Here is a 54,634-nt window from a genome sequence, read left to right on the forward strand (position 1 = left end):
AGAACTTGTAGCCGCGACGGTATTCGAACTTGTCCACTGCCTTCATCAAGCCGATGTTGCCTTCCTGGATCAGATCGAGGAATTGCAGGCCACGGTTGGTGTACTTCTTGGCGATGGAGATCACCAAACGCAAGTTCGCTTCAACCATCTCTTTCTTCGCGCGACGGGCCTTGGCCTCGCCGATCGACATGCGACGGTTGATGTCCTTGATCTCGGCGATGCTCAGGCCTGTCTCGGCCTCCAGCGCGCTGAGCTTCTGCTGGCAACGAACGATGTCTGGTTGCAGGCGGGCAATGGCTTCGGCGTATTTGCTCTTGCCCTTGGCCAGTGCATCGGTCCAGCTTTCGTCGACTTCGTTGCCAGGGAACTGACGCAGGAAATCGGCACGCGGCATGCGGGCATCACGCACGCAAAGTTGCATGATGGCGCGCTCTTGCTGGCGCAGGCGATCCAGGGCACTGCGTACACGCTCGACCAGGCCTTCGAATTGCTTCGGTACCAGTTTGATCGGCATGAACAGCTCAGCCAGCGCCAACAGCTCGGCAATCGCCTGCTTGTTGTTGCGGCCGTGCTTTTTCAGCGCCTTGCGGGTGATTTCCATCTGGTCGGCCACAGCGCCGAAACGCTGTGCAGCGATGACCGGATCCGGACCGCTTTCGGCTTCTTCTTCGTCGTCGCTGGCTTCGGCGTCGTCGTCATCGGTGTCGTCGTCCGCCTTGGCGGCTTTCGCGTCGATGGGTGGCGGCACTTCGGCGGCAGGCGGCGCAATGCCGTCGTCCGGGTCGATGTAGCCGCTCAGGACGTCCGACAGGCGGCCACCTTCGGTGGTGACGCGGGTGTACTCGGAGAGAATATGGTCAACCGTGCCAGGGAAGTGCGCGATTGCGCCCATCACTTCACGGATGCCTTCTTCAATACGCTTGGCGATTTCGATTTCGCCTTCACGTGTGAGGAGCTCTACCGTACCCATTTCACGCATGTACATGCGCACGGGGTCCGTGGTGCGACCAATGTCGGTCTCGACCGCTGCCAACGCTGCGGCCGCTTCTTCAGCGGCCGCCTCGTCGGTATCGGCGTCGGCCAGCATAAGGGCATCCTTATCTGGAGCAACCTCGAATACGTTGATCCCCATGTCGTTGATCATGCGGATGATGTCTTCCACCTGTTCCGGATCTGAAATATCCTCCGGCAGGTGGTCGTTGACCTCCGCGTAAGTCAGGTAGCCCTGCTCACGACCCAGTAGGATCAACTCTTTGATACGAGACTGCTGTTGCGCTTTTCCGGACATAACACCCTATCCACTGAAGGTCTTGGCGGGCAAAAAACAAGCCGAGGATTATACCTGAGCTGTGACCTCACGCGCCAGTTGAGGTCGGGTTTGATGCGCAAACATTGCGGCTGAGTAAGTCGCGCAATTGGTTTTTCTCTTCGCTGGTCAACTCGCTCTGGCGAGCTTTGCGCAGAAGTTGCTCCAGGTTTCGCTCGCGTTGGCGGGCGGACAAGCTAGTAATGGTGTCGAAAAACTGTTGTTCAAGGTTGTCTCCATCAATCAGCCATTCCTTCTCGGCCAGGGCCTTCAACAAGCGTCCCTGCTCGGTACCGTGCCACCTCGCGATCAACTGGAATGAGTTTAGCTTGGGGTTCTTCTGCACGGCTTCAAGGAGTGCGACCAGCAATTGTGTATTGCTGTGGTCCTCGGCGGCGAAGTGCCCTGCATCCTCAACTTTTCCGGCCAATTGCGGGTGATGCAGCAAAGTGCGCAATGCCGCCAGTGTTGGTGGTTCGACGGCCGCCGGCACGCGCGGGGCACGTGGCTGGTCGCGATCGCCGCGCTTACCGTTCTTGTCCCAGGTTTTCTTGTCCCATTTCTTACCGCCGCTGCCGGGTTTTTTCGGCGTCCATTCTTGCTGGGGCGCGTAATCCTGCTGGGGTTGATGATAGTCGGCGAAGTCCGGCAGCGCGTCGTAGTCGATGCCCGGATCGTAAGCCGGCGGTGCCTCCTGGGGCGCACTGTGGACCAGTTGGTTGACCGCTTCGCTGTTCAGGCCGGTGATCTCGGTCAGGCGCTGGCGCATGAGCGTGCGCAGGTTGGCGCCGGGCACCTTGTCGATCAGCGGCGCTGCCAGGGTGGCCATGTGAGCCTTGCCTTCGAGCGAGCGTGGATCGGCTTCTTCGGTCAGTTGCTGGAAAAAATAATCGGCCAACGGTTGTGCGTGCTGGTTGATCCGCGCACGGAACGCATCGGTACCTTCGGAGCGCACCAGGGTATCCGGGTCTTCGCCTTCGGGCAGGAACAAAAAGCGCGCGCGCCGTCCATCCTGCAGGCAGGGCAGGGTGGCTTCCAGTGCGCGCCAGGCGGCGTTGCGGCCGGCCTGGTCGCCGTCGAAGCAAAACAGCACGTTCGGCACGACGCGAAACAAGCGTTTCATGTGCTCTTCGCTGGTGGCGGTGCCCAGGGTCGCAACGGCGTTGCGCAAGCCCTGCTGGGCGAGGGCGATCACGTCCATATAGCCTTCGACAACGATGATTTCGTCGAGGTTTCGGTTGTTCTTGCGCGCCTCATAAAGACCGTAGAGTTCCTGGCCCTTATGGAATACCGGGGTTTCCGGGGAGTTCAGGTACTTGGGCTTGTCGTCGCCCAGTACTCGGCCGCCAAAGGCAATGATCCGCCCGCGCGTGTCGCGGATCGGGAACATCACCCGGTCGCGGAAGCGGTCGTAGCGCTTGCCTGTTTCGGCGTTTTCAATCAGCAGGCCTGCGTCGATCATGGCGCGTTGCTGCAGGGTGTCGCTGCTTAGGTGCTTGTACAGGTTGTCCCAGCCGGGCGGGGCGAAGCCGAGGCCGAAGTCTCGGGCGATCTCGCCGGTCAGGCCGCGGCCCTTGAGGTAATCCACCGCGGCCTTGCGCGCCGGGTGGCTCTTGAGGGCCTGGCGATAAAAATCCGCTGCCGCCGTCAGCAGCGGATACAGCGGCGAATCGGTCGGTTGGCGCGGCTTGTGCTGGCGACCGCTTTCCTCCCGGGGGATTTCCATGCCGGCGGCCTTGGCCAGTTCTTCGACAGCCTGGGGGAAGTCCAGGTTGTCGTGGTCCATGATGAAGCCGAGGGCGTTGCCGCCGGCGCCGCAGCCGAAGCAATAGTAGAACTGCTTGTCGGGGCTGACGCTGAAGGACGGGGTTTTTTCTTTGTGGAACGGGCAACAGGCCGTGTAGTTCTTGCCCGCTTTCTTCATTTGCAGGCGAGAGCTGACCACGTCGACGATGTCGGTGCGGTTCAGGAGGTCGTCAATAAAGCTCTGGGGAATAAGCCCGGCCATGGCGTTCTCATCGTCACTGCGCGAAATGGGGACCCGCAAATCAGCAAGCGTAACCGGGGCCTGGTTGGAGGCACGGTCAATCGGTGGCTCGACCGGGTCGTCTGCATCATCGCTGTCGGGAAGTGTATCTGCCGATAATCCACTGACGTTAATAACTATCAGTATTCGACTGTTTGAATATGTTGTGCTGAGTCCGGTAACGGCCGGTCAGGCCTCGGATAGCTCATGAAGCGGGCACGCAGGTAGGTGCCTTGGGCTGATCGTCGTTAGAGGAATCAGGGGTGTGCTCGTCAGTAGCCTTGGAAGGCTCGTCAGAAAAGACGTGCACCGCTGGCAAAAGAGCCAGGTCTGACGCGGTGAAGCAGATTGTCTCGGTCGCGTCTGCGGCCTTTGACGGTGAAGCATCAAGCGTTATTCCGCAAATGCCATAAGCCCGGCTTGAGGGCCGGGCTTGGCAGAAGCTTGCTACGGACGTCTGTGTATTAGTACAGACGTACGGCGCGGCGCTGTTCGCGCTGAACTTTCTTGGCGTGACGCTTAACAGCGGCTGCTGCCTTGCGCTTACGCTCAGAAGTCGGCTTCTCGTAGAATTCGCGGCTACGAACTTCAGCCAGAACACCGGCTTTTTCGCAGGAGCGCTTGAAACGACGCAGAGCTACGTCGAAGGGTTCGTTCTCTTTTACTTTGACGGCTGGCATCCAGAGCTACCTTCATTCATTACCGGGGTCAACATCCTCGCGGCAAAAGAGCACTTGAAGACGTCGGTTTTTAAGGGTTGCGGATGTTAACCCCTCAACGCTCGGAATGCAAAGCCTCTGATCGAAAACCGCTGGTCGGGGCACAACGCGACGACTATTATGCGCGCCTTCGAATTCAGCCTCTACAAGGCGCAAACCCATGCTAGTACTGGGATTAGAAACCTCCTGCGACGAAACCGGCGTCGCACTTTACGACAGTGAACGCGGCCTGCTGGCCGACGCGCTGTTCAGCCAGATCGACCTGCACCGCGCTTATGGCGGGGTCGTGCCCGAGCTTGCGTCCCGCGATCACGTCAAGCGCATGCTGCCCTTGATCCGCCAGGTGTTGGCCGAGGCCGATTGCGTGCCGACCGAGATCGACGGCATAGCCTATACGGCCGGTCCGGGCCTGGTGGGCGCGCTGCTGGTGGGCGCTTCCTGTGCCCAGGCGCTGGCCTTTGCCTGGGGCATTCCGGCCTTGGGCGTGCATCACATGGAAGGTCACCTGCTGGCACCGATGCTGGAGTCGCAACCGCCGCAATTCCCGTTCGTCGCTTTGTTGGTTTCCGGCGGTCATACGCAGCTTATTCGCGTCGATGGCATCGGCCAATACGAACTGCTCGGCGAGACCCTCGATGACGCTGCCGGTGAAGCATTCGACAAGACGGCGAAAATGATGGGCCTCAATTATCCCGGTGGGCCGGAAATCTCACGGCTCGCTACCCAAGGGGTCGAAGGACGTTTCGTGTTCCCACGCCCGATGTGCGACCGGCCAGGCCTGGATTTCAGTTTCAGCGGCTTGAAAACCTTCGCCCTGAATACCTGGCAGCAGCGCGTCAGCGCCGGGGACGACAGCGAGCAAGCCCGTTGCGACATCTCGCTGGCGTTCCAGCAGGCCGTGGTGGAGACTTTGACCATCAAGTGCAAGCGCGCCTTGAAACAGGCTGGACTCAAGCGCCTGGTGATTGCCGGCGGTGTGAGTGCGAACAAGGCTTTACGGGTCTCGCTGGAAAAAATGCTTGGCGACATGAAGGGCGACGTTTACTACGCTCGCCCGGAGTTCTGCACAGATAACGGCGCGATGATTGCCTTTGCCGGCTGCCAGCGCTTGCAGGCCGGCCAGCACGAAAGCCTGGCGATCAGCGTGCAGGCGCGCTGGCCGATGGAGCAACTGGCGCCGCTGTGACGCATCATTTAGAAATGCCGTTCGCGCCCGGCGAACAGGTCGCGTAGATTGCCCCGGTGGCGCCAGACGATCAATGCCACCAGTGCGGTCATTGGCAGCAACGCCGCCGGTTCCTGCCAGGCCAGTAGCGGCAGGGTCAGCGGCGTGGCGATCAAGGCGGCCAGGGAGCTGGTGCGGGTCAGGTAGAACGTCAGCAGCCAGGCGCAGACGGCCAGCAAGGCGGCGGGTGGATACAGGCCCAGCAGCATGCCGGCGGCAGTGGCGACACCTTTGCCGCCGCGAAAGCGAAAGTACAACGGGAACAGATGACCGATGACGGCGCAGACGCCGATCCAGGCCTGTTGCTGCAACGAAAGCCCTGCAAGGCTGGTAATCAACACCGGCACCAGGCCTTTGCAGAGGTCGCCAAGCAGGGTCAGGACGGCGAGCTTGCGTCCGGCCAGGCGTAGCATGTTGGTGGCGCCCGCATTGCCTGAGCCACTCATTCGCGGATCCGGACGACCGGTCAGGCGGCTGAGCAAAATGGCGAAGGACAGCGAGCCGAGCAGGTAGGCGAGAATCGCCAGTAACCAAAACATGCTAACTATTCCGGGCGAGGACGCCCTGATTCTAACGGCGCAATGCGCCCTTGTCGTGCTGCGGAGAAAAGTGCTTGGACAGAGTGTTTATCGAGGGCCTGGAAGTCGACACGGTAATCGGTGCCTACGACTGGGAGCGAGGCATACGACAATGTCTTCGACTTGATCTGAGTTTCGCCTGGGATAACCGCCCGGCCGCTGCAGGCGATGACCTGACCTTGGCGCTCGATTACGCCAGCGTATCGGCGCGCATCCAGGCGTTTGCCGCACAGGCGCAGTTCCAATTGGTCGAGACCTTTGCCGAACGGCTGGCCCAGGAGCTCATGGACGAATTCAAGATCACCTGGCTGCGTCTGAAAGTGACCAAGCCAGGCGCCGTACCGGCGGCCAGTGGCGTTGGCGTGGAGATCGAGCGCGGATGTCGCTGACTCAGGTTTACCTCGGGCTCGGCAGCAATATCGAGCGCGAAACCCACTTGTGCGCGGGCCTTGAGGCCTTGGCCGGTTTCCTCGCGGATATACGCTGTTCGGCCGTGTTCGAAAGCCAGCCGGTGGGTATCAAGAGCGGGCCATTCTTCAACTTTGTCGTGTCGGCCTTCACGGACTTGCCGCTGATGGAGCTGGATCGTCGCCTCAAGTTCATCGAGGCGGATAACGGTCGTTATGCACCGGACCGCAGGGGATTGCCGCTGGATATCGACGTCTTGTTGTATGGCGAACAGGTCGGCAACTTCGATGGGCTGATTCTGCCACGTGCCGAAATCCTCAAGAATGCTTTTGTCCTGTGGCCGTTGTCGTTGATCGCACCGGATCGGATTCATCCCGGCGTAGGCAAGAGCTTTGCCACGTTGTGGGAGGAATCACAGATAGACCAGGTGTTGGCGCCGGTGGCATTCGAATGGCGGGGCAAGCAGCTTACGCCATCGAGTCTGCTTTGACCCTTCTGCCGCTATCGCGAGCAAGCTCGCTTCCACAGGAACCGTGTTTCTTCAGTAGGAATGCGGTCCAATGTGGGAGCGAGCTTGCTCGCGATGACGGCTGTACAACCTGCGAAAATGTGAGCTGGGACGACGCTCCAGTCAGTTAGCGGCTGCCTTGTACGCCTTGAGTGCCCTCAGGCGTTCCCGCTTGATCGCCTCTCCCAGCTCCGGCCCCTTGAAGCCTTTCTCCAACAGCGGCTGCACCGCCACCCCGCGAGTCGCCGCCGCTGCGCCCCGCAGGTAGTCAGCCTGTGGATAACTTCGTTCTTCAAGTCCTTTGCGCCCTCGGGCATCCATCTCGCATGCGGCGATGAATTCCTCAAAACGCTGTGGGCGGCGGTAAACGTCAAAACTTTGCAACAGCTCAAGCAAGGTGGATGCTTTCAACTCAAGCGCACGATGGCCATGGGTATGGTATTGGCCAACCAGCAGAGCCAATTCCTGGCAATCACGTGGTGCCTTGAAGCGCTCGTTGACGGCTTTGATCGGTTTCAGCCCCTTGTGTTCATGAGCGATGTGTCGCGGCCATTCGTGCTCGGGCGTCAAGCCTTTCCCCAGGTCATGGAGCAGGCAGGCCCAGCGGACCGTCAGTGGTTGTTTATGCCGCGCTGCCTGCTCCAGCACGCTCAGGGTGTGGGCGCCGGTATCGATTTCCGGATGATGAGCTTCGGGTTGCGGCACTCCAAACAGTGCGTCGACCTCCGGCATCAACATCTTCAGGGCCGTGCAGTCGCGCAACACCTGGATAAACACTTGTGGCTGGTTTTCCATGAGGGCGCGGGAGATTTCTTTCCAACTGCGCTCGGCCGTCAACGCCTCCAGCTCACCGGAATCGCTGAGCTGGCGCATCAGTTCGAGGGTTTCGTCCGCTACCTTGAAACCTAGCGGTGCATAACGCGCGGCAAAGCGGGCAACACGCAGGACTCGTAGCGGATCTTCGGCAAATGCCGGGGATACGTGGCGCAGTACGCGAGCTTCGAGATCACGCTGGCCATGGTACGGATCGGTTAGATTGCCATGCTCATCTTCCGCCATGGCGTTGATCGTCAGGTCCCTGCGGATCAGGTCTTCTTCAAGAGTCACTTCAGGGCTGGCATGGAACACGAAGCCGCCATAACCCCGGCCACTTTTGCGTTCGGTGCGGGCGAGGGCGTATTCCTCACCGGTCTTCGGGTCGAGAAATACTGGAAAATCGGCTCCCACAGGACGAAAACCCTTGGCGAGCATTTCCTCGGCGGTTGCCCCGACGACGACCCGGTCTATGTCAGTGACAGGAATGCCCAGCAAGCGGTCGCGAACGGCGCCGCCAACTTTGTAGATCTGCATAAAAAACCTCCGTTGGTCCGACAGGATAACCTTTGCGTCGAGACCTGCGGAGGCGAAAACGGAATCAGAGATGAATGACGGCCAGGTCTAGACGCCCATAATCGCCTTCGGTTTGTTCGTTTCTCGGGGGCACGTGATGGGTTTTCATCACTTGGTCGCCTTGCAGGGTTTCCAGGTGAATGTCGAAGCCCCAGAGTCGATGCAGGTGCTTGAGCACTTCATCAGTGGAGTCGCCCAGTGGTTTGCGGTTGTGTGCCTGGTGCCGCAGCGTCAGCGAGCGGTCTCCCCGGCGATCGATGCTGTAGATCTGCACATTGGGCTCGCGATTGCCCAGGTTGTACTGTGCAGCCAGGGTTTCGCGGATGATGCGATAACCGCTTTCATCATGGATCGCAGGCACCAGCAGGTCATCTTTCTGATCGTCATCCAAAATGCTGAATAGCTTCAGGTCGCGAATCACCTTGGGCGAGAGGTACTGCAGGATGAAACTCTCATCCTTGAAACTGCTCATGGCGAATTTGATCGAAGACAACCAGTCCGAACCGGCGATCTCGGGAAACCAGCGACGATCCTCTTCGGTAGGGTTCTCGCACATGCGCCGGATATCGCGATACATGGCGAAGCCCAGTGCGTAGGGGTTGATGCCGCTGTAGTACGGGCTGTCGAAGCCAGGTTGGAAGACGACGCTGGTGTGGGACGTCAAGAACTCCATCATGAAGCCGTCCGTGACCAGACCCTCGTCGTACAGGTCGTTCATCAATGTGTAGTGCCAGAACGTGGCCCACCCCTCGTTCATGACCTGCGTCTGGCGCTGTGGATAAAAGTATTGGGCGATCTTGCGCACAATGCGCACGATTTCCCGCTGCCATGGCTCCAGCAGCGGCGCGTGTTTCTCGATGAAATACAGGATGTTTTCCTGCGGCTCGGCAGGAAAGCGAGCGCTGTCCTTCTCGTTGTACTTGTCCGCGCCTTTGGGAATGGTGCGCCATAGATCGTTGATCTGTTTTTGCAGGTGCTCTTCGCGGTCTTTCTGGCGCCGGCGCTCTTCTTCGGCGGAAATCGGATACGGCCGTTTATAGCGGTCAACGCCATAGTTCATCAGGGCGTGGCAGGAGTCCAGCAGGTCTTCCACCGCATCGATGCCGTGGCGCTCCTCGCATTGCATGATGTATTGCTTGGCGAACACCAGGTAATCGATGATCGAGCTGGCATCGGTCCAAGTGCGGAACAGGTAGTTGCCCTTGAAGAAGCTGTTGTGCCCGTAGCAGGCATGGGCCACCACCAGGGCTTGCATGCAGATGGTGTTCTCTTCCATCAGGTAGGCAATGCAGGGGTCGGAGTTGATCACGATTTCATAGGCCAGCCCCATCTGGCCGCGGCTGTAGGATTTCTCGGTGCTGAGGAAATGCTTGCCGTAGGACCAGTGGTGATAGCCCAGTGGCATGCCGACGGACGCGTAGGCATCCATCATTTGCTCGGCGGTGATCACTTCGATCTGGTTCGGATAGGTATCGAGCGCATAACGGTCCGCGATACGGCTGATTTCGCGGTCGTAGGCCTGGATCAGCTCGAACGTCCATTCGGAGCCGGTGGAAATGGGTTGGCGCTTCTGCTCTTTTTTGGCGGTCATGTCACTAACCTGCGCTGGAAGAGTTCACGGAAGACCGGGTAGATATCCCCGGCCGAGACCAGTTGCTGTTGGGCAAATGTGTCGGAAAACGCTTCGGCTATCCGTTCGTATTCGTACCACAAAGCCTGATGTTCTCGTGGAGTGATTTCCACATAGGTGTAGTACTGGACGAACGGCATGATCTGGTTGATCAGAATGTCCCGGCAGATCGGCGAATCATCGTTCCAGTTGTCACCGTCGGAGGCCTGGGCCGCATAGATATTCCATTCATTGGCCGGGTAGCGCTCCGCCATGATCTCCTGCATCAGCTTCAGGGCGCTGGAAACAATCGTGCCGCCGGTTTCCCTGGAATAGAAAAACTCTTCCTCGTCCACTTCTCTGGCGCTGGTGTGGTGGCGGATGAACACTACATCGATCTTGTCGTAGTTCCGCTTCAGGAACAGGTACAGCAGGATGAAGAAGCGCTTGGCGATATCCTTGGTGGCCTGGGTCATGGAGCCGGAGACGTCCATCAGGCAGAACATCACCGCCTTTGAGCTGGGGTTGGGCTGTTTGATCAATAAGTTGTATTTGAGGTCGAACGTATCTAGGAACGGCACTCGGTGGATGCGTGCGCTGAGTTTTTCGATTTCCGCTTCCAGATCCTGTATATCGCCGAAGTTGTCCGGTTCTTCGCGCTTGAGACGGGCCAGTTCTTCCTTGGCTTCGCGCAATTTCGCCCGGCTGCTGCCCGATAGGGCGATACGCCGGGCATGCGCCGAGCGAAGGGTGCGAATGATGTTGATGCGTGACGGATTGCCTTCGTTGCTGATACCGGCGCGCACGGTCTTGAAGGTGTCGGTGCCCGTCAGGTTGCGCTTGACCAGGTTCGGCAGCTCAAGGTCTTCGAACATGAACTCCAGGAATTCCTCCTGGGTGATCTGGAAGACGAACTCATCCATGCCTTCGCCGGAGTTGCCGGCCTTGCCGGGCCCCTTGCCGCCGCCTCCGCCCTGCGGGCGAGGGATGTGCTCGCCGCTGGTGAATTCCTTGTTCCCGGGATGCACCACGGTCTGTTTGCCGCCGCGGCCATGGTGAAGCACCGGCTCGTCGATGTCGCGGCCGGGGATGCTGATCTGCTCGCCGTGCTCCATGTCGGTAATGGAACGGCGACTGACCGCCTCTTCGACGGCCTTCTTGATGTGGTCACGGTAACGCCGCAGGAAACGTTGGCGGTTCACCGTGCTCTTGTTCTTGCCATTAAGGCGTCGGTCGATCACATAACTCATAGGTGGCCCTCCGGGCAGCTTCAAGTTTTGAGCTACAAGCTGCAAGTAGACGCGCTGACCCGGATATCAGGCTTATGCGCTTTTTTACTTGCAGCTTGTAGCTTGTAGCTTGCTACTGCCTCACTGCGATTTCCGGACCCGCAGATACCACTCGGAGAGCAGCCGTACCTGTTTGTCGGTGTAGCCACGTTCGACCATGCGTGTAACGAAGTCGTTGTGTTTTTGCTGGTCCTCCTTGCTGGCCTTGGCGTTGAAGCTGATAACGGGCAGCAGGTCTTCGGTGTTGGAGAACATTTTCTTCTCGATGACCACCCGCAGCTTTTCATAGCTGAGCCACGTTGGGTTCTTGCCGTTGTTGTTGGCCCGGGCGCGCAAGACGAAGTTGACGATTTCGTTGCGGAAATCCTTCGGATTGCTAATACCGGCGGGCTTCTCGATTTTCTCCAGTTCTTCGTTCAGCGCCACGCGGTTGAGGATTTCCCCGGTTTCCGGGTCGCGGTATTCCTGATCCTGAATCCAGAAGTCTGCGTACAGCACGTAGCGGTCGAAGATGTTCTGGCCGTATTCGCTGTAGGACTCCAGGTACGCCGTCTGGATTTCCTTGCCGATGAACTCGATATAGCGCGGCGCCAGGTATTCCTTGAGGAAGCGCAGGTAACGCTCGCGGGTTTCAGCCTGGAATTGCTCCTGCTCGATCTGCTGCTCGAGTACATACAGCAGGTGAACCGGGTTGGCCGCGATCTCGTGGGGGTCGAAGTTGAAGACCTTGGACAGGATCTTGAACGCGAAGCGCGTGGACAGCCCGTTCATCCCTTCGTCGACGCCGGCGTTGTCGCGGTACTCCTGGATCGACTTGGCCTTCGGATCGGTGTCCTTGAGGTTTTCACCGTCGTACACGCGCATCTTCGAATAGATGTTCGAGTTCTCCGGCTCCTTGAGGCGCGACAGCACAGTGAACTGGGCAAGCATCTTCAAGGTGTCCGGGGCGCAATGGGCTTTGGACAGCGAGCTGTTGAACAACAGCTTGTCGTAGATCTTCACTTCATCCGATACGCGCAGGCAGTACGGCACCTTGACGATGTAGATACGGTCGATGAAGGCTTCGTTGTTCTTGTTGTTGCGGAAGGTGTGCCATTCCGACTCGTTGGAGTGGGCCAGCAGGATGCCGGTGAACGGAATCGCCCCCAGGCCCTCGGTACTGTTGTAGTTGCCTTCCTGGGTGGCGGTCAGCAGAGGGTGCAGTACCTTGATCGGCGCCTTGAACATCTCGACGAATTCCATCAGGCCCTGGTTGGCCCGGCACAGCGCACCCGAGTAGCTGTAGGCGTCGGCGTCGTTCTGTGGGAATTCTTCCAGTTTGCGGATATCGACCTTGCCCACCAGTGCCGAGATATCCTGGTTGTTCTCATCGCCCGGTTCGGTCTTGGCCACTGCGATCTGGTTGAGGATCGAGGGGTAGAGCTTGACCACCCGGAACTGACTGATGTCACCGCCGAACTCGGCCAGGCGCTTGGTGGCCCATGGCGACATGATGGTGTTGAGGTAGCGACGCGGGATGCCGAAGTCTTCCTCGAGGATCGCGCCGTCCTCGGTGGCATTGAACAGCCCCAGGGGCGATTCGAACACCGGCGAACCCTTGATGGCATAGAAGGGCACTTTTTCGATCAGTTGCTTGAGTTTCTCGGCCAGGGACGACTTACCGCCCCCCACGGGGCCGAGCAGATAGAGGATTTGTTTCTTTTCCTCCAGGCCTTGGGCGGCATGGCGGAAATAGGACACGATCTGTTCGATGCATTCTTCCATCCCGTGGAAGTCGGCAAAGGCCGGATAGCGGCGGATCACCTTGTTGGAGAAGATCCGCGAGAGCCTCGAATTGGTCGAGGTATCCAGCAGTTCCGGTTCTCCGATTGCCAGCAACAGCCGCTCCGCAGCCGACACATAGGCGCTGCGGTCCTGCTTGCAGAGTTCGAGGTATTCCTGCAGCGAGTATTCCTCCTGCCGCGTGGACTCGAAACGTTGCTGGAAGTGGCTAAAAATACTCATGACGTCACCTCGCTCGATACGTGGAGCCGGTGTCGGATCAATCAGTCGTTGCTGGACAGCCGCTGGGACCCCAGTGGCCGTTTACCCCCCAGAATGCTTCCAAGAATGCAGGCTCCTGAAAGCTGACTCCCGATGACCCGCGCGCCGGTGTACCGGCTCTCCCCTGTTTTGGATGGCCTGAGGCTAAGGATAGTTCGGAATCGGCGAGGTAAAGGATGAATACGTAATTAGTTATGGCTGACCGTTCGTCTGCCATCGCTCAAGCCCACGGTTCACGTGGGCTTGGCACGGCATAAAAATTTATTCCTGCGTGCCTTGGGCGATTTCCGAAGGATAAGTCACGCGCCACAGCTCGAAACCGCCATCCAGGCTGTACACATCGGTGAAACCCTGGCTGACCAGGTAAGCGGCTGCGCTCTGGCTGGAGTTGCCGTGATAGCAGACCACGACAACCGGCGCATCGAGATCGGCGGCACGGATGAAGTCGGCGATGGAGTGGTTATCCAGATGCGTGGAGCCACTGATGTGCAAGGCGGCAAAAGTGGCCGGGTCACGGACATCGACGACGACCGCGCCTTGTTCGCGCAAGGCTTGGGCCTGTTCCGGGGGGATACGTTTGAAGGCTGACATAGGGGACTCCTTATAGCTTGGCTCGGTGCCGGTCAACAGGCGGTACCGGCCGGCATCGATGCAGTGTTCGGGTGAGGGGCCCTGGCGTGGCCCTGTTCGTCGCAATCACAACGCAATTGCTCGCCAGTGTCGATGTTCATCAGCGTCATCGCGCCGCCCCATACGCAGCCGGTATCGAGGGCGTAGACCCCGGGCTCGTCGCATTGGCCTTCCAGGGCCGCCCAGTGACCGAAAATGATCTTCAGGCTGCGGGTCTTGCGCTCCTTGTGCTTGAACCAGGGGGCGTAGCCGGGCGGGGCGGTCTCGATGCCTTCCTTGCCCTTGAGGTCAAGCTTGCCCTCGACGGTGCAGAAGCGCATGCGAGTGAAGTAGTTGGTGATGACCCGAAGCCGGGCGATGCCGGTGAGGTCGTTGTCCCATTTGACCGGTTCGTTACCGTACATGCCATCCAGGTAGGGGGCGAACAGGTTGTCGTCACGCAGCGCCTGCTCGACTTCGCCGGCGCACTTGAGTGCCTTGCGCAGCGACCACTGGGGCGCAATCCCGGCATGGACCAGCGCCAGGTTGCGCTGTTCGTCGTAGTGCATGAGTTTTTGCTGGCGTAGCCACTCCAGCAGTTCGACGCAATCGGGGGCGGCGAATATTTCGCCCAGGGTGTCGGATTTTTTCAGGCGCTCGATGTTCTGCCACGCGGCCAGCAGATGCAGGTCGTGGTTGCCGAGCACGCACACAAGTGACTGGCGGATGCTATAGAGAAAACGCAAAGTCTCAAGTGACTGCGGGCCACGGTTGACCAGGTCTCCCACCAGCCACAGCGTGTCGTTCTGAGGGTCGAAGGCGACCCGTTCCAGCAAGCACTTGAGTGGGTCGAGGCAACCTTGCAGGTCGCCGACCGCATACGTGGCCATTAGTGCAGGGCCCCCGGCACGGCCAGGCGGAAGGGTTTGATGATGGCGTCGAAGCGTTTGCCATCTTCAGCCAGCATCTGGTAAGTGCCCTGCATTGTGCCGACCCGTGTCGTCATCACGGTGCCGCTACTGTAGTTGTGGCTTTTGCCGGCGTCGATGAGGGGTTGCTGGCCGACCACGCCCTCGCCCCGCACTTGCTCGACATGCCCGTCGCCGTCGGTGATGACCCAGTGCCGCGACATCAACCTGGCCGGCAGCGAGCCGTTGTTGCGCACGGTAATGGTGTAGGCGAAGGCGAAACGGTTGAGCTCGGGTTGCGACTGTTCTGCCAAGAAGCGGGTGGTGACGCTGACGTCGACCTGGTAGCGAGGATCGGACATGCAAAAGGGCCTTAAAAGCGAAGCGGGACGCGGGCGTGACTGATGGGATCAGTCTAGGCCAAGTATCGGGTAGTAGACCAGAGCGGCGTCCTGCCCGATAGCGTTCATCACTGTCAGCTGGCGTCCGCGTGCGCAGTGACCTGTTCACTGAGCTTATCGGCCAGGCGCACGAAAGCCGCGAGGTCCAACTGTTCAGGGCGCAGGCTGCCATCGACGCCGGCGGCTTCGATCTCGGCGTTGCTGAGCAAAAGTTTCAAGGTGTTTCGCAGGGTTTTACGGCGCTGGTTGAACGCCTCGCGAACCACCCGTTCGAGCAGGCGATGATCCTTGGCCGGGTGCGGCAGGACCGCATGGGGGACCAGGCGAACGATGGCCGAATCGACTTTGGGCGGCGGGTTGAAGGCGCCGGGGCCGACATTGAACAGGTGTTCGACCCGGCAATGGTACTGGACCATGATCGACAGGCGTCCCCAGTCACCTCCGCCAGGGCCGGCAGCGAGCCGCTCGACGACTTCCTTCTGCAGCATGAAGTGCATGTCACGGATCAGGCCGGCATTGCTCAACAGGTGGAAGATCAGCGGCGTGGAGATGTTATATGGCAGGTTGCCCACGACCCGCAGGCTGTTCGGCGCAGCGTTCAGGCTATTGAAGTCGAACTTCAGCGCATCGCCTTGATGCAGGTTGAAATTGCTCCTTGAGGCGAATTGCTGGTTGAGGATCGGGACTAGGTCCTTGTCCAGTTCCACCACGTCCAGTTGCGCGCCACTGTCGAGCAGGCCTTCGGTCAAGGCGCCCTGGCCCGGGCCGATTTCCAGCAGGCGATCGTCAGGCTTGGCATGGATGGAACGCAGGATGTGATCGATCACGCCCGGGTCATGCAGGAAGTTCTGGCCGAAGCGCTTGCGCGCGCGGTGTTGGTATTGCTCAGTCATAAATGGGTCTCGGCCATCTGGTAGGCGGTTTCCAGCGCGACTTGCAGGCTGCCGGTATCGATCTTGCCGCTGCCGGCCAGGTCCAGGGCAGTACCATGGTCCACGGAGGTGCGGATGATCGGCAGGCCCAGGGTCACATTGACCGCCGCGCCGAAGCCTTTGTACTTCAGTACGGGCAGGCCCTGGTCGTGATACATCGCCAGCACTGCGTCGCAGTGCTCCAGATATTTGGGGGTAAATAGAGTGTCGGCAGGCAGCGGGCCACGCAGGTCCATGCCCTCGCTGCGCAAGCGCTCCAGGGTGGGTTCTATGATGTCGATTTCTTCCCGGCCCAGATGACCGCCTTCACCGGCGTGGGGGTTGAGCCCGCACACGAGGATACGCGGTCGAGCGATGCCGAATTTTTCCTGGAGGTCGGTGTGGAGAATGCGCGTGACACGCTCCAAACGCTCCGGGGTGATGGCATCGGCGATGTCCCGCAAGGGCAGGTGAGTCGTCACCAGCGCCACGCGCAGGCCGCGGGTGGCGAGCATCATTACCACTTGCGCGGTGTGGGTCAGGTCCGCGAGGAATTCGGTGTGCCCGGAGAAGGCAATCCCGGATTCGTTGATCACGCCCTTGTGCACCGGTGCGGTGATCATGCCTGCGAAAGCGCCATCGAGGCAGCCTTGGCCGGCACGGGTCAGGGTCTGAAGGACGAACGCGGCGTTGGCCTTGTCCAAGTGCCCCGTGACAACTGGGGCACCGAGAGGCGTGTCCCAGACATACAGGCTATTGGCGGGTGCCGGGGCATCCGGCCAAGCCTGCGGCGTCACTGGTAGCAGGTCGACGACCAGCCCCAGCTGCGCGGCCCGCTCGATGAGCAGGTCGCGGCTGGTGATGGCAATCAGAGGGTGCGGCTGGGGTTGCGAGGCGAGCAGCAGGCACAGGTCGGGACCGATGCCGGCAGGCTCGCCGGGTGTCAGCGCGAAACGCTTGGGGTTCACTGCGCTGCCTGGTCTGCACCAGGAAGTTTGATTTCAACGTAGGCTTCGTCGCGGATCTGACGCAGCCAGGTTTGCAGCTCTTCGTCATATTTGCGGTTGCGCAACACGGTCATCGCCTGCTGCTCACGGGCCTGGGTGGTGCTGTCAGTGGCGCGGCGGCCAAGGACTTCCAGCACGTGCCAGCCATACGGGCTCTTGAACGGCTTGGACAGCTGGCCTTGAGGCGTTTCAGCCATGACCTGGCGGAACTCGGGCACCAGTGCATTCGGATCCACCCAGTTCAGGTCGCCGCCGTTGAGGGCAGAACCTGGATCTTCCGAGAAATTCTTCGCCAGTTCGGCAAAGTCTTCGCCCGCTTCGATACGGTCGTAGAGTTTCTCCGCCAGACGCTTGGTCTCGGCTTCGCTGCGGATTTCACTTGGCTTGATCAGGATGTGGCGAACATGCACTTCGTCACGTACCTGGGTTGCGCCACCGCGTTTCTCCAGCACCTTGAGGATGATGAAACCGCCGGGTGTACGCGCCGGCTGGGTAATGTCACCTACCGCCATGGCGCTCAGTTCGCGATCGAACGGTGGCGGCAGCTGGGCGGGCTTGCGCCAGCCCATGTCGCCGCCTTCCAGGGCGTTTTCGCTGGCGGAACGGGCGACGGCCAACTGGCCGAAATCCGCGCCTTGCTTGAGTTGTTGGTAGACGTCCATGGCCTGGCGATAAGCGCTCTGAATCGCTTCGGAGTTGGCGCTTTCCGGGGTAGGAATCAGGATGTTTGCCAGATGCAGCTCTTCGGACAGCTGCATCTTGCCCAGGTCTGAAGCGAGGAAGTTCTTCACTTCCTGTTCCGACACCTGGATGCGTTCGGCGACACGGCGCTGGCGCACACGGCTGATGACCATCTCGCGGCGGATCTGATCGCGGGCGTCCTCATAGGAGAGGCCGTCGCGAGCCAGGGCGGCGCGGAATTGGTCGATGCTCATGTTGTTGCGCTGGGCGATGGTGCCAACGGCCTGGTTCAGCTCTTCGTCGGTGATGCGAATGCCGGAGCGTTCGCCGATCTGCAACTGCAGGTTCTCGACGATCAGGCGCTCGAGCACTTGCTGGTCCAGGACGCCCGCAGGAGGCAATCCACCGCCGCGCTTGGCGATGGTTTGCTGAACTTCATGGACACGCTGGTCCAGCTGGCTCTGCATGACCACATCGTTGTCGACGATGGCCACGACCTTGTCGATGGACTGAACTGCGGCGTTGGCCGCAGTCCCCAGGAACAGCGCGCCCAGCATCAGCGGGCGCAGACAATCAGAAAGCTTGGTCTTCACGTTCACGATAACCTTGAATGCCTTTGTCGAGGAAGCTCTCTACCTTGGCGCCGGTGAGGCCGCCGAGTCCCTTCAGAACAATTTGGAGGAAGACGCCATGGTCGCCTTTTTCGTTTTGCGGAGCATCCTGACTGAATTCGTCATAGGAAACCCAGTAACGGTTGATCAGGCGCAGTTTCCAGCAGCAGTTGTCGTATTCGAAACCACCGAAGGCTTCCAGGGTACGGTTGCGGTTGTAGTCATACTGCCAGCGGCTGATGGCGTTCCACTGCGGCACGATCGGCCAGATGACCGAGAAGTCGTGCTGCTTGATCTTGTAGTAGTCCTTCACGTAGCCAGGCTGGCCCGGCGTACCGTAGTCGCCACCGCCCACTTGCCACCGGCCGGTGGTCTGGTCGTAACGGACCAGGTCGTTGCGATAGCGATAACCGGCGTTGATGACCTTGTTCGGGTTGTCTTCTGGCTGATAGTGGAACATCGCACTGCCCGAGCGCGGGCTGTGGCTGTCCGGGTCCCAGTTGTAGTCGGCCGTGGTGCGCCAATCGCGGTTCCAGCGATATTCGTATTCCAGGGCGTAGGGCGAAACGCTTGAATGCGCATCCTCGCGAGTTTTGTAATCGATGCCCGGCAGTTGAACCTCGCGGTCCTTGAAGTAGAAGGCCTGGCCGACGCTGATGCGTTGACGCTCGAAGCCATCGTCCTGGATCCAGCGGTTGGTCACGCCCAGGGACAGCTTGTTCTCATCACCAACACGGTCGGAACCGGAGAAGCGGTTGTCCCGGAACAACGAGGAATAGTTGAAGGTGCTTTCGCTGGTATCGAAGACAGGAATGTCGCTCTGGTCTTTCTCCGGTACGTAGAGGTAGTACAGGCGTGGCTCCAGCGTCTGGCGATAGTTCTTGCCGAACCACTGGGTATTGCGATCGAAGTACAGGCCACTGTCGATGCTGGCGATTGGGACGCCGCGGCTCTGGTTTCTGCTGTAGGTACCGTTCAGGCGGTCGCCTTCTGCGCCTTGGACCGCTATGTCAGCCTTGCCTTGGTTATCCAGGTCGAGGTCATATTGCGTGTATTGGTACTTGAGCGATGGCTTGATGAACCCGTAGCTTGCGTTCATTGGCAGGCTCATGACGGGGGCAAGGTTCATCCGGTCGCCGGTAGCGCGGGCCAGTCCCCGGACGTTAGTGTCAAGAAATGCCTGGGTGGAATCTCCGTCCTCATTCGTGTAGTTGCCGGTTCTCAAATCCCGATCAAACCGCACGAACTCGGTGTTATAAGCAAAATCCAAACCGCCCGGATGTTGCGGCAGCGCACCATTAAAGGTGATCTGCGGCAAGCGATCATAAGGCGTGATGTTTGAAATCGTGGCCATCTGGTAGGCCTGGACGTTCAATCGCGCCACATACGTATCGCCGCGATAGCTGACCGCACCTTGCTGGTTCACGAAGTCCTTGGACTCGACGCCAATCTGGTCGCTCTGCAAATCCTGGAAGTAGTAGGGGTCGCTGATCTTGGTGTAGTCGACTTCCGTCATCACGCGGGAATCCAGACCGCCCTTGTGCTGCCAGTTGTACATGTAGCGGGTCTTGCTGTAATCGGTCTGCTTGCTGCGCTCGTCCTCTTCATCGTTGAGGTACGCGGCACCGAACTGACCTTCGCTGGACTTGGTCAGGTAGCGGAATTCGCCTTCCATCAACAGGCCACGCTTGCTCATGTAGCGCGGGTACAACGTGGCGTCGTAGTTCGGCGCCAGGTTGAAGTAGTACGGGGTGACCAGCAGGAAGCCAGTATCGCTGCCGCTGCCGATGGTCGGCGGCAGGAAGCCGGACTGGCGACGGTCGTCGATCGGGAAATAGATGTATGGCGTGTACAGGACTGGAATGTCCTTGACCCGCAGCGTCACGTTGGTCGCGGTACCGAAGCCTGTGGCCGGGTTCAGGGTGATGTTGTTGCCCTTGAGCGTCCAGGCGTTGCTGTTCGGTTCGCACGTGGTGTACGTACCGTCCTTGAGACGGATGATCGCGTTCTCGGCACGCTTGGCGTACAGCGCGTTACCGCGGATGCGCGATTTATGCAGTACATATTCGGCGTTGTCGACCTTGGCTTCGCCGGTATCCAACTGCACATCGGCGTGATCGCCGACGATCAGCGCGCCGTTGTCGCGAACCCGCACGTTGCCGCTCAGCTCGCCACGGTTCTCGGCCTGGTACAGGCTGGCCTCGTCGGCCTCGACCTGCATGCTGCCCTGGCGCATGACTACGTCACCGGCCAGGGTCGCCACCTGTTGTTCCTGCTCGTAGCGGGAAGCCTTGGCGCCGAGGAAGGTCGGGGCGTCGCTCTTGGCGGTCTTGTCGTTCATGCCAGGACGGCTGGGCTCGATATAGGCGCCCGCGCAGTAAGGACCGGTTTCAGCCAATTGCGCTGGGGTGAGGTTCTCTCGTGGAACCCAATCCAGGTGGCTGTAGTCTGCACTGCGCGACTTCAGGCCGCGGCCCTTGGCTTCGGTGACGAGCATCGGTTTTTCGCCGACTTCTTCGCCCGAGCTGTCGTCGGCTGGAGCCGTGCCGCTGTCGGAGACCGCACTGCCGTCATGCACGGGACGCGGCGGTAACGCGGCGGCCGGTGTCTTGGGTGCACAGTCCCAGGCACCCGAAGCGGAGACGGAGCAGTCATACTGCTGCGCCGCGACGACGAATGAAGAGGCCAGGGGTTGCAGGGCCAGCAGACTGCCGGTGACCAGCAACGGAAATTTTTTACGAAACGCGGGGGATTTCAATGCCATCTTATTAGTCCGGGCTTCCTGCGTGCCATCTGCCCGCGGTGTGGGCCGCACGCCTCTCGATGGTCTGAAAAAGATGCTGGATAATAAAGCATGACCCGCTTGACGGCTAGCGCCGTCGGAGACCCTTGCAATGCCCGACCAAGATGTACGCCTGCAACACCTGAAAGTTTGGCTCGATGAACAACTGCCGATCCTGTTCACTCAACAGGGCTGGGGCGCCGTACCCCCGGCCACGTTGACCGCGGCCAGCAGCGACGCGAGTTTCCGGCGCTATTTCCGCTGGCAAGGCGAAGGCCGGAGCTTGATCGTAATGGACGCGCCACCGCCCCAGGAAAACTGCAAACCCTTCGTGGATATCGCTTTTCTGCTGGCGAAATCGGGCATTAACGTGCCGAAAATTTATGCCGAAGACCTCGAACGCGGGTTTCTTTTGCTCAATGACCTGGGCAACCAGACCTATCTGGACGTGATCAACGGCGAAAATGCCGACGATTTGTTTCGCGATGCGCTGCAAGCCTTGCTCGCTTTCCAGCAACTGCCGATGGTGGCGCCGCTGCCAAGCTACGATGTCGCGTTGCTGCGTCGGGAGCTGGAGCTGTTCCCCGAGTGGTACGTCAAGCGCGAGCTGGGTGTCCAATTCGATGCGGCCCAGCAAACGCTCTGGCAGCAGGCCAGCGACCTGTTGATCGACAGCGCCCTGGCCCAGCCAAAAGTATTGGTGCATCGCGACTACATGCCGCGCAACCTGATGCTCAGCGCGCCCAATCCAGGCGTGTTGGATTTTCAGGACGCGGTGTATGGGCCCGTCACCTATGACGTGACCTGCCTGTTCAAGGATGCCTTTCTCAGTTGGCCCGAGGAGCGGGTACGCGGCTGGCTCGAAGACTACTGGCAGCAGGCCGGCGCGCTCGGCATTCCAGTCCAGGCGGACATTGACGATTTCCTGCGGGCCAGCGACCTGATGGGCGTGCAGCGTCATCTCAAGGTCATCGGGATTTTCGCGCGCATTTGCCACCGTGACGGCAAGCCACGCTACCTTGGCGATGTGCCGCGCTTCTTCGCTTATATAGAAGCGGTCATTGCCCGTCGTCCTGAACTGGCGCCGCTGGAAGAGTTGCTCGGCAGCCTGCGGCAATCGACTGAGGCAACGGCATGAAGGCGATGATCCTGGCGGCGGGCAAGGGCGAGCGCATGCGGCCCCTGACCCTCACCACCCCCAAGCCATTGATCCGTGTTGGTGGCGTTCCGTTGATCGAGTATCACCTGCGCGCCCTGGCGAAGGCCGGGTTCAGCGAAATCGTGATCAATCACGCCTGGCTCGGCCAGCAGATCGAAGATCATCTGGGAGACGGTTCGCGTTTTGGCCTGAGGCTCCGGTTCTCGCCGGAAGGTGAGCCACTGGAGACGGGCGGAGGAATCTTCCGGGCCTTGCCGCTGCTGGGCGACGAGGCTTTCGTCGTGGTGAACGGCGATGTCTGGACCGACTACGATTTCACTACCTTGCGCCGGCCGATCGAAGGGCTGGCGCATCTGGTTCTGGTGGACAATCCCGAGCATCACCCGGGCGGTGATTTCGTCCTGGCCGACGGAAAGGTTCACGATGAGGGCGCGCCTGCCGACAAACTGACCTATAGCGGCATCGCCGTCCTGCACCCGCAATTGTTCGACGGTTGCTCGGACGGTGCCTTCAGGCTCGCACCGCTGCTGCGCAAGGCCATGGCCGAAGGGCGCGTCAGCGGAGAACGCTTGGAAGGGCACTGGGTCGATGTCGGCACACATGAACGTTTGGCGCAGGTCGAAACCTTGATAAAAGCGAGCGGTTGATATGTGGTGGCCAGGGACTCTGATTGGAGCCGGGGCGGGCTTTGCCATAGCCAGCATTCCGGGGGCCATGCTCGGTGCATTGCTGGGACAGGCGCTGGATCGGCGCCTGGACTTGCACGATTGGGCGCAGGTACGTGAGCGTTTGGGTGGACGCCCGGCGTTGCGCAACGATGAATTGCTGTTTGTGCTGCTGGGGCGCCTGGCGAAGAGCGATGGTCGCGTGGTCGACGGTCACATCCAGCAGGCTCGCCAGGAAATGCGCGCACTGGACTTGAGCGAGCCGGCGCAACGCCGGGCCATCGCCGCGTTCAACCGTGGCAAATCTGGAAACGACCGCTTGCGCGGTTACTTGCGCCGGCTCGCGCTTCAGCCTCATGCCGCTGAGGGCGTATTGCGCGCCTGCTGGCGGATGGTCTGGGCCGATGGTCGCGCAGGCGCAGGCGAGCGGGAGTTGATTGCCCGGTGGGGCAAGTGGCTGGGCTGGACGCCGCAACAGGTCCAGGCGCTGGCGGCGGATTATGAACCGCAGAAACTTTCGCGGCCCAGCAGCGGCGTGACTTATCAAGAGGCGTTGCGCTTGCTAGGGGTGTCGGCCACCAGCGAGCCGTCGCAGATCAAGCGGGCCTACCGCCGCCTGATCAGCCGTCATCATCCGGACAAGATTGCCGGCAGCGGAGCGACACCCTTGCAGGTGCGTGAAGCCACCGACAAGACCCGCGAATTGCACAATGCCTATCGATTGATTCGCGAGCGGCGGGATTTCCGTTAGCGCAAGGCTTGCCCACCCGTGGCGAGGGAGCTTGCTCCCGCTCGACTGCGCAGCAGGCGCAATCCGGTTTCTATCTCTGCGTTGGGGACCGCTTCGCGCTCCAGCGGGAGCAAGCTCCCTCGCCACGGTAGATGGTGCGCCGACTCAAAGAGCGGGCAAGCCTCATTCCCCCACCTTCTGCGGATTCAACCAACCCCGAACCCGCCGAAACAGCTGTTCCTGCTCCGCCGATGGGTTGGGCAGGGCCTTTAGGGAAACCTGGCTGAAAGTCGAGCCTTTGAGGCGCTTGCTTGCCTGCAAGCGTTCCAGCGCCGCGTTGCGATCCAGCGACTTGTCCATGTAGAAAATGTCGGCGGTTGCCAATTTCAAAGTCGGGGTCAGCTCGGCAAGGCCGGGTTTGGCGGTCACCGGCGTCTGGGCGGCGACCATCACGAAACGCTCGATCTGCGAAGGCTGTTTTTCATTCAAGTAGCGCGCTGCCCAATAGGCGCCGGTGCCGTGGCCCAGCAGCACGATGCTGCGGGCGCTCTGCTGTTCGGCGTAGGCCAGTGCCGCATCGATACGGGCGAAGATGCGCTCGGCATCGGCCTGGGCGTGTTCTTCATCGGTTTGGGCTGCGACCGGGTCCGCGGCGTCGGCTTCTCCCCCGGCAACCTGTTCGATGGGCGCTGCCGTGGTGGCATCCGGTGCGGCGGCGGCCGTGTCGGCTGGCTTGGTCTCGGGAGGTGTTTCCACCACACGTGGCGCAATGACGTCGCCTTGCAGGTCTGGCAGGGTGATACTCAGGCTGCTCCATTCGACATCGGGCAATTTTTTGCGCAAAGGACCGATGACTTGAGGCCAGTCAGCTGTTTCGCCGGCCCCGGGAATTATGATGACCGCGCCCTTGGGGTCGCTGGTATTGGCTGGTTTCCAGAGCGCGAGGAAGGTATCGCCGCCAGTCTGCAACTGTTGTTGTTCCTGGACCGGGATTTGTCGTTCCAGTGCGTTCGCTTCTTCCTGGCTACGCTCGGGCAAGGGCTGGCGCTCGACGGGTTTTTCCTCGGCGGCTTGCTCTGCGGCGGCGGGCGCCTTTTCTTCGGCCTGGACAGAAAAGGCACTTGGCAGGATCAGCGACAGGCACAATGCTGGCAATGCCAGGCGGTAAACAGAGGGCATCGGATATTCCATGACCAGAAGTATTTCCGGCAGCCTAAAGGGTTGGTCAGTATTTGTCAGTGCGTGAGACTTCGATGATGCGTTTTTGCTGCCTGTGGGTTATCGGCTGTTTATGGCTTCCCTTGATGACGTGGGCCGCGCCCGCGCCGTCGACGCATGCCATGCAATTGAACACCGTCCAGCGCGAGTGGCTGGCGCAACATCCGCAGTTGCGGGTCGGGCTGGTATTGCAGGCGCCCTATGCGCAGTACGACCGGCGTTTGCAACGCTTGTCCGGCACCAACGTCGAGCTGATGCAATGGCTGGGCAAAGCCCTGAACGTCGAACTGACCTGGCGCAATTTCCAAGACGTGGCGCAGTTGGAAGCAGCGGTGCGCGACGGCGAAGTGGATCTTGCCCCTGGGCTCACCCAGACGCCGGGTGGGCTCAAGCTCTGGCAGTTTTCCGATCCTTACATGCGCGTACCGCAGTTGATCGTCGGTGCGCAAAAAGGTGCCGAAGGGGTTGAACTGGAAAAACTCGACAGCCAGGCCCGGGTCGCCGTGCGCATGCCCAGCGCCACCGCTGATTACCTGCGCAGCAATTACCCGACGCTGAATCTGCAAGGCGTGCCGATGGAGCGCGAGGCCCTGCAATTGCTGCTGACCCAGCAGGCCCGGTACGCGGTGGTCGATGAGGCGCAACTGGGGCGATTGATGGTCGAGCCCGAGTTCGCCGAGCTTGCGGTGGTCGGCGACATCGGTCTGCCGCAATTGCTGAGGGTTGCCACCCGCCGGGACTGGCCGGAACTTGGCGAGATCATCGACAGCGCTTTGCAGGCGATCCCGGCCAAGGAGCTGGAACAATTGCACAGCCGTTGGCTCAAGCCAAAATACCCGCGCCTGACCGAGACCCCGGGCTTCTGGCAGAACCTGACCCTGTTGATGCTGGCCCTGTTGTTGAGCAGCGTCGCCATCGTGTTCTGGCAACGCCGCCAGCAACGTGGACTTGAACGCCGCCTGCGTGCCGCAAGAGAGGACATCGCCCAGCGTGCGGCCAGCGAAGAAGCCTTGCGCCTGACCCAGTTTTCCATCGATCAAAGCACCGTCGGCATCCTGTGGGTCAACTGGGACAGCCACGTGCGTTACGCCAACCGAGCGGCGGAGCTCATGCTTGGCTATGCCCCCGGGGCCCTCATCGACCGCCCGTTGATCGATTTTGAACCGGGCCTGCACATGGACCGCTGGCTGAACCTGTGGAAGCGCGCCCGGGCCAGTGACGACGGGCCGCAGAGTTTCGAGACCGAATGCGTGCGAGCCGATGGCAGCATCCTGCCGGCGGATGTCTCCTTGAGCTTCCTGCGTTTTCGCGACGCCGAATACCTGGTGGTCTACCTCAACGATGTGACCGAGCGCCGCCGGGCGCTGGCGGCGTTGCGCGAAAGTGAGGCGCGCCTGCAAGGCATCGCCGCCAACGTGCCGGGCCTGGTCTTTCGCCTGGAGCGGGCGCCGGTGACCGGCCAGATCGACTTTGCCTACATCAGCGAAGGCAGCGAAAGCCTGGTCGGTTATTCCCCCGCGACCCTGGCTCGCAGCGACACTGGCTTGCGCAGCCTGGTGCACCCGGACGACAAGGCCGGTTACCACCGCACCCAGGACCAGGCACTGGACAGCGACAGCGACTGGTCATGGCAGGGCCGCATCCTGACCCGCGAAGGCCAGGAGCGCTGGGCCGAGATCAAAGCGATTACCCGGCGTCTCGAAGACGGCGCCTATGTCTGGGACGGCATCGTCTGGGACATTACCGAGAGCAAACGCATCGAACTGGAACTGGCCAGCTCTCGGGAACAGCTGCGTGAGTTGTCGGCGCACCTGGAAAGCGTGCGGGAAGAGGAAAAGGCGCGCATTGCCCGGGAAGTCCACGATGAGTTGGGCCAGATGCTGACGGTACTGAAACTGGAGACGTCCATGTGCGAACTGGCCTACGCCCAACTGGACCCGGGCCTGCAGGAACGGCTCAACAGTATGAAGCGCCTGATTGCACAGCTATTCCAACTGGTGCGGGACGTGGCGACGGCGTTGCGCCCGCCAATCCTCGATGCCGGCATCGCCTCGGCCATCGAATGGCAGGCTCGGCGCTTCGAGGCGCGGACGCAGATTCCATGCCTGGTGCAGGTGCCGGACAACCTGCCGCGGTTGAGCGACGCCAAGGCCATCGGCCTGTTCCGGATTCTTCAGGAAGCGCTGACCAACGTGATGCGCCATGCCCAGGCGCATACGGTGGAATTGACGCTGGTCCGGCAAGGTGACGAATTGTGTCTGACGGTCAGCGATGACGGTGTAGGCTTTGTTGCCAATACGGGCCGGCCGACATCCTTTGGCCTGGTCGGCATGCGTGAGCGGGTATTGATCATGGGCGGACAGTTATCCCTGGAAAGTGAGCCGGGGGAGGGGACGACCCTGGCGGTGCGGGTGCCGTTTAGCGACGCCTGATGGGTTGCCTGGGCTGGCGCTTTCGCGAGCAGGCTCGCTCCCACAGTGATCGATGTGTACATAGAACTTTGTGGGAGCGAGCCTGCTCGCGATGACCTGTCAAACTGGAGGAAAACGTGATCCGTGTACTGGTAGCCGAAGACCACACCATTGTCCGAGAAGGCATCAAGCAGTTGATCGGCCTGGCCAAGGATCTTTTAGTGGTAGGGGAGGCGAGCAATGGCGAGCAACTGCTCGAGACCCTGCGGCACGTGCCCTGCGAAGTGGTGCTGCTGGATATTTCCATGCCCGGTGTCAACGGCCTGGAGGCAATCCCACGGATTCGTGCGCTGAACAATCCGCCGGCCATCCTGGTGTTGTCGATGCATGACGAGGCGCAAATGGCCGCTCGCGCCCTGAAAGTCGGGGCCGCCGGCTACGCGACCAAGGACAGCGACCCAGCGTTGCTGCTCATGGCGATTCGCAAGGTCGCTGCCGGCGGACGCTACATCGATCCGGACCTGGCCGACCGCATGGTCTTCGAAGTCGGCCTGACCGATACGCGCCCGCTGCATTCGCTGCTGTCCGAGCGCGAATTCTCGGTCTTCGAGCGCTTGGCCCAAGGCGCCAACGTCAACGACATCGCTCAGCAACTGGCCCTGAGCAGCAAGACCATCAGCACCCACAAGGCGCGGCTGATGCAGAAGCTCAACATCACCTCATTGGCGGAACTGGTGAAGTACGCGATGGAGCACAAGTTGCTCTGACACTCACCTTGTAGGAGCGGGCTTGCTCGCGAATGCGGTGCGTCAGTTCCATCTGTATCGACTGTCACACCGCATTCGCGAGCAAGCCCGCTCCCACAGGGTTTTGTGTCGGCATATCTGTTTACGACACACCCCAACAGCGCTTTTGCCCCACGCTTGCAGCTTGCAGCTCATGACTGACCGCTGCCCTTATCCAATCCCGCCATCCCTGTAGGGCAATCCCTACCCCGACTCTTCCATCCGGCTGAGGCCATTCTCTCCTGCACCCCGATTTGCGCGGGCTCCAGGCTCCACTAGGCTTGATTCACAAGCAGTCATCAATACAAAAGGTGCGGGTATGAGCCAGGTCGATTCAAGCGCGGGGACCAGTGATGTGCTGGTCAGCTTTCGTGGTGTGCAAAAGAGCTACGATGGCGAGAACCTGATCGTCAAAGACCTCAACCTGGATATTCGCAAAGGCGAATTCCTCACCCTGCTCGGGCCGTCCGGCTCCGGCAAGACCACCAGCCTGATGATGCTCGCCGGCTTTGAAACCCCAACCGCCGGCGAGATCCTGCTGGCCGGGCGCTCCATCAACAATGTGCCGCCGCACAAGCGCGACATCGGCATGGTGTTCCAGAACTACGCCTTGTTCCCGCACATGACCGTCTCCGAGAACCTCGCATTCCCGCTGACCGTGCGTGGCCTGAACAAGAGCGACGTGAGCGATCGAGTCAAGCGTGTGCTGAGCATGGTCCAGTTGGATACCTTCGCCCAACGCTACCCGGCGCAATTGTCCGGTGGCCAGCAGCAACGGGTGGCCCTGGCCCGGGCCCTGGTGTTCGAACCACAGCTGGTACTGATGGACGAACCCCTCGGTGCGCTGGACAAGCAACTGCGTGAACACATGCAGATGGAAATCAAGCACCTGCATCAGCGCCTCGGCGTGACGGTGGTCTACGTGACCCACGACCAGGGCGAAGCCTTGACCATGTCCGACCGCGTGGCGGTGTTCCATCAGGGTGAGATCCAACAGATCGCCCCACCGCGCACGCTCTACGAAGAGCCGAAAAACACTTTCGTCGCCAACTTCATCGGTGAGAACAACCGCCTCAACGGCCGCCTGCACAGCCAGACCGGCGATCGCTGCCTGGTAGAGCTGGGCCGCGGTGAAAAGGTCGAGGCCTTGGCGGTCAATGTTGGCAAGGCCGGTGAACCGGTGACGTTGTCGATCCGCCCGGAACGGGTGAGTCTCAACGGCGCAAGCGAACAATGTGTCAACCGCTTCTCAGGGAGGGTGGCGGAATTCATCTATCTGGGCGACCACGTCCGGGTTCGCCTGGAAGTCTGCGGCAAGAATGACTTCTTCGTGAAACAACCGATTGCCGAGCTCGATCCCGGGCTCGCCGTCGGGGACGTGGTTCCGCTTGGCTGGCAAGTCGAGCATGTGCGTGCGCTCGATCCCCTTTTAGAGGCGAATTGATCGCCCCCTGCTGTACCAACACCAACCCTGCACGTGGAGAGAACAATAAATGTTGAGATCCCTGAAGTTCACAGCCCTGACTCTGGGCATGATGGGTACGGCAAGCGCGATGGCGGCGGGCCCGGACCTGACCGTTGTGTCTTTTGGCGGGGCGAACAAGGCGGCGCAGGTCAAAGCCTTCTACGCACCGTGGGAAGCGGCCGGTAACGGCAAGATCGTCGCTGGCGAGTACAACGGTGAGATGGCCAAGGTCAAGGCCATGGTCGACACCAAGAGCGTTTCGTGGGACCTGGTGGAAGTCGAGTCTCCAGAGTTGTCCCGTGGTTGCGACGAAGACATGTTCGAGCAACTGGACCCAGCCTTGTTCGGTAAGGCTGAAGACTACGTCAAAGGCGCAATCCAGCCTTGCGGCGTAGGCTTCTTCGTATGGTCGACCGTGCTGGCCTACAACGCCGACAAACTGAAAACCGCACCGACCAGTTGGGCAGATTTCTGGGACACCAAGCAATTCCCGGGCAAGCGTGGCCTGCGTAAAGGCGCCAAATACACCCTGGAATTCGCCCTGATGGCCGACGGCGTCGCGCCGAAGGACGTCTACAAGGTGCTGGCTGGCAAGGACGGCCAGGATCGCGCCTTCAAGAAGCTTGACGAGCTCAAGCCGAACATCCAGTGGTGGGAAGCCGGCGCCCAGCCACCGCAATACCTGGCCTCCGGTGACGTGGTCATGAGCTCGGCCTACAACGGCCGGATCGCCGCGGTGCAGAAAGAAAGCAACCTGAAAGTGGTGTGGAACGGCGGTATCTACGACTTCGACGCCTGGGCCATCCCACGTGGCCTGGACAAGACCCGCGCCGAAGCGGCGAAGAAATTCATCGCTTACTCGGTGGCACCGCAGCAGCAAAAGACCTACTCGGAAAACATCGCCTACGGCCCGGCCAATACCCAAGCCGTTCCGTTGCTGGCCAAGGATGTCCTCAAGGACATGCCAACCACCCCGGAAAACATCGCCAACCAGGTGCAGATCGACGTCAGCTTCTGGGCTGACAACGGCGAGCAACTGGAGCAGCGTTTCAACTCCTGGGCTGCGAAGTAACCCCAGCGTTCATGGGTAAACGGGCTTTTGTGGCGAGGGAGCTTGCTCCCGCTTGAGTGCGCAGCACTCACAAAATTGGCGTTGCCGACAAAGTTTTGGGGCCGCTTCGCAGCCCAGCGCGAGCAAGCTCGCTCGCCACAATGACCCGCTCGCACAGGTTGCGATTTCAACAGAACAGAGGCGGCCCGCCGCCCCTGTAACGATCAAAAGATTTGCGGAGTTCGCCATGGCCATCGCCGTTCCACTGAACGCAGGCACCAGCCCCACCCTGAAGCAGCGGCTCAAGCGCGCCGAGCGGGTCAACCGCTGGAAGGCCCAGGCCTTGATTGCGCCGCTGGTGCTGTTTCTGTTGCTGGTGTTTCTGGTGCCGATCGTGGCGCTGTTGTTCAAAAGCGTCAGCAACCCGGAAGTCGTGGGCGCCATGCCGCGCACCGTAGCGGCCGTCGCAGCATGGGACGGACGCGGATTGCCCGGCGAACCGGTGTACAAGGCCGCCAGTGAAGACCTGGCCGAAGCTCGCAAGAATCAGACCCTCGGCGACTTGTCCAAGCGCCTGAACATGGAGCTGGCCGGCTATCGCAGCCTGTTGACCAAGACCGCTCGGGCGTTGCCGTTTGCCACTGAGCCGGCCTCCTATAAAGAAGCACTGGAAAACCTCGACGAGCGCTGGGGCGACCCCGCGTATTGGCAGGTGATCCGTCGTAATACCAGCAACGTCACCCCTTATTACCTGCTGGCGGCCGTCGATCACCGCATCGATGACCTCGGCGAACTGGCCCCGGCCACGCCGGACCAAGCCATCTACCTCGACATCTTTACCCGTACTTTCTGGATGGGCCTGGTGATCACTGCGATCTGCCTGGTGCTGGCCTATCCGCTGGCCTATCTGTTGGCGAACCTGCCATCACGCCAGAGCAACCTGCTGATGATCCTGGTACTGCTGCCGTTCTGGACTTCGATCCTGGTACGAGTCGCGGCGTGGATCGTGCTGCTGCAATCGGGTGGCCTGATCAACAGCGCCCTGATGGCCATGGGAATCATCGATAAACCGTTGGAGCTGGTGTTCAACCGCACCGGTGTCTACATCTCCATGGTGCACATCCTGTTGCCGTTCATGATCTTGCCGATCTACAGCGTGATGAAGGGCATTTCGCCCACCTACATGCGTGCGGCGATTTCCCTGGGCTGCCATCCGTTCGCCAGTTTCTGGCGGGTATATTTCCCGCAGACCTACGCCGGTGTCGGCGCCGGCTGCCTGTTGGTGTTCATCCTCGCTATCGGCTATTACATCACGCCGGCGCTGCTGGGCAGCCCGAACGACCAGATGGTCAGCTATTTCGTGGCGTTCTACACCAACACCAGCATCAACTGGGGCATGGCCACAGCACTCGGCGGGCTGCTCCTGCTGGCGACCGTCGTGCTTTACCTGATTTACAACCGACTGGTAGGCGCCAGTCGCCTGCGCCTGAGCTAAGGGGAGATCAAAATGTTGAGTCCTTATATGTCTCCCATCGAACGGGTGTGGTTCTACAGCTTGCGCACACTCTGCGGGCTGATCCTGTTGTTCCTGATCCTGCCGGTGCTGGTGATTATTCCGCTGTCGTTCAACTCCGGTAGTTTCCTGGTGTACCCGCTGCAAGGCTTTTCGTTGCAGTGGTACCACGATTTCTTCGCCTCGGCCGAATGGATGCGAGCGTTGAAGAACAGCATTGTCGTGGCCCCGGCGGCGACCTTGCTGGCGATGGTCTTCGGTACGCTGGCGGCTATTGGCCTGACCCGCGGCGATTTCCCGGGCAAGGCGCTGGTAATGGCCCTGGTGATTTCGCCCATGGTGGTGCCGGTGGTGATCATCGGTGTCGCCAGCTATCTGTTTTTCGCGCCGTTGGGCATGGGCAACAGCTTCCTTTCGCTGATCGTGGTTCACGCGGTGCTGGGCGTGCCGTTCGTCATCATCACGGTGTCGGCGACCTTGCAGGGGTTCAACCACAACCTGGTCCGGGCCGCTGCCAGCCTTGGTGCTTCGCCATTGACGGCGTTCCGTCGGGTGACCCTGCCATTGATTGCCCCGGGCGTAATCTCCGGAGCGCTGTTTGCCTTCGCGACGTCGTTCGACGAAGTGGTGGTAACGCTGTTCCTGGCCGGCCCCGAGCAAGCAACCCTGCCACGGCAGATGTTCAGCGGCATCCGTGAAAACCTCAGCCCTACCATTGCCGCTGCGGCGACGCTGCTGATCGCCTTTTCGGTGATTCTGCTGCTGACCCTGGAGTGGTTGCGTGGGCGCAGTGAGAAGTTGCGCACTGCCCAGGTATAACGTCTTACATGGCTCCAGTGTGGGAGCGGGCTTGCTCGCGAATGCGGTGTGCCAGTCGACACAAATGTTGAATGTGCCGCCGTATTCGCGAGCAAGCCCGCTCCCACAATGGGTTTGCGGCGTATTCATAAGCCGAATAGCAGACAACCCCCAATACCGAGCTATCCTTGTGCCAGCCCATACTCGAATAAGAGGCCGCGCACATGAGTCTTTCCTCATTCAAGATCGCCCACAAACTGATTACCGGCGCCGCTGCCATCGAACAACTGGCGGCCGAGCTGACACGGCTTGACGTCGATAACCCGCTGATCGTGACCGACGCCGCGCTGGTCAAGTCCGGCACCGTCGAGCTGGCCTTGCAGCATCTGGGCGGGCGCGACTACGAAATTTTCGACCGGGTCATGCCCGACCCGGAAATCGCCATCGTCGAGGACTGCATGCAGGCCTACCGCGACGGTGGCCATGACGGCCTGATCGGCCTGGGCGGCGGCAGTGCCATCGACATCGCCAAATGCGTAGGCGTCTACGCCGGGTACCACGGCGAGCTGCAGGACATGTTCGGTGTCGATCAAGTACCGCGCAAAGGCGCGCCCATGATTGCCATCCCCACCACCGCCGGGACCGGTTCGGAAGTCACCAACGTGGCGATACTTTCCGACAAGGCCGCACAGCTGAAAAAAGGCATCGTCAGTGATTACCTACTGCCGGACGTGGCGTTGGTCAGCCCACAAATGACCCTTACATGCCCTCGCGGCGTGACGGCTTCCAGTGGTGTCGACGCGTTGGTGCATGCCATCGAGGCCTACCTGTCACTCAACGCATCGCCCATCACCGATGCCCTGGCCATCGGCGCGATCAAACTGATCACCCGCGCACTGCCCAAGGCCTATGCCAACCCCGCCCACCTGCAAGCCCGCGAAGACATGGCCACTGCCAGCCTGATGGCCGGCATGGCGTTCGGCAATGCCGGCGTTGGAGCGGTGCATGCGCTGGCGTATCCGTTGGGCGGGCGCTTTCACGTGTCCCATGGCGTCGCCAATGCCTTGTTGCTGCCGTATGTCATGGCATGGAACAAGCTCGCCTGCGTCGAGCGCATGCGCGAGATCGCCGAGGCCATGGGCGTCAAGACCGCCCATTTGAGCGACCTTGAAGCCGCGGACGAAGCCGTGGAAGCCATGATCGCGCTGTGTGCCGCCGTGGAAATCCCCAAGGGCTTGAGTGGCCTGGGCGTGACCGCGGACGTAATCCCCTCGATGGCCGTGGAGGCCGCCGGGATCGAGCGGCTGATGCGCAACAACCCGCGCAAGCTGAGCGCCGGCGACATCGAGAAGATCTACCGCGCAGCGTATTGATCGACTGTCACGGTGTGCGCGCCAAATCTTGAGGTATACAATGCGCGCCATCGTGATTCTGCTCAAAACAGGTGCATCATGCAGCCCTTCGCTATTGCTCCGTCGATTCTCTCCGCCGACTTTGCCCGCCTGGGCGAAGAAGTGGACAACGTTCTGGCCGCCGGGGCCGACATCGTGCACTTCGACGTCATGGACAACCATTACGTGCCCAACCTGACCATCGGTCCGATGGTTTGCGCGGCGCTGCGCAAGTACGGCATCACTGCGCCGATCGACGCGCACCTGATGGTCAGCCCGGTGGATCGGATCGTGGGTGACTTCATCGAAGCCGGCGCCACCTACATCACCTTCCACCCCGAAGCGACGCTGCACGTTGATCGCTCCTTGCAATTGATCCGCGAGGGCGGCTGCAAGGCCGGCCTGGTGTTCAACCCGGCAACGCCCCTGGACGTGCTCAAGTACGTGATGGACAAGGTCGATATGATCCTGCTCATGAGCGTCAACCCTGGCTTCGGCGGACAGAAATTCATCCCTGGCACCCTCGACAAGCTGCGCGAAGCCCGCGCATTGATCGATGCCTCGGGGCGTGACATCCGCCTGGAAATCGATGGTGGCGTGAACGTGGGCAATATCCGTGAGATCGCTGCGGCCGGCGCCGACACCTTTGTGGCCGGCTCGGCGATCTTCAATGCGCCGGACTACCAAGAGGTGATTGAAAAGATGCGCGCTGAACTGGCCTTGGCGCGTCCATGAGCGGCTTCGAGCAGCTGTTCCCCGGCAGCCTGCCGCGCCTGGTGATGTTCGACCTCGATGGCACGCTGGTCGATTCGGTCCCGGACCTCGCGGCCGCCGTGGACAATATGCTGCTCAAGCTTGGTCGCCCGCCCGCCGGCATCGATGCGGTGCGCCAGTGGGTCGGCAATGGCGCGCCCATGCTGGTGCGCCGGGCCCTGGCCAACCACATCGATACCAACGGTGTGGATGATGCCGAGGCTGAGCGGGCGCTGGAGCTGTTCAACGAAGCCTATGAAGGCAACCATGAGCTGACCGTGGTCTATCCCGGTGTGCGCTCCACACTCAAATGGCTGAAAAAACAAGGCGTGGAAATGGCCTTGATCACCAACAAACCGGAGCGCTTCGTCGCGCCGTTGCTGGATGAGATGAAAATCGGTCGTTATTTCCGCTGGATCATCGGCGGCGACACCCTGCCACAAAAAAAGCCCGACCCGGCGGCGCTGTTCTTCGTCATGAAAATGGCCAACATCCCGGCCTCGCAATCGTTATTCGTCGGCGACTCGCGCAGCGATGTGCTGGCGGCGAAAGCGGCGGGGGTCAAGTGTGTGGCGCTGAGTTACGGCTACAACCATGGCCGGCCCATCGCCGAAGAGTTTCCTACGCTGGTGATCGACGATTTGCGCCTGCTAATTCCCAGTTGCCTGGACCCGGCCGCTGAGATAACGTTGCCCGACGCTGTTCAATCCTCTTCTGGAAACGCCATCGTGGTGGTCACTCGCAAACTCTGGATGAAAGTCATGAAGGCCCTGGCCCGCTGGCGTTGGCGCGCCTGACCTGATCCAGGCCGGTTATCCGGCGCGTTTGCATACCTGACTGTCAGCTCCTCATGCCACGAGGCACCCCATGATCCGTGAAGAATTCCTGCGCCTAGCCGCTGCCGGCTACAACCGCATCCCGCTTGCCTGCGAAACCCTGGCCGACTTCGATACGCCGCTGTCGATCTACCTCAAGCTGGCCGACGAGCCCAATTCCTATCTGCTCGAGTCGGTGCAGGGCGGTGAGAAATGGGGCCGTTATTCCATCATCGGCTTGCCGTGCCGCACCGTATTGCGGGTCCATGACCATCGCATCAGCGTGACCCACGACGGCGTCGAGATCGAAAGCCTCGAAGTCGAAGACCCGTTGGCCTTCGTTGAAACCTTCAAGGCCCGCTACAACGTGCCGACCATTCCCGGCTTGCCGCGTTTCAATGGTGGCTTGGTGGGGTACTTCGGCTACGACTGCGTGCGCTACGTGGAGAAACGCCTGGGTGCCTGTCCGAACCCCGATCCACTCGGCGTGCCGGACATCTTGCTGATGGTTTCCGACGCCGTGGTGGTCTTCGACAACCTCGCTGGCAAGATGCACGCCATCGTCCTGGCCGACCCGTCCCGGGAAGATGCCTACGAGCAAGGTCAGAAAAGTCTGCAGGCACTCCTGGAAAAGCTCCGTCAGCCAATTACCCCGCGCCCAGGCCTGGATTTCAGCAAGCAGTCGGCGGCCGATCCGGTGTTCCGCTCAAGTTTCACCCAGGGCGACTACGAAAAAGCCGTCGATACCATCAAGGAGTACATCCTGGCTGGCGATTGCATGCAGGTCGTGCCGTCGCAGCGCATGTCCATCGACTTCAAGGCTGCGCCCATCGATCTTTATCGGGCGCTGCGCTGCTTCAACCCAACGCCCTACATGTACTTCTTCAACTTCGGTGACTTCCATGTCGTGGGCAGTTCGCCGGAAGTGCTGGTGCGGGTCGAAGACAACCTGATTACCGTGCGGCCGATTGCCGGTACCCGCCCGCGTGGCGCCACGGAAGAGGCGGATCGGGCGCTGGAGGAGGACCTGCTGTCGGACGACAAGGAAATCGCCGAGCACCTGATGCTGATCGACCTGGGCCGCAACGACACCGGGCGCGTCTCGGAAGTCGGTTCGGTGAAGCTCACCGAGAAGATGGTCATCGAGCGCTATTCCAACGTGATGCACATCGTCTCCAACGTCACCGGTCAATTGAAGGCCGGGCTGACGGCGATGGACGCCTTACGCGCGATCCTGCCGGCGGGCACGTTGTCTGGCGCGCCGAAAATTCGCGCGATGGAAATCATCGACGAACTGGAACCGGTCAAGCGTGGGGTATACGGCGGGGCGGTGGGTTACTTCGCCTGGAACGGCAACATGGACACTGCGATTGCCATCCGCACCGCCGTCATCAAGGACGGTGAACTGCACGTTCAGGCGGGTGGTGGCATCGTCGCCGACTCGGTGCCGGCACTGGAATGGGAAGAAACCCTGAACAAGCGCCGCGCGATGTTCCGCGCCGTGGCATTGGCCGAGCAGACCCCAAAAGACTGAAAGTCTTTCAACATACAACTATGGCAACTCGATCAGTGTGGGAGCGAGCTCGCTCCCACAGGGTTTTCCGCGATCAGAAATCCAGACTGACGCCCAGGCTGATGCCTTGCTGGGTCAGGTCATCATCCTTGCGCAAGGTATAACCGCCCCGCAGCGCCAGGTCGTTGGTCAGTTTGTGGCTGACCCCAACGCTCAAGCGGTTCAGGTGGCTCTGCGGTGTATAGCCCTCTAGGGTGAAGTCGTTGGCCGGCAGGCTGTTGAGGGCGATATTCACCTTCTGCGTGTCGTCTTCATACTCACGTTCGTGGGCATATTCGCCGAACACCTGGGTCTGGCGGGTGAAGTTGTATTTGCCTTGCAAGCCAATCCCCAGGCGCTTCGAATCGCGGGTCTGATCATCAAACGTCAGGGCTGTGGAGCGGCTGCTCTTTTCCGAATAGCCGTCGACTTCCACCTTCGCATAATCAGCGCTGATGAACGGTGACAGGTGCCACTCGCTGCCCGGCTGGGCAATGTCGTAGCCCACGCGGGTGCTGAACGCCCACAGGTGGCCATCGGTGTCGCCTTTCTCCTGCGCTTCGTTGACGCCCAGGTCGAATTTGCGCTCCAGGTTGTCGTAGTCGAGCTTGCCGCCGGTCAGTGCGGCGTCGGCCCACCAACGGTTTTGCTGGAATTGGGCGAATGCTGTCGCCAGGTAGCTGTTGAGTTTGTAGTTCGAATCGTTATGGCCGGCATCCATGTCCTGGCGGTAGAGCCCGGCGGCAACCCCCACGCGCCACGCCTCGTTGAGCCGATAGCTGCCGCCGATGTTCAGGCTGTAGCCGCTCCCGTCGGCGCTGGCACCGCTGCCTTGGCTGTCCATGTCCAGATGCTGGCCGCCGCCAGCGACAATGGCTCGCCATTGGCCGACTGCTTGCCAGTTCTCCCAATCCGATTGCCATTGGCTGCGCAATTCATCCTGGTGGGCCCGCAAGGTCGAGTGGGCCATTTCCGGCAGCAACGTCAGTTCCCAAGGCGCTGAAAGCAAGGAGTAGGCGTAGTCGGCGATCAGTTTTTGCCCGGCTTCGGTAGGGTGAACCGAGTCGTTGTAGATCAGTTTGCTAGGGTCAGGCGTGGCGCTGTTGATGCCATAGGTGGCGTTTTCCGTGCAGCCGTTGCCGCTGAAACAGGTGGCTGTGAGGTTCTCCCCGGTGGCGAGGCCGAACCGTGCCGGGTCGGCGAAGCTTTCTTGCAGCAGCAACGGAACGTTCAGTGGAATGACTTCGGCATCGATGCCTTGCAGTCGCGTGACGAGTTGCTGGTTGAACTGATTGCTGAGCTGCGAGACGGCGCCTTGCAATGGGGTGCCATTCAGCGCCGGCGTCAGGCCCAGGTCGGGCAGCAGCCAGACCATCACATAACGGGCGCCGGCGGTTTGCAGCACTTGAACGCTGTCGGCCAGGCGGTCTGCGGCGGCGGTCGCCTGTGCAGGGCTCAACACCAAGCCTTGGAGGAAGTCGTTACCGCCCCCGGAAATGTAATAGAGCGCATTCGGATCGGCGCGCAGGCCATTGGACTGCAGATAGCCGGGGCGACTGCGCTCGCCGGTATCGGACACGCCGGTAATCGATTCCAGGATCTGATCGGTACGATAACCACCCACCGCCCAGTTGTTGCCATCTGCCAGCCCCTCGCCGGCGCGCACCGCCGATGTGGAGGCGGCGGTCTCGTCGGCGGAATAACCCAGGCGCCCGCCGAGCAGTTGGGTGGAGTTGGCTGAGTAGCTCTCGCCGCTGCCGTCGAGATAGGACGGGCCGGTTCGATTGGTGAAGCGCTGCGTTGCCCCGGCGGGGCCGTTCGGGTCGGCGAACTGGCCGGCATCGTTGAGGCTGTCACCGAACACGATGAACTTGGAATAAGGGTTGGGCGCAGCGGTGGCCTGGGCACAGGCCATCGCGAGCAGACAGCTGGCAATCGGTACGAATAATGTCTGTTTGATCATGGGAAAGTCCGTTTTTATCTTATTTTTGTGGGGAAAACGAAACGACAGTACCAAAAACTTTCGGCCTTTTGCCATCTATCCGCCGTGACGCGATTGTTTCAAAGCCCTTCCGGGGTTGGTCATATTGCGTGCTCCGCCCAGCTAAGCTACTGTGCCGGGACGTATGAACGAGACTTCCCCTGTGTCGATTGTCAGCAAACTTCTGGATCAAATGATCAAGGCACACGCCCGCTGGCGTTGGCGCGCCTGACATTCTTCGCCGGCCCCGGCCGGACCTGTACCGATTTGCCTTCTTTACCCGCTTGGAAGCCGCTTCGCCGGGGCATCATCCGCCCTGCCAAGCGCAGCACCGTGCGGGTCACTCTCCGAAGGCTGTATTTAAAGTCAGTGAATTCAATAGGTTGCTTACGCCATGTTGCTGATGATCGATAACTACGACTCTTTTACCTATAACGTTGTGCAGTACCTCGGCGAGCTAGGCTCCGAGGTCAAGGTCGTGCGCAACGACGAACTGACCATCGCTGAAATCGAAGCCCTCAATCCCGAGCGCATTGTGGTCTCGCCCGGTCCTTGCACGCCGACAGAAGCGGGCATCTCCATCGAGGCCATCAAATATTTCGCCGGCAAGCTGCCGATTCTTGGCGTCTGCCTGGGGCACCAGTCGATCGGCCAGGCATTCGGTGGCGATGTGGTGCGTGCCCGGCAGGTCATGCACGGTAAGACTAGCCCGGTATTCCACGAGGACAAGGGGGTATTCGAAGGCCTCAATCATCCGCTGACCGTGACCCGCTATCACTCACTGATCGTCAAGCGCGAAACCTTGCCTGACTGCCTTGAGTTGACTGCCTGGACGCAGCTTGAAGACGGCTCGGTGGATGAAATCATGGGTTTGCGCCACAAGACCTTGAACATCGAGGGTGTGCAATTTCATCCCGAGTCTATTCTCACCGAGCAGGGCCACGAGCTGTTCGCCAACTTCCTCAAACAAACCGGCGGCATGCGCTAAGGACTTTCCAATGGATATCAAGACAGCCCTGAGCCGTATCGTCGGCCATCTCGACCTGAGCACCGACGAGATGCGCGACGTAATGCGCGAAATCATGACCGGACAATGCACGGACGCGCAGATCGGCGCGTTCATGATGGCCATGCGCATGAAAAGCGAGAGCATCGATGAAATCGTCGGCGCGGTCTCGGCCATGCGCGAACTGGCGGACAAGGTCGAGCTCAAGACCCTGGAGCGCGTCGTGGACGTGGTCGGCACTGGTGGGGACGGTGCCAATATCTTCAACGTCTCCACCGCGTCGTCATTCGTTGTCGCGGCGGCCGGCTGCACCGTTGCCAAGCATGGCAATCGCGCGGTCTCGGGCAAGAGTGGCAGTGCTGACCTGCTTGAAGCGGCCGGTATCTACCTGAACCTGACCCCGGTCCAAGTGGCGCGCTGCATTGATAACGTCGGCATCGGTTTCATGTTTGCCCAGACCCACCACAGCGCCATGAAGTACGCCGCCGCACCCCGTCGTGACCTGGGGCTGCGCACGCTGTTCAACATGCTCGGCCCGCTTACGAATCCGGCCGGCGTGAAACATCAGGTCGTCGGCGTGTTCAGCCAGGCGCTGTGCCGGCCATTGGCGCAAGTCCTGCAACGGCTGGGCAGCAAACATATCCTGGTGGTCCATTCGAAGGACGGGCTGGACGAATTCAGCCTGGCGGCGCCTACCTTCGTCGCCGAACTGAAAAATGATCAGATCAGCGAGTATTGGGTCGAACCTGAAGACTTGGGCATGAAGAGCCAGAGTTTGCACGGTCTGGCAGTCGATGGTCCGGCGCAATCGCTGGAGCTGATCCGCGACGCCCTGGGCCGGCGCAAGACCGAGAACGGCCAGAAAGCCGCTGAGATGATCGTCCTCAATGCCGGCGCTGCGTTGTACGTCGCCGACCATGCCAGCAGCCTCAAGCAAGGCGTGGAACTGGCGCATGATGCGTTGCACACTGGCCTGGCCCGGGAAAAGCTCGAAGAGTTGGGTGCATTTACCGCGGTATTCAAAGTGGAGAATGAAGGATGAGCGTGCCAACGGTTCTGGAAAACATTCTGGCTCGCAAGGCTGAGGAAGTGGCTGAACGCCGCGCTCGGGTCAGTCTGGCCGAGCTGGAAAACCTCGCGCGTTCAGCCGATGCACCGCGGGGTTTCGCCAAGGCGCTGATCGATCAGGCCAAGAAGAAACAGCCGGCGGTGATCGCCGAAATCAAAAAAGCCTCCCCGAGCAAGGGTGTGATTCGTGAACACTTCGTCCCGGCCGACATTGCCAAAAGCTACGAGAAGGGCGGCGCGACGTGCCTCTCGGTGCTGACCGATGTCGATTTCTTCCAGGGTGCCGACGAATACCTGAAGCAGGCGCGGGCAGCGTGCCGGCTTCCGGTGATCCGCAAGGATTTCATGATCGACCCTTATCAGATCGTCGAGGCGCGTGCGCTTGGCGCCGATTGCGTGCTGTTGATCGTGTCTGCCCTGGATGATGTGAAAATGGCCGAGCTGGCGGCAGTTGCCAAGGGCGTTGGGCTGGATGTCCTGGTGGAGGTCCATGACGGCGACGAGTTGGAGCGGGCCCTGAAAACCCTCGACACCAAACTGGTGGGCGTAAACAACCGCAACCTGCACACCTTCGAAGTCAGCCTGGAAACCACCCTGGACTTGCTGCCGCGCATCCCTCGCGATCGCCTGGTCATCACCGAAAGCGGCATCCTCAACCGGGCCGATGTCGAGCTGATGGAAGTCAGCGATGTGTACTCGTTCCTGGTGGGCGAAGCGTTCATGCGGGCCGAGAGCCCGGGCACCGAATTGCAGCGCTTGTTCTTTCCCGAGCGTGGCCTTCCGGTCAGCGGTTCGACGCTGGACTGATTCAATGTCGCCAGCGATCTCCCTGACCGTCGAAGCCGGCCTGCAAGCTGAACAGGATCTCTTGGCCAGTATCTGCGCCGGCGATGCTGAGTTCGGCCTGTTGTTCTGGCAGCCCAACGATCGTGCGCTGGTCATGCCGCGCCGCTTGAGCCGCCTGCCGGGGTTCGAACACGCCTGTGAGATATCGGCGGCGAACGGCTGGCCAGTGTTGCTGCGCGAAACCGGCGGCGAACCGGTGCCGCAATCGGTCGCCACCGTCAATATCGCCCTGGTCTATGCGCCACCGCGCAGCGAGGGCGATCACGGCCGGATCGAAACCGCTTATCGTCGATTGTGCGACCCTATCTGCCAGTTGCTGGATGAATTGGGCGGCGTGGCTTCCCTCGGCGAAGTGGAGGGGGCTTTTTGCGACGGGCGATTCAACGTCAACCTCGATGGCCGGAAAATGGTCGGCACCGCTCAGCGCTGGCGCCAGAGCAAGGGCGGCCAACGTCCGGTAGGACTGGTTCATGGTGCGCTTCTATTGGATAACGAGCGCGAATCGATGGTCGCGGCGGTCAATCGCTTCAATGAGGCCTGTGGCCTGGAGCAGCGCGTGCGTGCCGAAAGCCATATAGCCTTGCACGAAAAATTCCCGGCGCCCCTCGCACTGGCGCGGCTCGAGGCGTTGTATCGGGCGCTGCTGGTCGCGCTGCCTGGCGTTTAGCGTGTTCCGAACACCACCATGGTCTTGCCTTTCACGTTGACCAGGTTGCGCTCTTCCAGATCCTTGAGTACCCGGCCGACCATCTCGCGGGAACAGCCGACAATCCGACCGATTTCCTGGCGAGTGACCTTGATCTGCATACCGTCCGGGTGAGTCATCGCATCGGGTTGCTTGCACAGTTCCAGCAGGCAGCGGGCGACACGCCCAGTCACGTCGAAGAATGCGAGGTCCCCAACCTTGCGCGTGGTGTTGCGCAGGCGCTGTGCGATTTGTCCGCTGAGGACGTAAAGAATGTCCGGGTCTTGCAGGGACAATTCTCGGAATTTGGCGTAGCTGATTTCCGCCACTTCACATTCGATTTTCGTCCGCACCCAGGCGCTGCGCTGCTGTTCCTTGCCAGCTTGTTCGAACAACCCCAGTTCGCCGAAAAAATCTCCGGAATTGAGATAGGCGATGATCATTTCTCGGCCGTCATCGTCCTCGATCAAAATCGTGACAGACCCCTTGATAATGAAAAACAATGTATCGGAACGATCCCCCGCGCAAATGATGTTGTGCTTGGCTGGATAGCGACGGCGCTGACAATGCATCAACAGCTTGTCCAGGTTCTTGATCTTGAGCGTGGGAGTAATGGCAACCATGGTTGTGTCCCGAAAATTGCGCGCTGTGGTGGCTTGTTTTTGTGTGAAGTGATTGGCTATCAACAAAAAAGCTGGCAATAAGCCAGCGATTGGGTGCCAGCTTAACAGAGGCATCTCGAATTCATTTAAGAATTTACCTACGTTCAGACGGGCAGGTGTCCTACGGCAGGAGCTGTCATGCCGGAGTGCTGTGCTAAGCTGGCGACCCTTTTTTAAACAGTGGAGTCTTGGCGATGAAGGCACGCATCCAATGGGCTGGCGAAGCCATGTTCCTCGGTGAGTCAGGCAGTGGTCATGTGGTCGTCATGGACGGCCCGCCGGAGGCCGGTGGCAGGAACCTGGGTGTTCGGCCGATGGAAATGCTCCTGCTGGGCGTAGGGGGCTGCAGCAATTTCGACGTGGTCAGTATTCTCAAGAAGTCCCGCCAGGCCGTCGAAAGCTGTGAAGCGTTCCTCGAAGCGGAGCGCGCCACTGAAGATCCGAAAGTATTTACCAAGATCCACATGCACTTCGTTGTGAAGGGACGATCCTTGAAGGAAGCCCAGGTCAAGCGAGCCATTGAATTGTCCGCTGAAAAGTACTGCTCGGCTTCAATCATGCTTGGCGCCGCCGGCGTCGAGATCACCCACGATTATGAAATCATCGAATTGGGCTGAGCTCCTCGTGAGCATGTCATGCTGACCTTCGGGCAATAAAAAGGCGACTCCGGTGGGTCGCCTTTTTATTGCCTTGAATTCGACCGTATCGCCGAAGACATCGCTGCCATCAGATCCGATACGTACTCTTTGTCATGACCTTGGCCAGCAGGCTCATGCCGAACTTCACGGGCGCCGGAAAGCGGAAACCGCCAGCATCGAGCGCGCTTTCGGCATGATGCTCCTCATCCACGCGCATCTGTTCCAGGATCGCCCGGGATTTTTCATCCTCGGCCGGCAATTGCTCCAAGTGTTCATTCAAATGCTTGCATACCTGGTGCTCGGTCGCGGCGACGAAGCCGAGGCTGACCTTGTCGCTGATCAGTCCAGCCACTGCCCCGATGCCAAATGACATGCCGTAGAACAGCGGATTGAGGACACTGGTGTGGCTGCCCAGTTGGCGAATGCGTTGTTCACACCAGACCAGATGATCGATTTCTTCCTCTGCGGCATGCTCCATCGCTTGACGCACTTTCGGCAGTTTCGCAGTCAGCGCCTGGCCTTGATACAAAGCCTGGGCACAAACCTCGCCGGTGTGGTTGATGCGCATCAGGCCCGCGACATGGCGAGTCTGTTCATCACTCATCTGCGCGTCCGGCTGTACGATAGCCGGCGATGGACGGTACGGCTGGCCACTGAAGGGCAGCAGCGTGCGCATCGCGGTATCGGCTTGCAGCAACAGGCGGTCAATCGGCGAGTAGTGACGTTGAGTAGTCATGCGTACCTCCGGGAAAAATCACGGCGGCCAGTTTAACCCAATCGGCCGCTGAAGATTTGCGTTGGATCAGGGCTTTCAACCCGGCGGCCAGTGCATCTGGCGCTGACCCAGCACATGCATATGGATGTGATACACCGTCTGCCCACCCAGTTCATTGCAATTCATCACTACGCGAAAACCTTCCTCGCAACCCAGTTCGAGTGCCAGGCGCTGGGCGGTGAACAGGATGTGCCCGGCCAGCCCTTTGTCGTCTTCGGTCAGGTCATTGAGCGTGCGGATAGGTTTCTTGGGAATGACCAGGAAGTGCACGGGCGCCTGTGGGGCGATGTCGTGGAAGGCCAGGACTTGGTCATCCTCGTAGATGATCTTGGCCGGGATCTCCCGGTTGATGATCTTGGTAAACAGAGTATCCACAGCTGTTTTCTCCGTTGGCGTTGGGTAAGTCGAGGTCGAGTGTAACGGAGGCTCGGTCGCGAGCCTGGATTTTCAGCGAGGGTATCAGCGCGGGCAATAGGTTTTGTTGACCATGCCGGCGATGCTGCGCACCAGCCATCGCGAGCCGAATCGTGGCAGCGCCGCCAGCCAGCGGTTGCGCCGTCCGGGAATGATGATGGCGCGGTTGCGCTCCAGCGCACGTACGGTAAACAACGCAACTTCCTCCGGGCTCATCAGTCGTTTGCTGGCGTTGAGTTTTGTTTCGTCCATCTGTGCCCTGGCGAAAAAACCGGTGCGGGTCGGGCCAGGGCAAAGCACCGAGACCTTGATCGCGCATTTCTTCAATTCAACCCGCAGGGCTTCGGAGAAATGCAGCACATAGGCTTTGCTGGCGTGATAAGTGCTCATCCATGGCCCAGGTTGGAATGAGGCAATGGACGCAACGTTGAGGATCTGGCCGCCGCCATGCAATGCCATGCTATTGCCTACCGCGTGGCAAAGACGGGTCAGGGCGAGGATGTTGACCTCGATCAGGTCCTGCTCGGTCATCCAGTCCTGCCCCAGGAACGGGCCGCTGGTACCGATGCCGGCGCAGTTGACCAGCAGGTCGATTTGCCGCTCGCCTTCCTCCAACTCCAGGATAAATCCTGAAAGTCGCAGCGGCTCCCCCAGGTCGCAGGCCCGGAATAGCACCTCTACGCCAAATCGTTGGGTCAGCTCGATTGCAATGCTTTCCAGCCGATCGCGCTGTCGAGCCACCAATAAAAGGTTACGGCCGCGCCGCGCCAGCGCTTCGGCCATGGCCAGGCCGATGCCGCTGGAAGCGCCAGTGATCAGAGCGTAACGGGTCATGCACTTCTCCATCGCAACAGCCCGCCGCCAGTGGGCGGGGCTGCCACCGGCACGAAGCGCGCTTATTGTTCCTCTTCGGATTCTACAGAAGGTGAGGCTGCTTCCGCTGCTTGTGCTGCAGCTTCTGCCGCGTCTTCGGCAGGTTCGGCAGCGGTCTCATCACTGCTTTCATACTCGCTCGACTGGCTGCTTTCATAGCTGCCCAGGGAATTGCCATATTCCTCGCCGATACCGCTGAACGCGCCAGCCACCGCACCGACGATAATCAATACGATCAAGACGACCCACAGTGACGACAACACCTTGACCGCAGTACTGTTCGGCGGCGGCGGAGGGCCGTAGCGATTCGCACCGGCGTTGCCAGGCATGCACAGAAGGACGATCGGGAACAGGCCGCCCACGAAGGGCACCAGATTAAGCAGCCACAACCACCCGGACCAGCCGACATCGTGCAGGCGCTGGACGTTGAATTGCAGGCTTACAAACGCAAAGGCGAGCATGATGGCGACCCCGACCACCCCGCCAACGATCATTGCCGCTATCGAGTTGGAAACGAGTAGCCAGGATAGGCTGAACCAAAAGGCAATACCGATGACCGGCATCATCGCCAGCGTCAGCACCATGGTCCAGGCCAGGAATCGCAACCGCCCGATACGCCCATCGAAGCTGAACGGCTTGAGCGTGGCATAGCCGGCCACCGCTTCGCCGACATCCGCCCGAGGTGGGGCGTAAGGGGAGACCGGGTCGACAATCGGATCAGGCCGATGGTGAGTTTCATGAACTTCGCCAAGATTCAACTCAAGCGAAGGCTGGGCCTCGATTCGAGCATCGATCCCGCTTTTGTTGAGCGCTTCGAGGTATTTCTGTGCTTCGCCCTGGGACAGGTCGCTCTTGAGGGCCACCTTGCGCCCGCTGAACAGTCGTTCTATGGCGCTGACATCGCTCTTGAACAGCTCGGCGAGGTTGAGCTTGGCGGTCGTGGTGTCGACGCCAGGCATCAAGGCTCCGTCGAATATTATGTTGAAACGGGTTTCGCTCATGCCCGGCATCCTTGTCTCTAAAATTAAGTATTGGTTTTGATTGTGCTCAGCGCGGCCACTGCCCGCCGAGCTGTGCCGCCCGGGCTTGCGCCTGGCGGTATTCCTTATCCAGGCGTGCCACCAGTTGGTCGACGCTCGGCAAATCATTGATCTCACAGACGCCCTGACCTGCCGACCACACGGTTTTCCAGGCCTTGGCTTCGTCGTTCAGCGGTTTGAGTTTCGAGCCGAAATCCACCGCGCCTTTGTCTTGCAAGGCGGCCAAGTCGAAACCGGCGTTTTCCAGGCTCTGGCGCATGAAACTGGCTGGCACTCCGGACACAGCGGGAGTATGCACGATGTCTGCCGCTCTTGATGTGAGCAACATCTCTTTATAAGCGTCTGGGGCGTGGCTTTCGCTCGTCGCGATGAAACGGGTCCCCAAATAGGCCAGGTCCGCACCGAGCAGTTGCGCGGCCAGAATCTGATGGCCGTGGTTGAGGCATCCCGCCAGCAGCAACGTCTTGTCGAAGAACTGCCGGATCTCGGCAATCAGCGAGAAAGGACTCCAGGTCCCGGCATGCCCGCCCGCGCCGGCAGCAACGGCGATCAAACCATCGACACCGGCTTCGGCGGCTTTCTCGGCGTGACGGCGTGTGGTGACGTCATGGAATACCAGGCCGCCGTAACCGTGGACCGCGTCCACCAGTTCCTTCACCGCGCCCAGGCTCGTGATGACGATCGGCACCTTATGTTCGATGCAGATGGCCAGGTCGGCCTGAAGGCGCGGATTGCTGTGATGAACGATCAGGTTCACGGCGTAGGGCGCCGGGTTTTCCAGGGTCGCCAGGCCTGCCTCGATTTCCTCCAGCCAAGCCTTGAAGCCGCTGCTTTCGCGCTGGTTCAATGCCGGGAAGCTACCGACGATGCCGTTACGACAGCAGGCCAGTACCAGTTGTGGATTGGAGATCAGGAACATCGGTGCCGCCACGACGGGCAGGCGCAAGCGTTGTTCGAGCAGAGCGGGTAGCGACATGGAAGTACCCCGGTTAGATAGGCTGATTGGAAGTTAGAACGGCCGAACCACGACCAGAATTACGATAGCCAGCAATATCAGAACCGGCACTTCATTGAACCAGCGATAAAAGACATGGCTGCGGGTGTTTTCGCCACGGGCGAAGCGCTTCACCTGGGCGCCGCACATATGGTGATAGCCGATCAGCAGCACGACCAGGGTCAGCTTGGCATGCATCCAGCCACCTTGGGTGAAGTAAGCGCCGGCGTTCAGGCTGAGCAACCCGATGCCGAACACCAGGGTCGCGATCATCGCCGGGCCCATGATGCCGCGATACAACTTGCGCTCCATGACGCTGAAACGCTCCTGGCTGACGCTGTCTTCGCTTTGGGCGTGATAGACAAACAGGCGCGGCAAGTAGAACAGGCCGGCAAACCAGCAGACCATGCTGACAATATGAAGTGCTTTGAGCCACAGATAGAGCATTTTTGGTTATCCCCAGGTTCACGGTAGCCCGATAGTAGAGGTTAGAGCGTCCGCACGTCACCTTGGCGGTTGTCGCCGCGCCGCGTGGCCCCTATCATCGACGGCTTTCCAGTGGGTTCGTTGAGGGCAGGTTTATGGTCAAGGTCGGTATCGTCGGCGGCACGGGTTACACCGGTGTCGAACTGCTGCGTCTGTTGGCACAGCATCCGCAAGCTGAGGTGGTGGTCATTACCTCCCGATCCGAGGCTGGCCTGGCTGTCGCCGACCTGTATCCGAACCTGCGAGGCCATTACGACGGCCTGGCATTCAGTGTTCCGGATATCAAGACCCTTGGCGCCTGCGATGTGGTGTTCTTCGCCACTCCCCACGGTGTTGCCCATGCGCTGGCAGGTGAGCTGCTGGCTGCCGGGACCAAGGTCATCGACCTGTCGGCGGACTTCCGCCTGCAAGACGCGGATGAATGGGCCAAGTGGTACGGTCAGCCTCATGGCGCGCCGGACCTGCTCGACGAGGCGGTCTACGGGTTGCCGGAAGTCAACCGGGAGAAAATCAAGCAGGCGCGGCTGATCGCGGTGCCGGGTTGTTATCCGACGGCTACACAGCTGGGGTTCCTGCCGCTGCTCGAGGCCGGTCTTGCCGATACCTCGCGTTTGATTGCTGACTGCAAGTCCGGTGTCAGTGGCGCTGGGCGCGGTGCCAGTGTCGGTTCGCTGTATTCCGAAACGTCGGAAAGCATGAAGGCGTATGCGGTAAAAGGTCACCGCCACTTGCCGGAAATTCGCCAGGGTTTGCGTCGTGCAGCGGGCAAGGACGTCGGCCTGACGTTCGTGCCGCACCTGACGCCGATGATTCGCGGCATCCACTCCACCCTTTACGCAACCGTCGCCGATCGTTCGGTGGACCTGCAGGCACTGTTCGAAAAGCGCTACGCCAACGAACCGTTCGTCGACGTAATGCCGGCCGGCAGCCATCCGGAAACCCGGAGCGTACGCGGTGCCAACGTTTGCCGGATCGCCGTGCACCGTCCTCAGGATGGTGATCTGGTGGTGGTGTTGTCAGTCATCGATAACCTGGTCAAAGGTGCGTCCGGCCAGGCAGTGCAGAACCTGAACATTCTGTTCGGACTGGATGAACGCCTGGGTCTGGCCCATGCCGGGATGCTGCCTTAACAGCAGTCAAAAGCGGCAAGCTTTAAGCTACAAGCTTGCCGCTCTTAACTTGTAGCTTGCCGCTGCTCCTCAAATAGTTGACCAATTTTGTAGGAGAAGCGGATAATGCCGCCATCACGCATTATGACGGCGTAAGCGCCGGGAGATATTCAGCATGAGCGTCGAAACCTTCACCCCCACGGCTTTGCAATTCACCCACGGTGCCGCGCACAAGGTGAAGAGCCTGGTCGATGAAGAGGGCAATGATCGTTTGAAGCTGCGCGTATTCGTTACGGGCGGCGGTTGTTCGGGTTTCCAGTACGGTTTCACTTTCGATGAAGAAGTGGCCGAAGACGACACCATCGTCGAGCGCGAAGGGGTCAGTCTGGTGGTCGATCCCATGAGCTTCCAGTACTTGGCGGGTGCCGAGGTGGACTATCAGGAAGGGCTCGAAGGATCGCGTTTCGTGATCAAGAATCCTAACGCCACCACCACGTGTGGGTGCGGTTCCTCGTTCTCGATCTGATCGCTTCAGTAAAAATGCCGCAGGGTCTTATGGTCCTGCGGCATTTTTTTGTCCCGGATAAATGATTCAGGCGGGGTAGATGGCGCCGAGTATGCGCAACCCTCGGGCGCCAGTGACACTTGGACGGTTTGCAGGGATGCCCTCAAGGCAGCAATGGGCGAGCCAGGCGAAGGCCATGGCCTCTACCCAATCCGGATCTACACCATACACAGCTGTGCTGCTGACTTTGGTGTTCGGTAGCAAAGCGGCCAGGCGTGTCATGAATGCCTGGTTGTGGGCACCGCCACCACACACCAGTAATTCCCGCGTATCTGCCTGTGCATGCTGGAGTGATTCGACGATGGTCTGGGCTGTCAGCTCGAGCAACGTGGCCTGTACATCCTCAGGGGCGAAGGCAGGCAAGTGCGATAGATGCTGCTTGAGCCAAGGTAAATTGAATACTTCTCGTCCTGTGCTTTTCGGACCTTTGGTGACGAAGAAGGGGTCGCTGAGCAGCGCCTTGAGCAAAACCGGTTCGACCTTACCGCTGGCGGCCCATTGACCGTCGCGATCAAAATCCTCGCCCCGTTGTAGATGTATCCAGGCATCGAGCAATACGTTGCCTGGGCCACAATCGAAGCCGGCAACAGGTTTTCCAGGTTCTATCAGGCTGAGATTGCTGAAGCCGCCGACATTCAGTACTGCTCGATTGCCGACTTGCTCTTCGAACAATGCTTCATGAAACGCCGGAACCAGAGGCGCGCCTTGCCCTCCGGCGGCGACATCGCGACTGCGGAAGTCGCTGACGACGGTAATGTCGGTCAATTCGCTCAAAAGCGCAGGGTTGCCGATCTGTACGGTAAACCCGCGGGCTGGTTCGTGACGAATGGTCTGCCCATGGCTGCCGATCGCCCTTACATCCTCTGGCTTGAGCGTCTGTTGCGTGAGCAGGGTATGTATGCCCTGCGCCGCCAGCTTCACCCAGTTTTGCTGGGCGAGAGCCGAACGAGCGATTTCATCGGGCCCGCTGCTGCACAAACCGAGCAGTTCTGCGCGCAGGGAAGCGGGCATGGGGATGTAGTGCGTGGCGATCAGGTTGATCGCCGGTGCGAGTTCAATCAGGGCGATATCCAGGCCATCCAGGCTTGTCCCGGACATCACGCCGATATAAAGCGCCATGGCTTAGCGCTTGCTCGAAGCCAGCATGGTGGCTTTCTCTTGGTCCATGCGAGCCATAAGTGGTTGGCTTTGGGCGAGGAAGCGAGCGCGCTCGGATTTAGCTATCGGGTCGGCCATTGGCAGCTTTTGACCAAGCGGGTCGACGTGAACACCGTTGACTTGGAATTCATAGTGCAAGTGCGGGCCGGTGGACAGGCCGGTAGTGCCGATATACCCGATGACCTGCCCCTGCTTGACGGTTCCGCCAGTCGTCACGCCCTTGGCGAAGCCCTGCATGTGGCCGTAAAGCGTGCGGTAGGTATTGCCGTGCTGGATGATCACGGTGTTGCCATAGCCGCCACGGCGTCCGGCCAACAATACTTTGCCGTCGCCGGCGGCCTTGATCGGAGTGCCACGGGGCGCGGCGTAGTCGACGCCTTTATGGGCGCGGATCTTGTTCAGGATCGGATGTTTGCGGCCTGCGGAGAACTTCGAGCTGATGCGGGCGAAGTCAACCGGTGTACGGATGAATGCCTTGCGCATGCTGTTGCCATCGGCGGTGTAGTAGCTGCTGTTGCCCTGCTTGTTGGTATAGCGAACCGCAGTGTAGGTCTTGCCGCGGTTGGTGAAACGTGCGGAAAGGATCGGACCGTTGCCAACGCTCTTTCCGTTGACCACTTTCTGTTCGTAGATGATATCGAACTCGTCGCCCTGGCGAATATCCTGGGCGAAGTCGATGTCGTAGCCAAACACGCTGGCCATGTCCATAGTCAAGCTATGGGACAGGCCAGCGCGAGCAGCCGACTGCGACAGGGAGCTATTGATGACGCCATGAACATAGGCCGAGCGAACCGTGGGCTTGGCGGTGACGCGGTTGAACACATAACCCTTGTCGTTCTTGGTCAGGGTAATGCTTTCCAGGTCGCTCAGCTTGGTGTGCAGGTTGTTCAGCTGGCCGTCTGGATTGAGTTCGAATTCAAGTTTCTGGCCACGTTGCAGCTGAGTGAACTGTTTGGCTTGCTTGTCGCTGGCAAGGATTTCGTGGACCAAAGTCGAAGGCAGGCCAACCTTTTCAAATAGGGTGGAAAGCGTGTCGCCCTTGGCAACTATCACTTCGCGATGGTCCGGTCCTTTCTTTTCTTCTGCGGCAGGCGGCGTTACCTGAGCAGCCTGGGCAGTGTCTTCCGGGCTGTTTTCAATCTGTGCAAAGGGGGAGGCGGCCGGTTCGTTTGTGGCTTGAACGGTTTCGGCAGCGTCTTGTTCTTGTGTCAGTTGTTCAGCAGGGCTTTCCAGTTCAAGACTCAGAGTCGTCTTTTTTGCTTCAACGTCGCTGGAAGGGAATACCAGGAGCGCCAGGCTAAGGAGGGCTGCGATGCCACTTGCTGCGAGCAGGTGGGTCTTCGGGTAAAGCGGCGGCGCTTTAGACGGTTCAATGGTCATAAGTAATTTGGCTTTTGAAAAAATGAATTGGAAAAGATGAATGACATGATGAAGATGAAATAACTGTATAAAATATAACCAAAACCCCTGCGAAGCAAGCCCGCGGACGCTCTGTCCGTGGATTGGCGTCCGCGCGCCGGGCAAACCTTGTATTTGGTGCGCGATCTTGTATGGTTGGGGCCCTTTGAATCTGAGCCTTGCGGGTCTGTTATGAAGTCGGTTGAAGAGCAGCTAGCGCTGATCAAACGTGGTGCGGAAGAACTGTTGGTCGAGTCCGAGCTGGTCGAAAAGCTCAAGCGCGGGCAGCCGCTGCGTATCAAGGCAGGTTTCGACCCGACTGCGCCCGATCTGCACTTGGGGCATACCGTGCTTATTAATAAGCTGCGCCAGTTCCAGGATCTGGGGCATCAGGTTATCTTTCTTATCGGTGATTTCACCGGAATGATCGGTGACCCGAGTGGCAAGAGTGCTACCCGCCCACCGTTGACCCGTGAACAGGTTCTCGATAACGCCGAGACCTATAAGACTCAAGTCTTCAAGATTCTTGATCCGGCCAAGACCGAGGTGGCGTTTAACTCCACTTGGATGGATCAAATGGGGCCAGCGGATTTCATTCGTCTGACTTCCCAGTACACCGTGGCTCGCATGCTCGAGCGCGATGACTTCGACAAGCGCTATAAAACCAATCAACCGATTGCCATTCATGAGTTCCTCTATCCGCTGGTGCAGGGGTATGACTCGGTAGCCTTGCGGGCGGATGTCGAGCTCGGCGGAACCGACCAGAAGTTCAACTTGCTGATGGGGCGCGAGCTGCAGCGTGGTTATGGCCAGGATGCTCAATGCATTCTGACCATGCCATTGCTTGAAGGGTTGGACGGCGTGAAGAAAATGTCCAAGTCGTTGGGCAACTATGTTGGTATTCAGGAAGCGCCGGGCGTTATGTACAGCAAGCTGGTCTCCATTCCAGACGTGCTGATGTGGCGCTACTTTGAGTTGCTGAGCTTCCGCTCCATGGATGAGATCAATGCATTCCGCGCAGATGTCGAGGCGGGGGCGAATCCGCGGGATATCAAGATCAAGCTGGCCGAAGAGATTGTTGCTCGTTTCCATGGTGAGGAGGCTGCGGCCAATGCTCATCGTGCTGCGGGTAATCGCATGAAAGATGGCGAGCTGCCGGATGATCTGCCGGAGATCGAACTCGCTGCTGCGGAAGATATGCCTATCGCGGCCGTTCTTAATAAGGCGGGCCTGGTGAAGAACGCGGCAGTGGCGCGTGATCTTCTTGGTTCGGGTGGGGTGCGTATAGATGGTGAGGTGGTCGATCGCACCTACATATATAAGGTGGGTTCCACTCACGTATGCCAGGCCGGCAAGAAGGCTTTCGCACGTATCACCCTGAAATCCGAATAAAGCTGAAATTAAGGGTTGACGGCAAAATCCAGACGTCTATAATTCGCCCCACTTCCGGCGCAGTCGAAACGGAAAACTCCTTGAGATTCAACGAGTTAAGTAGGTTTCGAAGGTGCAGGGCTTCAGTTCATCGAGGTCCGGAAGGAGTTGATGGGGCGGTGTTGTAAGGCTCTGTTGACGATTCGATCTTCTCGGTCGAAAGCGGTGAAAAAGAGGTGTTGACAGCAG

Annotated in this window: 50 protein-coding genes (1 of these 50 only partly in view); 24 read left to right on the forward strand and 26 right to left on the reverse strand. The window is 60.0% G+C overall.

What is annotated here, in order from left to right; translation table 11 throughout:
* The 3 genes from rpoD to rpsU all read right to left on the reverse strand — a co-directional run.
* A protein-coding gene (gene rpoD / locus AD663_RS02820; protein ID WP_003177680.1) for an RNA polymerase sigma factor RpoD crosses the window boundary here: on the reverse strand, nucleotides 1–1,288 show its 5' portion. It extends 560 nt beyond the left edge of the window; 1,288 of the gene's 1,848 nt are visible here — the first part of the coding sequence; the start codon lies at nucleotides 1,286–1,288; the stop codon falls past the left edge of the window.
* A gap of 67 nt (nucleotides 1,289–1,355) precedes the next feature.
* Nucleotides 1,356–3,314, reverse strand: coding sequence for a DNA primase (dnaG, locus tag AD663_RS02825; RefSeq protein ID WP_003177681.1), 1,959 nt, complete (start codon nucleotides 3,312–3,314; stop codon nucleotides 1,356–1,358).
* Between the two features lie 482 nt (nucleotides 3,315–3,796).
* Nucleotides 3,797–4,012 (reverse strand): 30S ribosomal protein S21, encoded by a 216-nt coding sequence (rpsU, locus tag AD663_RS02830; protein WP_002551877.1) that lies wholly within the window; start codon nucleotides 4,010–4,012, stop codon nucleotides 3,797–3,799.
* A 199-nt stretch (nucleotides 4,013–4,211) separates the two neighbouring features.
* Between rpsU and tsaD the strand changes: the two genes are divergently transcribed.
* Complete coding sequence (gene tsaD, locus AD663_RS02835; protein WP_053213234.1) at nucleotides 4,212–5,237, forward strand: tRNA (adenosine(37)-N6)-threonylcarbamoyltransferase complex transferase subunit TsaD; 1,026 nt, start codon at nucleotides 4,212–4,214, stop codon at nucleotides 5,235–5,237.
* Nucleotides 5,238–5,245: 8 nt separating this feature from the next.
* On the opposite strand, the gene plsY is transcribed toward tsaD, so the two are convergent.
* Nucleotides 5,246–5,815 carry a glycerol-3-phosphate 1-O-acyltransferase PlsY gene (gene plsY, locus AD663_RS02840; protein WP_053213235.1) on the reverse strand — a complete coding sequence of 190 codons (570 nt, stop codon included), beginning with the start codon at nucleotides 5,813–5,815 and terminating at the stop codon, nucleotides 5,246–5,248.
* Between the two features lie 74 nt (nucleotides 5,816–5,889).
* Here plsY and folB point away from each other — a divergent pair, with 74 nt between their 5' ends.
* Complete coding sequence (gene folB / locus AD663_RS02845; protein WP_033045895.1) at nucleotides 5,890–6,243, forward strand: dihydroneopterin aldolase; 354 nt, start codon at nucleotides 5,890–5,892, stop codon at nucleotides 6,241–6,243.
* Nucleotides 6,234–6,752 (forward strand): 2-amino-4-hydroxy-6-hydroxymethyldihydropteridine diphosphokinase, encoded by a 519-nt coding sequence (folK, locus tag AD663_RS02850; RefSeq protein WP_053213236.1) that lies wholly within the window; start codon nucleotides 6,234–6,236, stop codon nucleotides 6,750–6,752. The genes folB and folK overlap by 10 nt, the downstream gene beginning before the upstream one ends.
* A 141-nt stretch (nucleotides 6,753–6,893) precedes the next feature.
* On the opposite strand, the gene AD663_RS02855 is transcribed toward folK, so the two are convergent.
* The 11 genes from AD663_RS02855 to AD663_RS02905 form a co-directional block, all read right to left on the reverse strand.
* A complete protein-coding gene (locus tag AD663_RS02855) occupies nucleotides 6,894–8,120 on the reverse strand; it encodes a multifunctional CCA addition/repair protein (protein ID WP_053213237.1) in 1,227 nt (408 codons plus the stop codon).
* A 64-nt stretch (nucleotides 8,121–8,184) separates the two neighbouring features.
* The gene (locus AD663_RS02860; protein ID WP_003177687.1) at nucleotides 8,185–9,750 is read right to left on the reverse strand and encodes a SpoVR family protein; all 1,566 of its coding nucleotides are present in this window, start codon (nucleotides 9,748–9,750) and stop codon (nucleotides 8,185–8,187) included.
* Nucleotides 9,747–11,018 (reverse strand): YeaH/YhbH family protein, encoded by a 1,272-nt coding sequence (locus AD663_RS02865; RefSeq protein ID WP_003177688.1) that lies wholly within the window; start codon nucleotides 11,016–11,018, stop codon nucleotides 9,747–9,749. Before AD663_RS02865 ends, AD663_RS02860 begins: the two co-directional genes overlap by 4 nt.
* A gap of 120 nt (nucleotides 11,019–11,138) precedes the next feature.
* On the reverse strand, nucleotides 11,139–13,061 hold the full coding sequence (locus AD663_RS02870) for a PrkA family serine protein kinase (RefSeq protein ID WP_003177689.1): 1,923 nt from the start codon (nucleotides 13,059–13,061) through the stop codon (nucleotides 11,139–11,141).
* Between the two features lie 300 nt (nucleotides 13,062–13,361).
* Entirely contained in the window at nucleotides 13,362–13,691 is a 330-nt protein-coding gene (glpE, locus tag AD663_RS02875) for a thiosulfate sulfurtransferase GlpE (RefSeq protein ID WP_003177690.1), read from the reverse strand.
* A gap of 32 nt (nucleotides 13,692–13,723) precedes the next feature.
* Nucleotides 13,724–14,599 carry a symmetrical bis(5'-nucleosyl)-tetraphosphatase gene (locus tag AD663_RS02880; protein ID WP_053213238.1) on the reverse strand — a complete coding sequence of 292 codons (876 nt, stop codon included), beginning with the start codon at nucleotides 14,597–14,599 and terminating at the stop codon, nucleotides 13,724–13,726.
* Nucleotides 14,599–14,979: a Co2+/Mg2+ efflux protein ApaG gene (gene apaG, locus AD663_RS02885; RefSeq protein WP_003177692.1), complete on the reverse strand. Its 381-nt coding sequence runs from the start codon at nucleotides 14,977–14,979 to the stop codon at nucleotides 14,599–14,601. The genes AD663_RS02880 and apaG overlap by 1 nt, the downstream gene beginning before the upstream one ends.
* Before the next feature lie 113 nt (nucleotides 14,980–15,092).
* The gene (rsmA, locus tag AD663_RS02890; protein ID WP_053213239.1) at nucleotides 15,093–15,911 is read right to left on the reverse strand and encodes a 16S rRNA (adenine(1518)-N(6)/adenine(1519)-N(6))-dimethyltransferase RsmA; all 819 of its coding nucleotides are present in this window, start codon (nucleotides 15,909–15,911) and stop codon (nucleotides 15,093–15,095) included.
* Entirely contained in the window at nucleotides 15,908–16,897 is a 990-nt protein-coding gene (gene pdxA, locus AD663_RS02895) for a 4-hydroxythreonine-4-phosphate dehydrogenase PdxA (RefSeq protein WP_053213240.1), read from the reverse strand. Before pdxA ends, rsmA begins: the two co-directional genes overlap by 4 nt.
* On the reverse strand, nucleotides 16,894–18,210 hold the full coding sequence (gene surA, locus AD663_RS02900; protein ID WP_033045897.1) for a peptidylprolyl isomerase SurA: 1,317 nt from the start codon (nucleotides 18,208–18,210) through the stop codon (nucleotides 16,894–16,896). Before surA ends, pdxA begins: the two co-directional genes overlap by 4 nt.
* Nucleotides 18,191–20,992, reverse strand: a complete 2,802-nt coding sequence (locus AD663_RS02905; RefSeq protein ID WP_053213241.1) for an LPS-assembly protein LptD — start codon at nucleotides 20,990–20,992, stop codon at nucleotides 18,191–18,193. Before AD663_RS02905 ends, surA begins: the two co-directional genes overlap by 20 nt.
* Nucleotides 20,993–21,122: 130 nt before the next feature.
* On the opposite strand from AD663_RS02905, the gene AD663_RS02910 reads away from it, so the two are divergent.
* From AD663_RS02910 to AD663_RS02920, 3 genes are read left to right on the forward strand one after another with little or no spacing between them, the layout of a single operon-like run.
* Nucleotides 21,123–22,148: an aminoglycoside phosphotransferase family protein gene (locus tag AD663_RS02910; RefSeq protein ID WP_053213242.1), complete on the forward strand. Its 1,026-nt coding sequence runs from the start codon at nucleotides 21,123–21,125 to the stop codon at nucleotides 22,146–22,148.
* Nucleotides 22,145–22,816 (forward strand): N-acetylmuramate alpha-1-phosphate uridylyltransferase MurU, encoded by a 672-nt coding sequence (murU, locus tag AD663_RS02915; RefSeq protein WP_053213243.1) that lies wholly within the window; start codon nucleotides 22,145–22,147, stop codon nucleotides 22,814–22,816. Before AD663_RS02910 ends, murU begins: the two co-directional genes overlap by 4 nt.
* A gap of 1 nt (nucleotide 22,817) precedes the next feature.
* The gene (locus AD663_RS02920) at nucleotides 22,818–23,585 is read left to right on the forward strand and encodes a TerB family tellurite resistance protein (RefSeq protein WP_053213244.1); all 768 of its coding nucleotides are present in this window, start codon (nucleotides 22,818–22,820) and stop codon (nucleotides 23,583–23,585) included.
* Nucleotides 23,586–23,747: 162 nt separating this feature from the next.
* On the opposite strand, the gene AD663_RS02925 is transcribed toward AD663_RS02920, so the two are convergent.
* Entirely contained in the window at nucleotides 23,748–24,743 is a 996-nt protein-coding gene (locus tag AD663_RS02925) for an alpha/beta hydrolase family protein (RefSeq protein WP_053213245.1), read from the reverse strand.
* Nucleotides 24,744–24,817: 74 nt separating this feature from the next.
* Between AD663_RS02925 and AD663_RS02930 the strand changes: the two genes are divergently transcribed.
* From AD663_RS02930 to trpE, 10 genes are all read left to right on the forward strand, one after another.
* Nucleotides 24,818–27,214: a PAS domain S-box protein gene (locus AD663_RS02930; protein ID WP_033045898.1), complete on the forward strand. Its 2,397-nt coding sequence runs from the start codon at nucleotides 24,818–24,820 to the stop codon at nucleotides 27,212–27,214.
* Nucleotides 27,215–27,330: 116 nt separating this feature from the next.
* Nucleotides 27,331–27,960 carry a response regulator transcription factor gene (locus AD663_RS02935; protein ID WP_003177702.1) on the forward strand — a complete coding sequence of 210 codons (630 nt, stop codon included), beginning with the start codon at nucleotides 27,331–27,333 and terminating at the stop codon, nucleotides 27,958–27,960.
* A gap of 337 nt (nucleotides 27,961–28,297) precedes the next feature.
* The gene (locus AD663_RS02940) at nucleotides 28,298–29,422 is read left to right on the forward strand and encodes an ABC transporter ATP-binding protein (protein ID WP_003177703.1); all 1,125 of its coding nucleotides are present in this window, start codon (nucleotides 28,298–28,300) and stop codon (nucleotides 29,420–29,422) included.
* Nucleotides 29,423–29,471: 49 nt separating this feature from the next.
* Entirely contained in the window at nucleotides 29,472–30,515 is a 1,044-nt protein-coding gene (locus AD663_RS02945) for an ABC transporter substrate-binding protein (protein WP_003177705.1), read from the forward strand.
* Between the two features lie 226 nt (nucleotides 30,516–30,741).
* Nucleotides 30,742–31,989, forward strand: coding sequence for an ABC transporter permease (locus AD663_RS02950; protein ID WP_053213246.1), 1,248 nt, complete (start codon nucleotides 30,742–30,744; stop codon nucleotides 31,987–31,989).
* 12 nt (nucleotides 31,990–32,001) lie between these two features.
* The gene (locus tag AD663_RS02955) at nucleotides 32,002–32,826 is read left to right on the forward strand and encodes an ABC transporter permease (RefSeq protein ID WP_003177707.1); all 825 of its coding nucleotides are present in this window, start codon (nucleotides 32,002–32,004) and stop codon (nucleotides 32,824–32,826) included.
* A 203-nt stretch (nucleotides 32,827–33,029) separates the two neighbouring features.
* Complete coding sequence (locus AD663_RS02960) at nucleotides 33,030–34,178, forward strand: iron-containing alcohol dehydrogenase (protein ID WP_053213247.1); 1,149 nt, start codon at nucleotides 33,030–33,032, stop codon at nucleotides 34,176–34,178.
* Nucleotides 34,179–34,256: 78 nt separating this feature from the next.
* Nucleotides 34,257–34,931, forward strand: coding sequence for a ribulose-phosphate 3-epimerase (rpe, locus tag AD663_RS02965; protein WP_053213248.1), 675 nt, complete (start codon nucleotides 34,257–34,259; stop codon nucleotides 34,929–34,931).
* Nucleotides 34,928–35,746, forward strand: a complete 819-nt coding sequence (locus AD663_RS02970) for a phosphoglycolate phosphatase (protein ID WP_053213249.1) — start codon at nucleotides 34,928–34,930, stop codon at nucleotides 35,744–35,746. Before rpe ends, AD663_RS02970 begins: the two co-directional genes overlap by 4 nt.
* A 70-nt stretch (nucleotides 35,747–35,816) precedes the next feature.
* Nucleotides 35,817–37,298, forward strand: coding sequence for an anthranilate synthase component I (gene trpE, locus AD663_RS02975; protein WP_003177711.1), 1,482 nt, complete (start codon nucleotides 35,817–35,819; stop codon nucleotides 37,296–37,298).
* Nucleotides 37,299–37,371: 73 nt separating this feature from the next.
* Here the strand turns inward: trpE and estP are convergent, their stop codons facing one another.
* Nucleotides 37,372–39,279: an esterase EstP gene (gene estP / locus AD663_RS02980; RefSeq protein ID WP_003177712.1), complete on the reverse strand. Its 1,908-nt coding sequence runs from the start codon at nucleotides 39,277–39,279 to the stop codon at nucleotides 37,372–37,374.
* A 412-nt stretch (nucleotides 39,280–39,691) separates the two neighbouring features.
* On the opposite strand from estP, the gene AD663_RS02985 reads away from it, so the two are divergent.
* Genes AD663_RS02985 through AD663_RS03000 form a run of 4 tightly spaced genes read left to right on the forward strand, consistent with a single transcriptional unit; the run spans nucleotide 39,692 to nucleotide 42,884 of the window.
* A complete protein-coding gene (locus AD663_RS02985; protein WP_053213250.1) occupies nucleotides 39,692–40,285 on the forward strand; it encodes an aminodeoxychorismate/anthranilate synthase component II in 594 nt (197 codons plus the stop codon).
* Between the two features lie 10 nt (nucleotides 40,286–40,295).
* Entirely contained in the window at nucleotides 40,296–41,345 is a 1,050-nt protein-coding gene (gene trpD / locus AD663_RS02990; RefSeq protein WP_053213251.1) for an anthranilate phosphoribosyltransferase, read from the forward strand.
* Nucleotides 41,342–42,178, forward strand: a complete 837-nt coding sequence (gene trpC, locus AD663_RS02995; RefSeq protein ID WP_003177716.1) for an indole-3-glycerol phosphate synthase TrpC — start codon at nucleotides 41,342–41,344, stop codon at nucleotides 42,176–42,178. The genes trpD and trpC overlap by 4 nt, the downstream gene beginning before the upstream one ends.
* Nucleotides 42,179–42,182: 4 nt before the next feature.
* Entirely contained in the window at nucleotides 42,183–42,884 is a 702-nt protein-coding gene (locus AD663_RS03000) for a lipoate--protein ligase family protein (protein ID WP_053213252.1), read from the forward strand.
* Here AD663_RS03000 and crp read toward each other — a convergent pair.
* Nucleotides 42,881–43,525, reverse strand: coding sequence for a cAMP-activated global transcriptional regulator CRP (crp, locus tag AD663_RS03005; RefSeq protein WP_003177718.1), 645 nt, complete (start codon nucleotides 43,523–43,525; stop codon nucleotides 42,881–42,883). The genes AD663_RS03000 and crp overlap by 4 nt on opposite strands.
* Before the next feature lie 233 nt (nucleotides 43,526–43,758).
* Here crp and AD663_RS03010 point away from each other — a divergent pair, with 233 nt between their 5' ends.
* Nucleotides 43,759–44,181 (forward strand): OsmC family protein, encoded by a 423-nt coding sequence (locus AD663_RS03010; RefSeq protein WP_003177719.1) that lies wholly within the window; start codon nucleotides 43,759–43,761, stop codon nucleotides 44,179–44,181.
* Nucleotides 44,182–44,290: 109 nt separating this feature from the next.
* Here the strand turns inward: AD663_RS03010 and coq7 are convergent, their stop codons facing one another.
* From coq7 to hemJ, 6 genes are all read right to left on the reverse strand, one after another.
* Nucleotides 44,291–44,938: a 2-polyprenyl-3-methyl-6-methoxy-1,4-benzoquinone monooxygenase gene (coq7, locus tag AD663_RS03015; protein ID WP_003177720.1), complete on the reverse strand. Its 648-nt coding sequence runs from the start codon at nucleotides 44,936–44,938 to the stop codon at nucleotides 44,291–44,293.
* A 75-nt stretch (nucleotides 44,939–45,013) separates the two neighbouring features.
* Nucleotides 45,014–45,352 (reverse strand): histidine triad nucleotide-binding protein, encoded by a 339-nt coding sequence (locus tag AD663_RS03020; RefSeq protein ID WP_003177721.1) that lies wholly within the window; start codon nucleotides 45,350–45,352, stop codon nucleotides 45,014–45,016.
* Between the two features lie 84 nt (nucleotides 45,353–45,436).
* Nucleotides 45,437–46,225 carry an SDR family oxidoreductase gene (locus AD663_RS03025; RefSeq protein WP_053213253.1) on the reverse strand — a complete coding sequence of 263 codons (789 nt, stop codon included), beginning with the start codon at nucleotides 46,223–46,225 and terminating at the stop codon, nucleotides 45,437–45,439.
* A gap of 62 nt (nucleotides 46,226–46,287) precedes the next feature.
* Nucleotides 46,288–47,265 carry a DUF805 domain-containing protein gene (locus AD663_RS03030; protein ID WP_053213254.1) on the reverse strand — a complete coding sequence of 326 codons (978 nt, stop codon included), beginning with the start codon at nucleotides 47,263–47,265 and terminating at the stop codon, nucleotides 46,288–46,290.
* 46 nt (nucleotides 47,266–47,311) lie between these two features.
* Nucleotides 47,312–48,280 carry a nitronate monooxygenase family protein gene (locus AD663_RS03035; protein ID WP_003177724.1) on the reverse strand — a complete coding sequence of 323 codons (969 nt, stop codon included), beginning with the start codon at nucleotides 48,278–48,280 and terminating at the stop codon, nucleotides 47,312–47,314.
* 33 nt (nucleotides 48,281–48,313) lie between these two features.
* Nucleotides 48,314–48,745 carry a protoporphyrinogen oxidase HemJ gene (gene hemJ, locus AD663_RS03040; RefSeq protein WP_003177725.1) on the reverse strand — a complete coding sequence of 144 codons (432 nt, stop codon included), beginning with the start codon at nucleotides 48,743–48,745 and terminating at the stop codon, nucleotides 48,314–48,316.
* Between the two features lie 134 nt (nucleotides 48,746–48,879).
* On the opposite strand from hemJ, the gene argC reads away from it, so the two are divergent.
* Both argC and erpA read left to right on the forward strand, forming a co-directional pair.
* The gene (argC, locus tag AD663_RS03045; RefSeq protein ID WP_003177726.1) at nucleotides 48,880–49,914 is read left to right on the forward strand and encodes an N-acetyl-gamma-glutamyl-phosphate reductase; all 1,035 of its coding nucleotides are present in this window, start codon (nucleotides 48,880–48,882) and stop codon (nucleotides 49,912–49,914) included.
* Between the two features lie 154 nt (nucleotides 49,915–50,068).
* Nucleotides 50,069–50,419 carry an iron-sulfur cluster insertion protein ErpA gene (erpA, locus tag AD663_RS03050; RefSeq protein ID WP_003177727.1) on the forward strand — a complete coding sequence of 117 codons (351 nt, stop codon included), beginning with the start codon at nucleotides 50,069–50,071 and terminating at the stop codon, nucleotides 50,417–50,419.
* Nucleotides 50,420–50,485: 66 nt separating this feature from the next.
* On the opposite strand, the gene AD663_RS03055 is transcribed toward erpA, so the two are convergent.
* Both AD663_RS03055 and AD663_RS03060 read right to left on the reverse strand, forming a co-directional pair.
* Complete coding sequence (locus tag AD663_RS03055; protein WP_003177728.1) at nucleotides 50,486–51,577, reverse strand: anhydro-N-acetylmuramic acid kinase; 1,092 nt, start codon at nucleotides 51,575–51,577, stop codon at nucleotides 50,486–50,488.
* Nucleotides 51,578–51,580: 3 nt separating this feature from the next.
* A complete protein-coding gene (locus AD663_RS03060) occupies nucleotides 51,581–52,996 on the reverse strand; it encodes a peptidoglycan DD-metalloendopeptidase family protein (protein ID WP_003177729.1) in 1,416 nt (471 codons plus the stop codon).
* A 210-nt stretch (nucleotides 52,997–53,206) separates the two neighbouring features.
* Here AD663_RS03060 and tyrS point away from each other — a divergent pair, with 210 nt between their 5' ends.
* Nucleotides 53,207–54,406: a tyrosine--tRNA ligase gene (tyrS, locus tag AD663_RS03065; RefSeq protein ID WP_003177731.1), complete on the forward strand. Its 1,200-nt coding sequence runs from the start codon at nucleotides 53,207–53,209 to the stop codon at nucleotides 54,404–54,406.
* Nucleotides 54,407–54,634 lie beyond the last annotated feature (228 nt).

Source organism: Pseudomonas sp. Q12-87 (genome assembly GCF_001269755.1).
GTDB classification, from domain to species: Bacteria; Pseudomonadota; Gammaproteobacteria; order Pseudomonadales; family Pseudomonadaceae; genus Aquipseudomonas; species Aquipseudomonas fluorescens_S.

Coding starts and splice junctions, on each gene's coding strand:
- AD663_RS02870 (WP_003177689.1), bottom strand. CDS start 13,061: ATGAGTATTTTTAGCCACTTCCAGCAACGTTTCGAGTCCACGCGGCAG.
- AD663_RS02960 (WP_053213247.1), top strand. CDS start 33,030: ATGAGTCTTTCCTCATTCAAGATCGCCCACAAACTGATTACCGGCGCC.
- glpE (WP_003177690.1), bottom strand. CDS start 13,691: ATGTCAGCCTTCAAACGTATCCCCCCGGAACAGGCCCAAGCCTTGCGC.
- AD663_RS03055 (WP_003177728.1), bottom strand. CDS start 51,577: ATGGCGCTTTATATCGGCGTGATGTCCGGGACAAGCCTGGATGGCCTG.
- AD663_RS02940 (WP_003177703.1), top strand. CDS start 28,298: ATGAGCCAGGTCGATTCAAGCGCGGGGACCAGTGATGTGCTGGTCAGC.
- folK (WP_053213236.1), top strand. CDS start 6,234: ATGTCGCTGACTCAGGTTTACCTCGGGCTCGGCAGCAATATCGAGCGC.
- trpE (WP_003177711.1), top strand. CDS start 35,817: ATGATCCGTGAAGAATTCCTGCGCCTAGCCGCTGCCGGCTACAACCGC.
- AD663_RS02970 (WP_053213249.1), top strand. CDS start 34,928: ATGAGCGGCTTCGAGCAGCTGTTCCCCGGCAGCCTGCCGCGCCTGGTG.
- murU (WP_053213243.1), top strand. CDS start 22,145: ATGAAGGCGATGATCCTGGCGGCGGGCAAGGGCGAGCGCATGCGGCCC.
- rpsU (WP_002551877.1), bottom strand. CDS start 4,012: ATGCCAGCCGTCAAAGTAAAAGAGAACGAACCCTTCGACGTAGCTCTG.
- tyrS (WP_003177731.1), top strand. CDS start 53,207: ATGAAGTCGGTTGAAGAGCAGCTAGCGCTGATCAAACGTGGTGCGGAA.
- AD663_RS03010 (WP_003177719.1), top strand. CDS start 43,759: ATGAAGGCACGCATCCAATGGGCTGGCGAAGCCATGTTCCTCGGTGAG.
- hemJ (WP_003177725.1), bottom strand. CDS start 48,745: ATGCTCTATCTGTGGCTCAAAGCACTTCATATTGTCAGCATGGTCTGC.
- AD663_RS02905 (WP_053213241.1), bottom strand. CDS start 20,992: ATGGCATTGAAATCCCCCGCGTTTCGTAAAAAATTTCCGTTGCTGGTC.
- trpC (WP_003177716.1), top strand. CDS start 41,342: ATGAGCGTGCCAACGGTTCTGGAAAACATTCTGGCTCGCAAGGCTGAG.
- AD663_RS02865 (WP_003177688.1), bottom strand. CDS start 11,018: ATGAGTTATGTGATCGACCGACGCCTTAATGGCAAGAACAAGAGCACG.
- AD663_RS02950 (WP_053213246.1), top strand. CDS start 30,742: ATGGCCATCGCCGTTCCACTGAACGCAGGCACCAGCCCCACCCTGAAG.
- AD663_RS02930 (WP_033045898.1), top strand. CDS start 24,818: ATGATGCGTTTTTGCTGCCTGTGGGTTATCGGCTGTTTATGGCTTCCC.
- AD663_RS02880 (WP_053213238.1), bottom strand. CDS start 14,599: ATGGCCACGTATGCGGTCGGCGACCTGCAAGGTTGCCTCGACCCACTC.
- rpe (WP_053213248.1), top strand. CDS start 34,257: ATGCAGCCCTTCGCTATTGCTCCGTCGATTCTCTCCGCCGACTTTGCC.
- erpA (WP_003177727.1), top strand. CDS start 50,069: ATGAGCGTCGAAACCTTCACCCCCACGGCTTTGCAATTCACCCACGGT.
- AD663_RS02855 (WP_053213237.1), bottom strand. CDS start 8,120: ATGCAGATCTACAAAGTTGGCGGCGCCGTTCGCGACCGCTTGCTGGGC.
- trpD (WP_053213251.1), top strand. CDS start 40,296: ATGGATATCAAGACAGCCCTGAGCCGTATCGTCGGCCATCTCGACCTG.
- AD663_RS02920 (WP_053213244.1), top strand. CDS start 22,818: ATGTGGTGGCCAGGGACTCTGATTGGAGCCGGGGCGGGCTTTGCCATA.
- coq7 (WP_003177720.1), bottom strand. CDS start 44,938: ATGACTACTCAACGTCACTACTCGCCGATTGACCGCCTGTTGCTGCAA.
- plsY (WP_053213235.1), bottom strand. CDS start 5,815: ATGTTTTGGTTACTGGCGATTCTCGCCTACCTGCTCGGCTCGCTGTCC.
- AD663_RS03030 (WP_053213254.1), bottom strand. CDS start 47,265: ATGAGCGAAACCCGTTTCAACATAATATTCGACGGAGCCTTGATGCCT.
- AD663_RS02925 (WP_053213245.1), bottom strand. CDS start 24,743: ATGCCCTCTGTTTACCGCCTGGCATTGCCAGCATTGTGCCTGTCGCTG.
- AD663_RS02985 (WP_053213250.1), top strand. CDS start 39,692: ATGTTGCTGATGATCGATAACTACGACTCTTTTACCTATAACGTTGTG.
- AD663_RS03060 (WP_003177729.1), bottom strand. CDS start 52,996: ATGACCATTGAACCGTCTAAAGCGCCGCCGCTTTACCCGAAGACCCAC.
- rsmA (WP_053213239.1), bottom strand. CDS start 15,911: ATGACTGAGCAATACCAACACCGCGCGCGCAAGCGCTTCGGCCAGAAC.
- argC (WP_003177726.1), top strand. CDS start 48,880: ATGGTCAAGGTCGGTATCGTCGGCGGCACGGGTTACACCGGTGTCGAA.
- AD663_RS02945 (WP_003177705.1), top strand. CDS start 29,472: ATGTTGAGATCCCTGAAGTTCACAGCCCTGACTCTGGGCATGATGGGT.
- AD663_RS02955 (WP_003177707.1), top strand. CDS start 32,002: ATGTTGAGTCCTTATATGTCTCCCATCGAACGGGTGTGGTTCTACAGC.
- AD663_RS03025 (WP_053213253.1), bottom strand. CDS start 46,225: ATGACCCGTTACGCTCTGATCACTGGCGCTTCCAGCGGCATCGGCCTG.
- dnaG (WP_003177681.1), bottom strand. CDS start 3,314: ATGGCCGGGCTTATTCCCCAGAGCTTTATTGACGACCTCCTGAACCGC.
- AD663_RS02910 (WP_053213242.1), top strand. CDS start 21,123: ATGCCCGACCAAGATGTACGCCTGCAACACCTGAAAGTTTGGCTCGAT.
- AD663_RS03035 (WP_003177724.1), bottom strand. CDS start 48,280: ATGTCGCTACCCGCTCTGCTCGAACAACGCTTGCGCCTGCCCGTCGTG.
- crp (WP_003177718.1), bottom strand. CDS start 43,525: ATGGTTGCCATTACTCCCACGCTCAAGATCAAGAACCTGGACAAGCTG.
- AD663_RS03000 (WP_053213252.1), top strand. CDS start 42,183: ATGTCGCCAGCGATCTCCCTGACCGTCGAAGCCGGCCTGCAAGCTGAA.
- AD663_RS02860 (WP_003177687.1), bottom strand. CDS start 9,750: ATGACCGCCAAAAAAGAGCAGAAGCGCCAACCCATTTCCACCGGCTCC.
- estP (WP_003177712.1), bottom strand. CDS start 39,279: ATGATCAAACAGACATTATTCGTACCGATTGCCAGCTGTCTGCTCGCG.
- apaG (WP_003177692.1), bottom strand. CDS start 14,979: ATGTCCGATCCTCGCTACCAGGTCGACGTCAGCGTCACCACCCGCTTC.
- tsaD (WP_053213234.1), top strand. CDS start 4,212: ATGCTAGTACTGGGATTAGAAACCTCCTGCGACGAAACCGGCGTCGCA.